57 protein-coding genes and 2 tRNA genes (2 of these 59 only partly in view) are annotated in these 57671 nt (G+C 34.5%); 56 read left to right on the top strand and 3 right to left on the bottom strand.

Features of this window, described 5'->3' with window-relative positions:
* The 18 genes from P6922_RS01120 to P6922_RS01035 all read left to right on the top strand — a co-directional run.
* Positions 1-46: the 3' end of a thiolase family protein gene (locus P6922_RS01120; RefSeq protein ID WP_276873597.1), read on the top strand. It extends 1109 nt beyond the left edge of the window; the window shows 46 of its 1155 coding nt (coding positions 1110-1155); its start codon lies off the left edge, out of view; the stop codon is at positions 44-46.
* Positions 43-1398, top strand: a complete 1356-nt coding sequence (locus tag P6922_RS01115; protein ID WP_276873594.1) for an AMP-binding protein — start codon at positions 43-45, stop codon at positions 1396-1398. Before P6922_RS01120 ends, P6922_RS01115 begins: the two co-directional genes overlap by 4 nt.
* A gap of 131 nt (positions 1399-1529) precedes the next feature.
* Positions 1530-2000: a ribosome maturation factor RimP gene (locus tag P6922_RS01110; RefSeq protein WP_007555246.1), complete on the top strand. Its 471-nt coding sequence runs from the start codon at positions 1530-1532 to the stop codon at positions 1998-2000.
* 17 nt (positions 2001-2017) lie between these two features.
* Positions 2018-3139 carry a transcription termination factor NusA gene (nusA, locus tag P6922_RS01105; RefSeq protein WP_007555198.1) on the top strand — a complete coding sequence of 374 codons (1122 nt, stop codon included), beginning with the start codon at positions 2018-2020 and terminating at the stop codon, positions 3137-3139.
* Entirely contained in the window at positions 3139-3405 is a 267-nt protein-coding gene (gene rnpM, locus P6922_RS01100) for an RNase P modulator RnpM (RefSeq protein ID WP_007555240.1), read from the top strand. Before nusA ends, rnpM begins: the two co-directional genes overlap by 1 nt.
* On the top strand, positions 3398-3703 hold the full coding sequence (locus tag P6922_RS01095) for a L7Ae/L30e/S12e/Gadd45 family ribosomal protein (RefSeq protein WP_007555223.1): 306 nt from the start codon (positions 3398-3400) through the stop codon (positions 3701-3703). Before rnpM ends, P6922_RS01095 begins: the two co-directional genes overlap by 8 nt.
* Before the next feature lie 21 nt (positions 3704-3724).
* A complete protein-coding gene (gene infB, locus P6922_RS01090) occupies positions 3725-6283 on the top strand; it encodes a translation initiation factor IF-2 (protein ID WP_007555237.1) in 2559 nt (852 codons plus the stop codon).
* Positions 6284-6358: 75 nt separating this feature from the next.
* The gene (gene rbfA, locus P6922_RS01085) at positions 6359-6712 is read left to right on the top strand and encodes a 30S ribosome-binding factor RbfA (protein ID WP_007555286.1); all 354 of its coding nucleotides are present in this window, start codon (positions 6359-6361) and stop codon (positions 6710-6712) included.
* A complete protein-coding gene (locus P6922_RS01080) occupies positions 6709-7674 on the top strand; it encodes a DHH family phosphoesterase (protein WP_276873592.1) in 966 nt (321 codons plus the stop codon). The genes rbfA and P6922_RS01080 overlap by 4 nt, the downstream gene beginning before the upstream one ends.
* Positions 7674-8534: a tRNA pseudouridine(55) synthase TruB gene (truB, locus tag P6922_RS01075; protein ID WP_007555254.1), complete on the top strand. Its 861-nt coding sequence runs from the start codon at positions 7674-7676 to the stop codon at positions 8532-8534. The genes P6922_RS01080 and truB overlap by 1 nt, the downstream gene beginning before the upstream one ends.
* Before the next feature lies 1 nt (position 8535).
* Positions 8536-9474 (top strand): bifunctional riboflavin kinase/FAD synthetase, encoded by a 939-nt coding sequence (locus P6922_RS01070; RefSeq protein ID WP_276873590.1) that lies wholly within the window; start codon positions 8536-8538, stop codon positions 9472-9474.
* A gap of 136 nt (positions 9475-9610) precedes the next feature.
* Positions 9611-10807: an aminotransferase-like domain-containing protein gene (locus P6922_RS01065; RefSeq protein WP_276873589.1), complete on the top strand. Its 1197-nt coding sequence runs from the start codon at positions 9611-9613 to the stop codon at positions 10805-10807.
* Positions 10808-10867: 60 nt separating this feature from the next.
* Positions 10868-11593 carry an SDR family NAD(P)-dependent oxidoreductase gene (locus P6922_RS01060; protein WP_276873588.1) on the top strand — a complete coding sequence of 242 codons (726 nt, stop codon included), beginning with the start codon at positions 10868-10870 and terminating at the stop codon, positions 11591-11593.
* A 134-nt stretch (positions 11594-11727) separates the two neighbouring features.
* The gene (locus P6922_RS01055) at positions 11728-12945 is read left to right on the top strand and encodes a DUF697 domain-containing protein (protein WP_276873586.1); all 1218 of its coding nucleotides are present in this window, start codon (positions 11728-11730) and stop codon (positions 12943-12945) included.
* 153 nt (positions 12946-13098) lie between these two features.
* On the top strand, positions 13099-13515 hold the full coding sequence (locus P6922_RS01050) for an acyl-CoA thioesterase (RefSeq protein WP_035062561.1): 417 nt from the start codon (positions 13099-13101) through the stop codon (positions 13513-13515).
* Positions 13515-14288, top strand: a complete 774-nt coding sequence (locus P6922_RS01045) for a glutamate racemase (protein WP_276873584.1) — start codon at positions 13515-13517, stop codon at positions 14286-14288. Before P6922_RS01050 ends, P6922_RS01045 begins: the two co-directional genes overlap by 1 nt.
* A gap of 2 nt (positions 14289-14290) precedes the next feature.
* Positions 14291-14845 carry a hypothetical protein gene (locus P6922_RS01040; RefSeq protein WP_276873582.1) on the top strand — a complete coding sequence of 185 codons (555 nt, stop codon included), beginning with the start codon at positions 14291-14293 and terminating at the stop codon, positions 14843-14845.
* Positions 14846-15490: a coenzyme F420-0:L-glutamate ligase gene (locus tag P6922_RS01035; RefSeq protein WP_007555294.1), complete on the top strand. Its 645-nt coding sequence runs from the start codon at positions 14846-14848 to the stop codon at positions 15488-15490.
* 106 nt (positions 15491-15596) lie between these two features.
* Here the strand turns inward: P6922_RS01035 and rpmB are convergent, their stop codons facing one another.
* Positions 15597-15788, bottom strand: a complete 192-nt coding sequence (rpmB, locus tag P6922_RS01030; RefSeq protein ID WP_040014006.1) for a 50S ribosomal protein L28 — start codon at positions 15786-15788, stop codon at positions 15597-15599.
* 215 nt (positions 15789-16003) lie between these two features.
* On the opposite strand from rpmB, the gene recG reads away from it, so the two are divergent.
* The 6 genes from recG to P6922_RS01000 all read left to right on the top strand — a co-directional run bounded on the left by recG (position 16004) and on the right by P6922_RS01000 (position 21706).
* Positions 16004-18040 carry an ATP-dependent DNA helicase RecG gene (gene recG / locus P6922_RS01025; RefSeq protein WP_276873580.1) on the top strand — a complete coding sequence of 679 codons (2037 nt, stop codon included), beginning with the start codon at positions 16004-16006 and terminating at the stop codon, positions 18038-18040.
* Between the two features lie 145 nt (positions 18041-18185).
* Positions 18186-18935, top strand: coding sequence for a WecB/TagA/CpsF family glycosyltransferase (locus P6922_RS01020; protein ID WP_276873577.1), 750 nt, complete (start codon positions 18186-18188; stop codon positions 18933-18935).
* Between the two features lies 1 nt (position 18936).
* The gene (locus P6922_RS01015) at positions 18937-19584 is read left to right on the top strand and encodes a phosphatidylserine decarboxylase family protein (RefSeq protein ID WP_276873575.1); all 648 of its coding nucleotides are present in this window, start codon (positions 18937-18939) and stop codon (positions 19582-19584) included.
* Position 19585: 1 nt separating this feature from the next.
* Entirely contained in the window at positions 19586-20299 is a 714-nt protein-coding gene (gene pssA, locus P6922_RS01010) for a CDP-diacylglycerol--serine O-phosphatidyltransferase (RefSeq protein WP_007555627.1), read from the top strand.
* A complete protein-coding gene (locus P6922_RS01005) occupies positions 20296-21558 on the top strand; it encodes a glycosyltransferase family 2 protein (protein ID WP_007555196.1) in 1263 nt (420 codons plus the stop codon). The genes pssA and P6922_RS01005 overlap by 4 nt, the downstream gene beginning before the upstream one ends.
* A 62-nt stretch (positions 21559-21620) precedes the next feature.
* Positions 21621-21706 (top strand) — tRNA-Leu (locus P6922_RS01000).
* Between the two features lie 479 nt (positions 21707-22185).
* Here the strand turns inward: P6922_RS01000 and P6922_RS00995 are convergent.
* On the bottom strand, positions 22186-22911 hold the full coding sequence (locus tag P6922_RS00995) for a TVP38/TMEM64 family protein (protein ID WP_276873572.1): 726 nt from the start codon (positions 22909-22911) through the stop codon (positions 22186-22188).
* A gap of 444 nt (positions 22912-23355) precedes the next feature.
* Here P6922_RS00995 and P6922_RS00990 point away from each other — a divergent pair, with 444 nt between their 5' ends.
* The 20 genes from P6922_RS00990 (at position 23356) to trpS (ending at position 46385) form a co-directional block, all read left to right on the top strand.
* Positions 23356-26007: a valine--tRNA ligase gene (locus tag P6922_RS00990; RefSeq protein WP_276873570.1), complete on the top strand. Its 2652-nt coding sequence runs from the start codon at positions 23356-23358 to the stop codon at positions 26005-26007.
* Positions 26008-26053: 46 nt separating this feature from the next.
* Positions 26054-27358 carry a bifunctional folylpolyglutamate synthase/dihydrofolate synthase gene (locus tag P6922_RS00985; RefSeq protein ID WP_276873568.1) on the top strand — a complete coding sequence of 435 codons (1305 nt, stop codon included), beginning with the start codon at positions 26054-26056 and terminating at the stop codon, positions 27356-27358.
* Between the two features lie 136 nt (positions 27359-27494).
* Positions 27495-28121: a DUF47 domain-containing protein gene (locus P6922_RS00980; protein WP_007555269.1), complete on the top strand. Its 627-nt coding sequence runs from the start codon at positions 27495-27497 to the stop codon at positions 28119-28121.
* Positions 28114-29106: an inorganic phosphate transporter gene (locus P6922_RS00975; RefSeq protein WP_276873565.1), complete on the top strand. Its 993-nt coding sequence runs from the start codon at positions 28114-28116 to the stop codon at positions 29104-29106. The genes P6922_RS00980 and P6922_RS00975 overlap by 8 nt, the downstream gene beginning before the upstream one ends.
* Before the next feature lie 92 nt (positions 29107-29198).
* Entirely contained in the window at positions 29199-30059 is an 861-nt protein-coding gene (gene ylqF, locus P6922_RS00970; RefSeq protein ID WP_007555621.1) for a ribosome biogenesis GTPase YlqF, read from the top strand.
* Positions 30056-30850: a ribonuclease HII gene (locus P6922_RS00965; protein WP_276873563.1), complete on the top strand. Its 795-nt coding sequence runs from the start codon at positions 30056-30058 to the stop codon at positions 30848-30850. The genes ylqF and P6922_RS00965 overlap by 4 nt, the downstream gene beginning before the upstream one ends.
* A 267-nt stretch (positions 30851-31117) precedes the next feature.
* The gene (locus P6922_RS00960) at positions 31118-31471 is read left to right on the top strand and encodes a YraN family protein (protein ID WP_276873560.1); all 354 of its coding nucleotides are present in this window, start codon (positions 31118-31120) and stop codon (positions 31469-31471) included.
* Positions 31472-31479: 8 nt separating this feature from the next.
* Entirely contained in the window at positions 31480-33000 is a 1521-nt protein-coding gene (locus P6922_RS00955; protein ID WP_276873558.1) for a YifB family Mg chelatase-like AAA ATPase, read from the top strand.
* A gap of 1 nt (position 33001) precedes the next feature.
* Positions 33002-34093, top strand: a complete 1092-nt coding sequence (gene dprA / locus P6922_RS00950) for a DNA-processing protein DprA (RefSeq protein WP_276873557.1) — start codon at positions 33002-33004, stop codon at positions 34091-34093.
* A gap of 33 nt (positions 34094-34126) precedes the next feature.
* Positions 34127-36445: a type I DNA topoisomerase gene (gene topA, locus P6922_RS00945; RefSeq protein WP_276873555.1), complete on the top strand. Its 2319-nt coding sequence runs from the start codon at positions 34127-34129 to the stop codon at positions 36443-36445.
* Between the two features lie 24 nt (positions 36446-36469).
* A complete protein-coding gene (gene trmFO, locus P6922_RS00940; protein ID WP_276873553.1) occupies positions 36470-37765 on the top strand; it encodes a methylenetetrahydrofolate--tRNA-(uracil(54)-C(5))-methyltransferase (FADH(2)-oxidizing) TrmFO in 1296 nt (431 codons plus the stop codon).
* A gap of 69 nt (positions 37766-37834) precedes the next feature.
* A complete protein-coding gene (gene hslV / locus P6922_RS00935) occupies positions 37835-38365 on the top strand; it encodes an ATP-dependent protease subunit HslV (RefSeq protein ID WP_007555231.1) in 531 nt (176 codons plus the stop codon).
* Positions 38366-39730: an ATP-dependent protease ATPase subunit HslU gene (gene hslU, locus P6922_RS00930; RefSeq protein WP_007555255.1), complete on the top strand. Its 1365-nt coding sequence runs from the start codon at positions 38366-38368 to the stop codon at positions 39728-39730. It abuts the gene before it with no gap.
* A 124-nt stretch (positions 39731-39854) separates the two neighbouring features.
* On the top strand, positions 39855-40835 hold the full coding sequence (locus tag P6922_RS00925) for a biotin--[acetyl-CoA-carboxylase] ligase (RefSeq protein ID WP_276873551.1): 981 nt from the start codon (positions 39855-39857) through the stop codon (positions 40833-40835).
* A gap of 17 nt (positions 40836-40852) precedes the next feature.
* Positions 40853-41623 (top strand): type III pantothenate kinase, encoded by a 771-nt coding sequence (locus P6922_RS00920; RefSeq protein WP_276873548.1) that lies wholly within the window; start codon positions 40853-40855, stop codon positions 41621-41623.
* A gap of 90 nt (positions 41624-41713) precedes the next feature.
* Positions 41714-41789, top strand: a tRNA-Glu gene (locus tag P6922_RS00915).
* Between the two features lie 111 nt (positions 41790-41900).
* A complete protein-coding gene (gene sppA, locus P6922_RS00910) occupies positions 41901-42851 on the top strand; it encodes a signal peptide peptidase SppA (protein ID WP_276873546.1) in 951 nt (316 codons plus the stop codon).
* A gap of 9 nt (positions 42852-42860) precedes the next feature.
* Entirely contained in the window at positions 42861-43439 is a 579-nt protein-coding gene (locus P6922_RS00905; RefSeq protein ID WP_276873544.1) for a hypothetical protein, read from the top strand.
* 102 nt (positions 43440-43541) lie between these two features.
* Entirely contained in the window at positions 43542-45368 is a 1827-nt protein-coding gene (gene glmS, locus P6922_RS00900; protein ID WP_007555609.1) for a glutamine--fructose-6-phosphate transaminase (isomerizing), read from the top strand.
* Positions 45369-45389: 21 nt separating this feature from the next.
* Positions 45390-46385, top strand: coding sequence for a tryptophan--tRNA ligase (gene trpS / locus P6922_RS00895; RefSeq protein ID WP_276873542.1), 996 nt, complete (start codon positions 45390-45392; stop codon positions 46383-46385).
* 73 nt (positions 46386-46458) lie between these two features.
* Here trpS and P6922_RS00890 read toward each other — a convergent pair whose 3' ends face one another.
* Entirely contained in the window at positions 46459-47415 is a 957-nt protein-coding gene (locus P6922_RS00890) for a hypothetical protein (RefSeq protein WP_276873541.1), read from the bottom strand.
* A gap of 417 nt (positions 47416-47832) precedes the next feature.
* Between P6922_RS00890 and P6922_RS00885 the strand changes: the two genes are divergently transcribed.
* The 12 genes from P6922_RS00885 to P6922_RS00830 all read left to right on the top strand — a co-directional run.
* On the top strand, positions 47833-48393 hold the full coding sequence (locus P6922_RS00885) for an isochorismatase family protein (RefSeq protein WP_276873538.1): 561 nt from the start codon (positions 47833-47835) through the stop codon (positions 48391-48393).
* Complete coding sequence (gene thiL / locus P6922_RS00880; RefSeq protein ID WP_276873536.1) at positions 48393-49391, top strand: thiamine-phosphate kinase; 999 nt, start codon at positions 48393-48395, stop codon at positions 49389-49391. Before P6922_RS00885 ends, thiL begins: the two co-directional genes overlap by 1 nt.
* A 23-nt stretch (positions 49392-49414) precedes the next feature.
* Entirely contained in the window at positions 49415-50161 is a 747-nt protein-coding gene (gpmA, locus tag P6922_RS00875; RefSeq protein ID WP_276873535.1) for a 2,3-diphosphoglycerate-dependent phosphoglycerate mutase, read from the top strand.
* A gap of 19 nt (positions 50162-50180) precedes the next feature.
* Positions 50181-51074 carry a patatin-like phospholipase family protein gene (locus P6922_RS00870; RefSeq protein WP_276873533.1) on the top strand — a complete coding sequence of 298 codons (894 nt, stop codon included), beginning with the start codon at positions 50181-50183 and terminating at the stop codon, positions 51072-51074.
* On the top strand, positions 51064-51540 hold the full coding sequence (tsaE, locus tag P6922_RS00865; RefSeq protein ID WP_276873529.1) for a tRNA (adenosine(37)-N6)-threonylcarbamoyltransferase complex ATPase subunit type 1 TsaE: 477 nt from the start codon (positions 51064-51066) through the stop codon (positions 51538-51540). The genes P6922_RS00870 and tsaE overlap by 11 nt, the downstream gene beginning before the upstream one ends.
* Positions 51524-52216, top strand: a complete 693-nt coding sequence (gene tsaB / locus P6922_RS00860; RefSeq protein ID WP_007555596.1) for a tRNA (adenosine(37)-N6)-threonylcarbamoyltransferase complex dimerization subunit type 1 TsaB — start codon at positions 51524-51526, stop codon at positions 52214-52216. Before tsaE ends, tsaB begins: the two co-directional genes overlap by 17 nt.
* Complete coding sequence (rimI, locus tag P6922_RS00855; RefSeq protein ID WP_276873527.1) at positions 52189-52671, top strand: ribosomal protein S18-alanine N-acetyltransferase; 483 nt, start codon at positions 52189-52191, stop codon at positions 52669-52671. The genes tsaB and rimI overlap by 28 nt, the downstream gene beginning before the upstream one ends.
* Complete coding sequence (gene tsaD, locus P6922_RS00850) at positions 52668-53684, top strand: tRNA (adenosine(37)-N6)-threonylcarbamoyltransferase complex transferase subunit TsaD (RefSeq protein WP_276873524.1); 1017 nt, start codon at positions 52668-52670, stop codon at positions 53682-53684. Before rimI ends, tsaD begins: the two co-directional genes overlap by 4 nt.
* The gene (locus P6922_RS00845; protein WP_276873521.1) at positions 53681-55072 is read left to right on the top strand and encodes a sensor histidine kinase; all 1392 of its coding nucleotides are present in this window, start codon (positions 53681-53683) and stop codon (positions 55070-55072) included. The genes tsaD and P6922_RS00845 overlap by 4 nt, the downstream gene beginning before the upstream one ends.
* 3 nt (positions 55073-55075) lie before the next feature.
* Positions 55076-55663 carry an ANTAR domain-containing response regulator gene (locus tag P6922_RS00840; RefSeq protein ID WP_276873520.1) on the top strand — a complete coding sequence of 196 codons (588 nt, stop codon included), beginning with the start codon at positions 55076-55078 and terminating at the stop codon, positions 55661-55663.
* A gap of 444 nt (positions 55664-56107) precedes the next feature.
* Complete coding sequence (gene hrcA / locus P6922_RS00835; RefSeq protein ID WP_007555589.1) at positions 56108-57163, top strand: heat-inducible transcriptional repressor HrcA; 1056 nt, start codon at positions 56108-56110, stop codon at positions 57161-57163.
* 8 nt (positions 57164-57171) lie between these two features.
* On the top strand, positions 57172-57671 hold the 5' portion of the coding sequence (locus P6922_RS00830) for a nucleotide exchange factor GrpE (protein WP_276873517.1). 130 nt of this gene lie beyond the right edge of the window; 500 of the gene's 630 nt are visible here — the first part of the coding sequence; it begins with the start codon at positions 57172-57174; its stop codon lies off the right edge, out of view.

Here is a 57671-nt window from a genome sequence, read left to right as displayed (position 1 = left end):
AATAGGACAAGCAATTCTTGTCGTTAATCATAAAGGTAAAAAATGAATACATTCTCAGAACAAATATTTTTATACGCAAAGACAAAAAGTAATAAAAAAGGAATTTCAATTGATGAAAATTCTTATACATATGAGGAATTGGCAAATGAAATAAAAAAAACGGAAAAAATATTCAATTGCAATATAGAAGACAAAATAGTTGCGATTTATACAACATCCGTTATTGAGCAACTCGTTGTCTTTTTGGCGGTGGAAAATGCAAAAGGAATTCCTCTTTTGCTTCATGACTACTTAAACAAAAATGAAATAAATAATTTATTGAATACATATAAAATTCCTTATTTGTTTTCAAACGGTAAAATTATAAAAACACATTTTGCAAAACAAGAAATATCTGAAACACAAAAAATATGTGAAAATATTTCAGAAAGAAAATTTGCAGTATTGAGCTCGGGAAGTGAAGGCAATCCGAAACTTATATATAGAACATGTTCAAGTTGGACAGATTTTTTCGATATACAAAATCGTATTTTCAAAATCAATTCCGACTCATCACTTTATTTTCACGGATCGTCGGCATTTTCCGGCAATTTGAACATGATATTGGCTTTTTTATACAAAGGGGCATTTGTAAAAGGGACATCAAAAATGTCTCCGTCCGTGTGGAAAAAAGAAATCTCGGAATTTTCCTGTGACCATATCTATATGATTCCTTCAAAATTGGCAATATTGACAAAAAACAAAATTGTCTGCACATGTGTGAAGTCCATATTGTCAGGATCGGAATTGATATCCGAAAAAGAAATGCAATGCCTTAAAACACAATTTCCGAATGCGGAAATTATTTTGTACTACGGCTCGGCAGAATTGAGCTATGTAAGTTATTTGCGAAATCCGGAAGTGAAAAAATCGTTCAATTGCATAGGTAAACCTTTTCCGGAAGTAAATGTATCCGTTTGTAACGGAGAAATTTTTGTAGAAAGTCCGTTTACGGCATTGGGACTTACAAAACCGTACAGCTGCGGAGATAGAGGATTTATGAATGAAAAAGGAGAATTGTTTTTTTGCGGAAGAAAGCAAGATGTATTCTCGGTTAAAGGAAACACTGTACATGCACAACGCATAGAACAAATTTTAAAAAATATAAAAGGCGTGGGAAATGTATGTATAATTCCGTTTCAAACCGAAAAAGGAAAAAATAAAATATCAGCATTTATTGTCAAGTCGGACACATTCAATCATACGTTGATGAAAAAAATTGTAAATACCGAACTTCATTCATGGGAAAGACCGTCACGTTATATTTTTGTGTCTGAATTTCCCTTGAATTCAACGGGAAAAATCAATAAAAAAGCATTATACAAGTTATTTGAAAATTCAAATGACGGTAATAAATAAAAAAATTGGACTTAGTTGAGTTTTTCTGCTATAATAACAACGTTAATATATATTTCCTAGTGGAAGTGAGCTGCGGCTCACTTTTTCTTGTATTGAGGGAATGTACCTGAGAAGTTTAAGAGGTGTAAATTATGTCACATAAGGAAATCGAATCTGCAGTAGAAGCACTTATACAACCGGTATTGGAAAAAAAGGGCATTGAAGTTGTCGACGTGGAATATGTTCGTGAAAGAAATTGGATTTTACGTATTTTTATCGACAAAGACGGCGGAGTAGATTTGAACGATTGTCAAGAGATAAGCGTTTCGGCAGGAGAATTAATTGATAAAAACGATTTAATTTCGGATAATTACATGTTGGAAGTTTCCTCACCCGGAATTGATCGTGTTTTGAAAAAAGACAAAGATTTTATTCGTTATAAAGACAGCAAAGTCAGCGTAAAATTGTTTGCACCTGTTGAAGAATTAAATTTGGACAAAGAATTTACGGCAATTTTGAACGGCTTGGTAAATGATGAAATATCTTTGATATTAGATGACGGAAGAGAAATTTTTTTATCAAAGAAAAAAATTTCTCAGATGAGATTATATTTTGAATTTTGATGGAGGCGTAAAGAATCGTGAATACAAATTTGTTGGATGCCGTAAAGGCTTTAGTTAAAGTAAAAAAGGTCGATGAAGAAATTGTTTTCAATGCACTTGAAATGGTATTGCTCACAGCTTATAAAAAAGAAACCGGAAGCAACGCAAAAAGCTCGGTAACTTTCAATCGTGAAACCGGTGAATATCATATTTATGCCGAAAAAACGGTTGTTGAAGAAATCGATCCGTTATCGGAGAACGCTATAAATGAAGTCACTGTTGCGGAAGCAAAGAAATATGATGAAAATTTGGAAGCCGGAGATCTTTTCCGTATTGAAGTTACTCCGGAAAACTTCGGAAGAGTAGCTGTACAAACAGCAAAGCAAGTAATGATACAGAAATTGCGTGAAGCCGAACGCGGTTCCATTTACGATGAATTTTCCGGACGTGAAGGAGATATTATAACAGGAACTGTAAAATGGAGTGACGACAGAACGGTATATGTAGATTTGGGACGTGTTGAAGGTATTCTTCCTTTTTCCGAACAAATCGAAGGCGAACATTTTGCACCGAACGATAAAATCAAGTGCTATATTTCAGAAGTAAGAAAAACTACAAAAGGTCCGGAAATTTTCCTTTCAAGAAAATCGCCGGAATTGTTGAAACGTTTATTTGAAGTCGAAGTACCTGAAATTTATAGCGGCGTAATTGAAATAAAAGCGGTAGTACGTGAAGCGGGTTCACGCTCAAAAATTGCAGTATACACAATGGATCCGACTTTGGACCCGATAGGTGCATGTGTAGGTCCGGAAGGACAACGTGTAAGAAATATAGTAAATGAATTGCACGATGAAAAAATAGATATAGTTCGTTGGGATGAAGATCCGGCGGTTTATATCGCAAACGCACTGTCTCCTTCAAAAGTAATTTCGGTATCTATATGGGAAGAAGAAAACTCGTCCTACGTAGTGGTTCCGGACTATCAATTGTCTTTGGCAATAGGTAAAGCGGGACAAAATGCAAGATTGGCAGCTAAATTGACAAACTGGAAGATTGATATAAAGAGTGAATCACAAGCTGCAGAAGACGGATTCGGACAAGAAGAAGGAAGTGTGTTGGAAGATTTTGACGAAGCATACGAAAAACCGGAGGGAGAATAATGAAAACAAAAAAAATCCCTATGCGTATGTGTGTAGGTTGTGGTAATCTTAAGATGAAAAAAGAATTGTTACGTATAGTAGCACTTCCTACAGGTTTGATTGATTTGGATAAAACAGGGAAAATGTCAGGTAGAGGTGTATATATTTGCGGAAATATACAGTGTTTTGAAAAAGCGTTTGAATCGCATGGTTTGGAACGTTCTTTGAAAAGACCGGTATCTCCGGAAGTATATGAGAAACTTAAGGAACAAGTAAGTAATGAATAAAAAAATTTATCAATTTATCGGACTGTGCATGAAAGCGGGATGTTTGATGTCCGGTAATGAACAGATTGCAGATAAATTAAAAAAAGGCAAAGGCGAATTGCTTATAATTACTGAAGACAGTTCTATGAATACGAAAAACGAATATATCAATTCGGCAAATAAAGCCGGAGTAAGTTATATTATTTTCGGTGAAAAAGAGCAAATGGGAAATGCTTTGGGAAAGAGTATACGAACTGCGGTCTTGATTATGGATAAAGGATTTGCAGAAGCACTCCGAAAAAAACTGAATGACCTGTAATGGTGAAATGGGAGGCTCTTTATGCAGAAATACAGAATTTATGAATTGGCTAAGATGTATGGTAAAACGAATGAAGAGGTAATGAATATTCTGAAGAAAAATAAAATAGAAGTAAAAGGAAACTTGAGCAGCGTAGACGAAAATGCCAAGAAAATCGTTGAAGAAGCTTCAAGCAAGAAAAAACCGTCTAAAAAACCGGTTTTTCGTACAGTAAGATTTGATAAAAAAGGCAGACCTACAGACAGAGTAAAGAAACATAATGCTCCTAATGCATACTCTTCCTACTCTACTGAAGAAGTCAAAGAAGAAAAAGAAATAAAAAAAGAAGAAATAAAAAAAGAAACAAATGAAGTAAAGAAAACATCAAATGACGGTACGAAAGACAATAAAACGACAAAATTACATGAAAAGAATGTAAAATCTCAAAAGAAGGAATATGGCGAGCATAAACAAGTGAACAAAATCATTGATAAAAAAGAATCCGGTTATGAACGTAAACATACACGTTTTGATAATAACTCAAATTATAAAAACGGAGGTCATGAAAAGAGTCGAATGAACAGAAATGAAAATTCTTCGGACTATCGAAAATCAGGAAACAATAAAGTGAAAAAATCCAGAAAAGAACTTTCATTTACCGATATTCCTGCAGAAGATTTTGTACAACCGCAGCAAAGACGAGAAAGAAACGCATCTCGTAAAAAAACTCGTAAAGATTACGAACGCAGCAGAAGAGAACGTGAAGGCGGTTCATTGATGGCACGTTCTTTGAAACAAAGCAAAAAGAAAAAACATGCACAAGAGAAAAAGCCCGTCGTATATCCTACGGAAGTAAAAATGCCTTTGAGCGTTACGGTTAAAGAATTGGCGGAATTATTCTGTCGAGAAGTAAGCGAAGTAATCAAGCGTTTGATGATGCTCGGCGTTATGGCGACAATCAATCAAAATCTCGATCAGGACACAATAGAAATTCTTGCAGATGAATTTGGCGTAAAATTATTGGAACCGGACGTTATAGCGGATCCGACAAAGTACGAACCGGAAGCGGACGATCCCAGAGACTTGGTAGTAAGACCGCCTGTAGTAACAATAATGGGACATGTAGATCATGGTAAAACCACATTACTTGACGCACTCCGTTCAACCAATGTGGCATCACATGAAGCGGGCGGAATTACTCAAGCTATAGGTGCTTACCAAATCAAGTACAAAAATAATAAAATTACATTTTTGGATACACCGGGACATGAAGCATTCACCGCAATGAGATCAAGAGGTGCGCAACTTACGGATATTGCAGTTTTAATCGTAGCTGCAGATGACGGAGTAATGCCTCAAACTATTGAAGCCATAAATCACGCAAAAAATGCAAAAGTACCGATTATGGTAGCAATAAATAAAATAGATAAACCCGGAGCCAATATCGACAAGATAAAAGAAGAATTATCACACCACGGACTTATTTCGGAAGAATGGGGCGGTGACGTGATTATGGTTCCTATTTCCGCAAAGAAAAAAATAGGGTTGGAAGATTTACTTGAAAACATACTTTTGGTTGCGGAAATTCAAGAATTGAAAGCAAATCCCGACAGAGAAGCATACGGTATCGTTGTAGAAGCCAAACTGGATAAAGGTAGAGGTCCTGTAATGAGTGTTTTGGTACAAAACGGAACACTTCATGTAGGAGACGGTGTTTTGGCAGGTAAATGTTGGGGCCGTGTAAGAGCGATGACAAATGAACATGGAAGAAAAATGAAATCTGCAGGACCGTCAATGCCGGTAGAAATTCTCGGTATGGACAGCGTACCTGAAGGTGGAGACCACTTCTATGTAATGGATGAAAGACAAGCAAGACTTATTGCGGAAGCACGTGCAGCACATGCAAAAGAAGAAGAACAAAGCAGAAAACAGAAGATTACATTGGATAATATATTCGAAAAAATCAAAGAAGGCGAAATGAAAGATTTGAATATTATTATCAAGGCGGACGTACAAGGCTCAGTAGAAGCACTTGTACAATCATTGGAAGCCATAAAGAGTGACGAAGTAAGAGTTGTAATAGTTCACTCCGCAGTAGGCGGAATCAATGAATCCGACGTAGTACTTGCTTCGGCATCTGATGCACTTATCTTGGGCTTTAACGTTCGTCCGGATGCAAACGCAAAGATAGCTGCCGAAAGAGAAAAAGTCGATATGAGAATGTATAGAGTAATCTATGATGCAATAGATGACATCAAGGCGGCAATGACAGGTATGCTTTCACCGAAACTCAAAGAAATAGAATTGGGAGAAGCTGAAGTTCGTCAAGTAATTCATACACCTAAAGTAGTAGTCGCAGGATGCTACGTTTCAACAGGAAAACTTGTAGCACGTTGTCAATTACGTATAGTACGTGACGGAATTGTTGTACATGAAGGTAAAATAAGTTCACTTCGCAGATTCAAAGACGATGTAAAAGAAGTAAAATTCGGAATGGAATGCGGTGTAGCGATAGAAAGCTATAGAGATGTAAAAGAAGGAGATATATTGGAAGCCTTTGAAATAGAAGAAACCGCAGGAACATTGGAATCTGAAGAATAAAAAGAAAGTGAGGCGTGATATGAATGCATGACATATGCTTTCAATCACGCTTTATTTATTGATGAGAGGTAAAAAATGGCAGAATTAAGAGTACGAAAGATACAAGAATTCATAAAACAAGAAGTAGGAAAATTGCTTCTGAACGGAATTAAAGATCCTCGTTTAGGATTTACAACGGTTACAGATGTTAAAGTAACCGGAGATTTAAGAGAAGCTACAGTTTATGTAAGCTTATTCGGCAGTGAAAAAGAAAAGAAAGATTCATTGAATGTATTGAACAAAGCAAAAGGATTTATAAGAAAAGAAGTCGGAAAAAGTTTAAATATTTTTTATTCTCCCGAAATTTCATTTGAAGAAGATAAATCATTGGAATATGGAATGAAAATTGAAAAACTTTTGAATAAAATTCATGAGGATGACAAAAAATGAGTTTGGCGATAAATCATGCACAAAGAATAAATAAAAAAGAAGCAATGAATTTTTTGAAAAAGCACAACAGTTTTCTGCTTGTAGGACATATACGTCCCGATGGAGACGATGTAGGTTCAATGTGCGCATTGCATAATGTACTTAAATCTATGGGAAAAGATGCTGACATGCTGCTGGGAGATCCGGTTCCTGAAGTATTTTTATGTATAGAAACAGCCAAACTGATAAAAAATGAAATACCGAAAAATAAAAAATACGATGCTATGGTATTTACCGATTTGGCAAATTTAAAAAGAGCCGGAGATTTCGATTTTCCGGATGTATCCAGTCTTTGTATAGATCATCATAAAACGAATGAAGGATACACCGATTATTTATACTTGGAACCTGATTATGCGGCAGCGGCGCAATTGCTTGCGGAAATGTTTTTTGATGAAAACATAAAAATGGATAAAGACACATGTAATGCGTTGTACATGGCACTTTGTACAGACAGCGGATTTTTTAAATTCAGTTGTACATCTGCGCACACATTACTTATGGCAAGCAAATTGGTGGAAATGGGAGCCGAACCTGCATATATATCAAGACATTTAGATGCCAAAAGTAAAGAATATATGCAATGCTATACACTTGTGGCAAACAGCATAAGAACATTATGCGGCGGTAAACTTGTTACCGCAAAAATGGATAAAAACGCTATGGAACTTGACGGAGAAAACTCAGACAGATATGTAGACATACCAAGATGCTTAAAAGGTACTGAAATTGCAATTCTTCTGAAATATCAAGACGAAAATACAACACGAATATCACTACGTTCGGTTCAATATGCAGACGTATCCGAAATAGCGGCGAAATTCGGAGGCGGAGGACATGCAAGAGCTTCCGGATGTACAATTTCAAAACCTATGAATGAAGCGGAAAAAGAAATTATAAAAATTGCGGAGAAATACTTGTAATGGACGGAATAATAAATGTTTTGAAACCCTCCGGAATGACATCGTTTGATGTAATAGCGAAATTACGAAAAATATACGGACAAAAGAAAATAGGACACGGAGGAACACTGGACCCTATGGCGGCAGGAGTTCTTCCGGTGTTTTTAGGCAAGGCAACAAGAATTATAGAATACGCTTCAATTGATAAAAAAACATATGAAGCGGAATTTATAATGAATATAGAAACAGATACGGAAGATATGACAGGAAAAGTTATTTCCACCTCAAACGAAAAACCTTCAGATGAAGCGTGGTACTCGGCATTAAACAAATTCAGAGGCAAAATAATGCAAGTACCGTCACAATACTCTGCAATTCAAATCAACGGAGAACGTGCATACAAAACAGCAAGAAAAGGACAAAAAGTAAACATACCGGCAAGAGAAGTAAATATAGAAAAATTGGAAATAAGATCCATAGAATATCCATACATAAGAATATCCGTAACCTGTTCCGCAGGTACATACATACGTGCATTGGGAAGAGATTTGGGTAAATCTGTAAAATGTCCTTTGACGATGTCATTTCTTTTAAGAACAAAAATGGGACCTTTTGATATAGAAAATGCAGTAACATTGGAAGAAATAAATGAAAATCCTTACGATTGCGTTCAAAAAGAATTAGGCGATTTCGTTTCACATTTGCCGAGAATAAAACTTGACGAAAACAATGGAAAAGGATTTTTGCAAGGTAAAAGAATTTTACAAAAAATGAATGATTGCGAAATTATTGCAGTATACGGTGAAGAAGGAACCCTTTTAGGAATAGCGGAAATGAAAAAAGGAGTACTTCATCCGAGAAAAGTTTTGCAAGAGGTATGAAATGAAAATTATACATTCTTTAGAAGAAATGAATATAAAAGAACCGATTGTTTTTGCAATAGGTTTTTTTGACGGAATACATAAAGGGCATCAAGAAATTTTAAATCAGACGAAAAAGCTTGCAGCAAAAAAATCCGCAAAATCGGGAATTATAACTTTTTATCCTCATCCCTTGTCAGTTATATTTCCTGAAAATCCGGTAAAATTACTTCTAACGCAAACTGAAAAATATGAAATTTTAAAGAAATACAATTTGGATATAATTATAGAAATAAAACCCGATATAGAATTTTTGCATCAAAGTCACGAAGAGTTTTTGAATAAGCTTAAAAAATTTTCAAACTTGAAAGGCATCATAGTAGGAGAAAATTTTACATTCGGCTATAAAGGTTCGGGAAATGCCGAAACCATGAAAAAATTTTTTAAAAATGAAGTTGAAGTAAAAAAAATAAATTTGATAAAAAATACACTGACCGATAATACGGTGATTTCAAGTACAAACATAAGAAAATTTATAGCTGACGGAAATATGCGTGAAGCTATGAAATTTTTAGGAAGACCGTACTTTATTACAGATAAAATTGTACATGGATTTAAAAGGGGAAGTGAACTGCTTGGAATTCCAACTGCAAATTTGGAATATGGCTTTGAGCGTATGTTGCCCTCCGATGGAGTTTATGCAACCTATATAGAAGTAAAAGGTAATAAACATCCTTCAATCACAAATATAGGAACCAATCCTACATTCAACGACAAAGAACGTACAATAGAAACATTTATTTTAGATTTCGATAAAGAAATATACGGACAAACCGTCAAATTGGAATGGATTGAAAAAATTCGTGACGAAATAAAGTTTGAAAAATATCAAGATTTAATACTGCAAATTAAAAAAGATATAGAGAAAGCGGAAGAGATTTTAAAAAGGCCAAACAATTAAATATTTAAAATTTAACAATAAAGGTATTGACACATATTTTTTTTGGACATATAATTGTTAAAATTTAGTAATATAACATGGCTTGGCATTTATACTAAAAAGCAGCCATAAGGTAGCAAGGTATAAGGAGGATATTATGGCTATACGTTTTTCAAAAGTTTTAGAAAATAAAAAACAATCGGATTTAGGATGTTTGCTGGCATTGACAGCACAGCCCAATATTATTTCCTTCGCCGGCGGATTACCGGCACCGGCAACTTTTCCAATAAAAGAATTAACCGAAATTGCTATAAAAGTCAGAGAAAAAGACGGAAGCAATGCTATGCAATACGGACCGGCACGTGGATATATGGGACTTAGACAAGCAATTGCCGACAGAATGAATTCTTTGTATAAAAACCACGGAATGAAAACTGTGGATGCCAAGAGTATTATGATTACAAGCGGATCTCAACAAGGCTTGGATATAACCGGACGTGCATTTATCGATAAAGACGATGTTGTATTGGTAGAAAGCCCTTCATACTTGGGAGCATTGGGAGCATTTGCATTTGAACAACCAAAATTTGTAGAAGTTCCTACAGATCATGAAGGTATGATACCGTCCGAATTGGATAAAATTCTTGCAAAAACCGAAAATGCAAAATTTATCTATGTAATTCCGAACTATCAAAATCCTACAGGAATTACATGGTCATTAGAACGTAGAAAAGCATTTATGGAAGTTGTAAACAAATATCAAATACCGGTATTTGAAGACAACCCGTATGGAGATTTGAGATTTGAAGGAGAAGAAATACCGCCGCTCAAAGCTTTCGACACTGAAGACTTGGTAATTTATTCGGGAACATTCTCAAAAGTTTTGGCACCCGGAATGCGTATAGCTTGGATTTTAGCAAGCGAAAAAATAATGAAAAAATTTGACGAAATAAAAGAAAGTACAGATTTATGTACATCTTGCGTAGGACAACGAGAAGTGGCAATGTACATGAACGAATATGATTTCGAAGGACATATACGTGAAAATTGCAAGTTGTATGAACATCGTAGAAATGTAATGTGGGAAGCAATACAAAAATATTTCCCGAGTGATGTGAAATGTCAATGTCCTCACGGAGGATTGTTCCTTTGGGTAGAACTTCCCGAACACATGAATGCACGTAAATTATTTGAAGTTTGCATTGAAAATGAAGTTGCATTTGTACCGGGCGACGCATTCTTCCCTGCATCTGCAAAAAATAACTTTTTCCGTCTTAATTTTTCATATAATGACGATGAATTGATAATTGAAGGTATAAAAAGAATTGCAAAAGCAATGAAAGAATATAAATAATTTGTCAAAAAAAGACGTATTGTTTAACAAGACGTCTTTTTTTATGAACAGGAGAATTTAATGAAAAAAACAGCAATTATTACCGGAGGTACCTCCGGAATAGGTCTTCAAACAGCTAAAACGCTTGCAGAAGAAGGATATATGCCGATATTACTTGCAAGAGATGAAGTAAAAGGAAAATCGGCGGAATCCGAAATATCCGGAAGCGTATTTATTTCTTGTGACGTAAGAAATCCTGTATCATGTAAAAATGCTATTGAAAAAGCGGTAAAATTCGGAGAAATAAAAGCAGTAGTGACCTCGGCCGGAATTTACGGTGAATCATTACTTGAAAATACAACGGACGAACAAATAAAAAATTTTTTTGAAACAAATGTATTCGGTACGATGTACATACTGAGAGAAATAATTCCATATATGAAAAAAACCGGAGGAAGCATAGTTACAATCGCATCGGATGCGGCATTGCAAGGAAATACTCAATGTTCTTTATACGGCGCAACAAAAGGAGCCGTAACGGCATTTTCGAAATCACTTGCACTTGAATTGTCAGTATACAAAATCAGAGTAAATGTAATTTGCCCGGCAGACATAGATACACCCTTATTGGAGAAGCAGCTTTTAAAAAGCGGAGAAAACAAAAAAATTCTGAGCAGGCAATATCCTCTCATGCGTATAGGAAAAGCGGAAGACGTAGCAAATGCGGCGGCATTTCTCTTATCGGAAAAAGCATCATTCATTACCGGTACAATTTTATCAGTAGACGGAGGACTTACAGACTGGTAAAAATCGGAATTATAATAAACGGTGAATTGAAAAATCAATTATAAATAAAAATTTATTATCAGTATACTTATATTCAAATTCGTGTATAATGAAAATAAAGAAAATCTTTTATTTAATTGAACAGGAGGTACTTCATGAATAATGAAGAAATAAAAAATGAAGAACTTGAAAATAAATGCAATTCGGAAACAACAAACGAAGCGGTACAAAATGAAGCCGAAGTTGAAGTTAATGTGATTGACAACAGAGATGAACAAGCTGCAAAACTTATTCAGTGGGGAGCGGCAAGAGCCGGAGTTATAGTTTTGACACCGTTTTTGGGAACGGCGGCACTCATCGCAAATGAAGTATATATGATTACACGCATAGGTGATATATACGGAATAAATCTTTCAAAAAAAGCCGTACTGTCATTTTTAGGATCGCTTGGAGCAACAGTAATAGGAAACTTGGCATCTACACTTATACCCGTAAGTATAATACAAGGTCCGATAGCGATATCCGTAACATACGGAATAGGAAGAGCGGCACAAAAATGGATAAAAGACGGTATGCCTGACGACACAAAACCCTATCGTGAAGTTTTTGAAACCGAAAAAGTTCAAGGAGATGAGAAGATGGAAGAATTGAAAAACAATGAATCTAAAAATCAACCTTTAGGAAATGAAAAAGAAGACTTCACAAACGAATTGGAAAAATTGGAAGACGCATATCAAGAAAAAGCACACGAAGCAGTAAATAAAATGGCAGACCAATTATCCGAAACGGTAGAAATATTGGGAGACAAATTAATTAACGTACTTAAAAAGACCGGTGTAACCGAAGAACAAATCGAAGACGCAAAATATACGGTACTCGGCGCAAGTGAAGTAGCACAAGAAACAGCACAAAAAGCGATAATTGAATTCAGAGAACAAGTAGAAATACGTTCTAAAGAATTTCACAAAGAAGCAAAAAAATGTGCGGAAGAAATGAAAGTAAAAGCAAAAAAACAAATGGAAGAGCTGCAAAAGAAAAAAGAAATTCTTCGCCATAAATCAGAAATAAAATCATTGCAAGCAAAACAAAAATCCGAAGAACTTAAACTGCAAGCAAAAATACATATGGAAAAAGTAAAAGAAAAAACAGACAAACTTAAAGAAGATATGAAAGAAAAAGCAGGACAAGTTCAAGTAAAGGTAGAAGAAATAAAAGGCAAAGCGAAAGAAACTGCAGTGACATATAAAACGGCGGCAAATGAAGCCATCGAACAGACAAAAGGCAAAATTTTGACTGCAGCCGAAGAATTTAAAGAAAAAACCGAAGAACGTGCAGCGGAAAAGAAAGCAAAAGCGAAAAACGAGAAAGAATAAATAATTACATAAATAGACCCTGACAAAATGAACACATAAGTTTTTTGGGTACATTTCAAAAGCTTATGTGTTCATTTTCCATTTAAATAAACAGCGATATAAGTTTTTGACTTTTAAACGATTTGCTGTAAAATAAAAATGCGGAGGAACGATATGAATATTATAAAAAGAAGAGTTCATTTTTATGAAACCGACGGTATGAAAGTAGTTCATCATGCAAATTACTTTAAATGGTTTGAAGAAGCCAGAGTGGAATACCTTCGTGCAGGAGGAATATGTTTAAATGAACTTATGAAAAAAGGAATAGTATTTCCGATAGTTGAAGTGCAAGCACGTTACTTGAAATCTGCAAAATATGATGATGTAATTATCATAAAAACATATTTGAAAGAAATAAACAGAATAAAATTGACATTTTACTATGAAGTTGTAAAAGAAGAAACCGGTGAAATACTGACAACGGCTACTACAAAAGGTACATATACGGATATAAACACAGGTAAGATTGTAAGAATACCTCAGGAAAAAATAGCCAAGTTGATTTCTATTTCAAAAGAGGACAGAGAATAATGGATAACCGACCCATAGGAATAATGGACTCAGGAGTAGGCGGACTTACAGTTGCACGTATTCTGAGACAAAAGTATCCTGAAGAATCAATTATATTTATAGGAGATACGGCAAATAATCCTTATGGAGAACGTACCTCTCATGAAATAAACGTATTAGCGGGAAAAATGAAAAAATTTTTGATAAGTAAGAATGTAAAAATGATTATAATTGCATGCAATACGATTACATTCAACGTGCAAAAAAATTTTTATGACGAAAAAATACCGATTGAAGGTATGAGTTTGGACTTACCTCATTTTGAAAACGCCGGAAGCATAACCGTATTTGCCACACCGGCAACAATAAATTTGCACATACATAAAAATAAAATAAAAGAAAAATTCCCTAACTCGAAAATTGAAGAAATGCCATGTGAAGGGTTGGCACATGCTATAGAAGAAAATAATTCACGGGAAAAAATAACTGAAATTTTAAAAAAAATAATAGAAAAAAGGAAAATTTCACCCACAGATATAGGAATATTTGCATGTACGCACTATCCTCTTGTTGAAGACGTATTTAAGAAAATATGGAATAAAACAAAATTTTGGGATCCGGCGGAAAGTACGGTGGAAAATTCCATGAAAAAATTAAAAAAAGAAAACAAAAAATCGGAATCTTACACCGAAGATTTGTTTTATTTTACAGAAAATGCCGAAAGAGCGGAAATTTTGGTAAAAAAATTTTTCGGAAATAAAGTTTCCGTAAAAAATATTAAATTGGGGTGTTAATTATGACTTTGACAGTAATAAAGATTATTACCGCCGTTATAGGACTGATTTGCTTAGGTTTTATTGCATATTGGATAATGGCTTTTATACAAGGTGATTGCAAATTTCACATAGAGAAAAATAAAATGAGCTCACTTAAAGTGGACTCCATGAGCGATAACCATGTATTATTTACATTTTCGGTACCTATTGTAAACAAAGGTAGACAAAACGGAACGATTATGGATGCGTTTATGAGACTATACGTTCCGTTCGAACAATACAACGAGGCATTTTTATCTACACTTTTGACAGTTAAAGATTTGCCGAGAAATGACGGATATTGGCAAGCATGTATAATTCCCAAAGGAAGTCATAAGACATTGGTTTGCAAAATAATAATGCAAGGAAAATCGGGAAACATATTGAGAGACTTGGAAACTATACCTGATATACCGTTGGAAATAATTTATCAGGCTGTAGGACGAAGCGATTACTATTACGAAAAAGAAATGATACATATAAAAAGTGAAGAAATACGCTCTGCAGTATATTCATATACATCGGAGGTGAAATAAATGGAATCACCGGAACTTATACCAGTACATACAAGAATACTTACAAATAAAGATAATATAGTAGAAGCAATTAAAGAATATGCACAAGATATCATTACAAATAAAGATATAGTATGTGTTGCCGAATCCGTACTTGCGATAACACAAAGCAGATATGTAAGGCCCGAAGAACTGAAAGTATGCTGGCAAGCAAGACTTATGAACAGATTTGTACCACCTGCAGGATCTATGGCAAGTATTTACGGAATGCAGGCCGCAATGGAAGAAGAAGGTAAATGGAATATGATGTTTTCATTTATCTGGGGTGCAATTGCAAAATTGGCGGGTAAACATGGAGTTTTCTATCAAAGATGCAGACAAGCATCATTAATAGACGATGTAACCGGAACAATGCCGCCGTTTGATAAATGTCTTGTATATGGACCTGCAAATGCAAGTAAGGTATGTGAAGAAATAAAAAAAGCCACAGGAGCATACGGAGCTGTAATAGCAGATGTAAATGATTTGAAAAGAGCTGCCGTACTCGGAAAAAGTGCAAAAATCAGTCCATACAAAGTGGCAAAAATATTAATAGACAATCCTTTCGGAAATGACAATCAAAAAACACCGATAGTTATAATTAAAAATTTTACAGATTATGTATAAAAAGGCATCGAATTGCAAAAAACTCCTTTATCGTTTTTTACGATAAAGGAGTTTTTCAATCTCGATGTTTTTAAAATAAAAAAGCCGACATAAGTCGGCAACTTTATTAAATATCTCTGTTAACTTTGTTGGAACGAAGGGCGCGAGTGCAGACATTCATTCTCTTGACTTTCCCGTTAACAAGAACACGAACTCTCTGAACGTTCGGTTTCCAAGTTCTCTTTGATTTTCTGTGAGAATGGGAAATCTTAAATCCGGTCAATACTTTTTTACCTGAAATTTCACAATAATTAGCCATGTGCTACACCTCCTTGCATGTCCCTGATTGCAACACTAATAATATAGCATATTTTTTTTTAGATGTCTATATTTCAATATTCAAATAACCGTTTTTCATCATATCATATGAATTTCAATTAATCAAGAATTTACAAAGTATAAGTTGTAAATTATTTTGAAACTCGGAAATTTATTTAATATAATAAATACAAAATGTAAAAAATGAGGACACATATGAAACTGGAAGACTCGGTAATGAAAGTAAAGGGTGTAGGCCCGAAGATGTTTGAAAAACTTGGAAAATTGAATATAAAAACGGTAGAAGATTTAATTAATTTTTTTCCGAGAAAATATCAAGATTGGTCAAAGATTACACCTATGGAAGATATTGTGATAGGAGAAGAATGTCTAATATACGGTAAAATCGTTAAAGTAGATGAACGTATTTTACGCCGCGGAATGAGACTTCTTTCGGTAATATTGACCGACAATATAAACAGTGTGACTCTGACATATTTCAATCAAAGCTGGAAGAAAAAACAATTTAATATAAACGAAGAAATTTTAGCATATGGGAAAGTTGAATATTTGTACGGTAAATATCAAATATCGAATGCCGAAATTGAAGCGGTTCCAAAAGAAAATTTGAAAAATTTTGAAAAACTGGTACCGATATATCCGCTTACGGAAGGAATAACGGCAACACAAATGAGAAGTATGATAGCATTTGCATTGAAAAATGTTTCGAATTTAAAAGAAAATTTACCCATAGAAATTTTGATACGTGAAAATTTTCCGGATAAATTACTTGCCATAAAAACGTTGCATAATCCTAAAAATTATAAAGAAAAAGAGACGGCAAGAAAAAGACTTGCATTTGAAGAATTATTTTTTATGCAAGCGGGAATATTGATGCTAAAAGAAAAACGAAAAATAAATTCTTATGGAATAAAATGCGGTCCCTCAGGCAAACTTGTAAAATCCGTTTTAAATAAATTTCCGTTTGAACTTACAAAAGATCAGAAAAAAGCATTTTCGGATATTGAAAATGATATGGAAGATATAGAACCGATGTACAGATTATTGCAAGGAGATGTAGGCAGCGGTAAAACTGCAATAGCGGCACTTACAGCGGCTAAAATTGTAGAAAACGGATATCAAGCGACCATTATGGCACCAACTGAAGTTTTAGCATCACAACATTACAAAACTTTTTTGAATTTATACAAAAATTTATCGGTAGAAATTGCATACTTGTCAGGAAATATAAAAAATTCGGAAAGAGAAGTACTGTTAAATAAATTGAAATCCGGAGAAATAGATATACTGATCGGTACGCATGCATTGATTGAAAATAATGTGAAATTTGCACATTTGGGACTTGTTATTACCGACGAACAACACAGATTCGGAGTAAAGCAAAGAGAATTGCTTGAAACTAAAGGTGAAAATCCTCATGTGCTTGTAATGACTGCAACACCTATACCGAGAACGATGGCACTTTCGGTATACGGAGATTTGGATGCGTCCGTTATAAATCAAATGCCGATAGGCAGAAAACCGGTAAAAACATATGTAATAAATGACAAATTGCTGCAAAGAGTATTGATTTTTATAAAAAAAGAAATACAAAAAGGTCATCAAGCATACATAGTATGTCCGCTTGTAGAAGAAAGTGAAAAAACAGATCTTGCGGCCGCTATATCCGTTTATGATAAACTCAGAAAAAATATTTTTTCCGAATATAAATGCGGACTTATATACGGAAAAATGAAAAACTCCGAAAAAGAGCAAATAATGAATGATTTTTGTGAAAACAAACTGCAAATACTTGTTGCCACATCGGTAATAGAAGTAGGAGTAAACGTTCCGAATGCAACTGTAATGCTTGTGTATGGAGCCGAACGATTCGGACTTTCTCAACTGCACCAATTAAGAGGAAGAGTAGGTAGAGGTAAAATACAATCATACTGTATTTTGTACACAAAAAATACAAATGAAACTACAACATTAAGACTCAACATAATGACAAAAATAAACAACGGATTTTTACTTTCGGAAAAAGATTTAATGTTGAGAGGCTCGGGAGAACTTTTCGGATATCATCAACATGGGATGCCCGACTTGAAAGTTGCAAATATAATAAGAGATTTGCCGCTGCTTGAAAAAGCAAGGAACTACGCACAAAAATTTATTCATTCGGAGAAAAACATAAAAAGTGAAGTAAAAAAACGTTTCGGCAAAGTTTTTTTAGAACGTTTATATCATTAATGTGAAAAGTATTTGTGAACATAATCCGTTTATATGCTATACTTTTTACATATGGTAAATATGAATATTGTCATATAAATATATTTGAATTACAATAATAGTGTTAATCTGACAACAAAGTAAAAATATTTTACTTAGGAGAACTATGTTTGATATAAAAAAAAGTGCCAGAAATATTATGGGAATTAATGTTCATGCCATAAACATGGAGCAGGCTTTGGAGTTTGCTTTGGATAAAATTGAACGTAAAGAACCATGTATGACTGCAACACCCAATGCGGAAATGATAATGTTGGCACAAAAAGATAAAGAATTTGCAAAAATTTTGAACTCTTGCGATATGCTTATAGCAGACGGAGCAGGGATTATATGGGCCGGAGAACAACTGGGATATCATTTTCCGGAACGTGTTGCCGGTGCAGATTTTGTTGAAAATTTACTGAAAAAAGCGGTAGAAAAACAAATATCCGTATATTTTTTGGGCGGAGCACCTAAAGTAGCAATGAAAGCCGTTGAAAAATTCAAAGAGAAATATGGAGAATTTCCTTTAGCCGGAATACATGACGGATATTTTGATGAAAAAGAAGAAATAAAAATTATTGAAGAAATAAAAAATAGAAATACTGAAATTTTGCTCGTGGGAATGGGAGTCCCGAAGCAAGAAAAATGGATTTATAACAACAAAGATAAATTGGGAAATATATTCTCAATAGGTATAGGCGGAGTTTTTGACGTAATGGCGGGGGTTGTACCTCGTGCACCTAAATGGATGCAGAAAAACAGATTGGAATGGGCATATAGGTTGTTCAAACAACCTCAGCGTATACATCGAGTAATGGCAATTCCGAAATTTATGATAAAAATCAAGAATTGGAAAGGATCGAAAAAGAAGTAAAATGTTAAAGAAACCTATTATATTACCGGAAGGATATCCTTTTATAGGGGTATCGGTTTTATTGGCAATATTATTGGCTTATTTCGGCTTTAAGCATACAGCGGTAGTGCCGGCAGTTTTTGCGGTATATTTTTGTTACTTTTTTCGTTGTCCGCGCAGAAATTCCAAAATACCTGAAGAAAAAGATATTATAGTATCTCCGGCAGACGGAACTGTAATGTCCGTTGTAAAAGACGTAGATGAAGAAATGTTTCTTGGAGAAAAATGTTGGAAAATAACAATTTTTTTATCTGTATTCAACGTTCATTGCAATCGTTCACCTATGGAAGGTAAAATCACATATCAATCATATACTCAAGGTAAATTTTTACCGGCATATAAAGATTCGGTAGGATTTGAAAACGAGAGAGGCGCAATAGGGATAAAAGGCGAAAAACGTTCGATACTTGTAATATTGATTGCAGGAATTTTGGCAAGACGTGTAGTTTCATGGAAAAAACTCGGAGACAACCTTAAAAGGGGTGAATTGTACGGAATGATTAAATTCGGTTCATGTACAGAAATTTATATTCCCGGAAATGTTGAAATATGTGTAAAAAAAGGTAGTAAAGTAAAAGGTGGATTGTCAATCATAGGGAGGTTGAAATAAAGTGAAAAAATCATGGATAGCAAACGGAGTTACGGCAGCCAATGCGTTGTTCGGAGGATTGTCAATTATGTGCTCCATAAACGGAGAATTTTATTTGGCAGCGACATTTATATTACTCGCAACAGTTGCAGATGCATTGGACGGTCGTGTAGCACGTGCACTTAAAACTGCAGGTCCTTTCGGAGTTGAACTGGATTCTCTCTGTGATAATATTTCATTCGGTATTGCCGCAGGTGCTTTGATTTATTCATATCAATTGCAATCATTGGGAACATATGGACTGATTCCATGTGCTTTATTAGGTGCATTTTGTTCATTCAGATTGGCACGTTTCAACGTAATGGTTTCGGATGTACATGGATACTTTCAAGGACTTCCCTGTCCGACAGTAGGAGTTTTGATTTCATCATACGTACTTTCGGGAGTGAAGATTTGGGATTGGCTTGCACTTATTTGTGTTTTAGGATTGGGAATTCTGATGGTAAGTGAAGTTCACTATCCGGATAATAAAGGTGCAAGTGCCGATCAACTGCACTTACCTGCATTACTCGGATGTTTGCTTTTCGTGATTATATGTATATTTTTACAACCGTCCACATGGGCAGCTGCAATCTGCGTAGCATACGTTATATTCGGTATGATAAATACATGGCTGAATCGTAGAAAGAAGAAAATGCGCAGAGCAAGAAAAATGAGAAAAGGCATGGATTTATGACATACATTCTTGACATTATTATGATTCCGGTACAGCTGATTGTAGCGTTTTTTACGATTTATTATACAGTTATAGCTATATTCGGAATGTGGCATAGAAAAGAAAAAAATCTGGCAGAACCGAAAAGTAAATTTGCAATAGTAATTCCGGCACATAATGAATCCGTAGTAATAGGAGAATTGTTGGATAATTTGAAAAAATTAAAATATCCGTCAAACCTGTACGACATATTCGTTATTGCGGACAACTGTACGGACAAAACGGCTGAAATAGCAAAAGAGTACGGTGCAGAAGTTCTTGAACGTGAAAATAAAGAAGAAATAGGAAAAGGTTATGCGATGGATTGGGCTTTTCCTAAAATATTCGAATTGAACAGAAACTATGATGCTTTTTGTGTATTTGACGCAGATAATCTTGTACACTTGGACTTTTTGAAAGTTATGAACACAAGACTTCTTAAAGGCGAAAAAGTAATGCAAGGATATCTCTCCGCTAAAAATCCTGTGGATACATGGGTATCCGGTACATTTGCAATAGCTTTTTGGGTTGTAAATCATTTATGGCACTTGGGTAAGTATAATATCGGTTTATCTTCCTGTTTGGGAGGAACCGGTATGTGTATTGCATCCGACATTATAAAGAAATACGGATGGGGATGTGATTGTTTGACTGAAGACATGGAATTTTCAATGAAATGTCTCAGTCACGGTATACGTACATGTTGGGTACATGATGCAATTATTTACGATGAAAAACCGTTATCATTGATGGCATCATGTAAACAAAGAAAACGTTGGGCACAAGGACAGTTCGATTGTTCGGAAAGATACATACCGATATTGTTTAAAGAAGGTATACGTCGCAGAAATATAGTTATGCTTGACGGAATAATGCAACTTTTGCAAAACTATTTTCTGTTGATTTCGACATTTTATGCAATTATGACTTATATAAATATGTTCGATCCGTGCTTTACGGTAATTTTATATAACGACGTGTTGATACCGCAACAATTTTGGTCAACCTTAGGTATTATTCAATATGTTTTACCGTTAATTGTATTACTGCAAATAGAAGTACCGCTGAAAATTTATTTTTATTGGTTCTTCTATCCGTTATTTATGTATTCATGGATACCGGTAACATTTTTAGGATGGTTGGATCGACATAAAAAAGATTGGGTACATACAGTTCATACAAGAAATTTGAATTTCGAAAAAACATCGCTGACAAGAAAAAAAGAAATTGACAAAAAATAATTTTCTGAAATTTGATTGACGTAAATAGTTTGTTATGTTAAAATTATTTCTGTCAGTGAAATGCCGGAGTGGCGGAATGGCAGACGCACCAGACTCAAAATCTGGCGGTGGCGACACCGTGTGGGTTCAAGTCCCACCTCCGGCACCATGAAAATAATCAGACACGATTGAATTAATCGGATGTCTGATTTTTTATTGCGTGAATTTGAAATTTTGAAATACGATGTTTATACGGCTATATAATAAAATGCGGTTTCATAATAAATGTCGGATGAGTGTAAGCAAATATATCTATTCAGCTTTTATTTAAAATAAGAAGTGCACATATTCGTATCGATACCACACAATTATCTCCGAAAATAATCAAATGAGTAACTGATAAGTACGTGAATTTTTAATAGAAAATCTGAAAAATCATTTTAATATTAAATTGAATAAATGTAATTATGCAATAAATTTTCAGATACTATAAAAGATTATTGAGGCAAAAAGTATTATTGTGTATATTTCTGATTTTGTTCAATTGATTTATTTTGACATTTAAAAGGCAATATAAAAAACGGATGCGTAAATATAATTTTGCATCCGTTTTCTGTTCAAATAATTATATTTGATTTGATAATTAGATTAAAATCTGTTTTTTATTTCCGCATTATTATAAAATTTCTTCAAAAACGGTAATTGATAAAATCTTTTTCTGTAACGATGTACAACAGTAAATGCGATTACCAGAAATAAAAGTATAAAAAATCGTACACTATGCTCTTCGAAACGCAATAAATCGTGTCCGAGCAAAACCTCAACCGCTACTGAAGGAATTTTACCTATCAGCGTACATCGAAGATGCTCTCTGCTGTTTAATTTACTGACTACGGCTACTGCAGTAGTTAATATGTTCGGTGAATATGGAACTGCTCTTGCAATAATCATTGCCTTGATTGTACTGTATTTATCAAGTTTCTCCAAAAGATTTCTTTTTTCTATAAATTGTCTTGAACTTTTTCTTAGAAATATTCTTCCTATATGGTAACTTGACTCAATACCTATTACTTCTCCAATCCATGAAATAATAATTCCTGGTATTATTCCGAATAAAACTCCGTTTACCGTAAGGGAAGGAATTGTAGGAATACCGAGTACATTGAAAATTGCGATAATCAATATGCTGATTATGAAAGCCCAATACCCGAAAGACGTAATATAAGAAGATAATCCGTTCATATCTCCCGCTAAAATCAACTTTGCAGTTGTGTGATAAAAAACCGGAAAATATGTTTTTGTAATTACAAAACAAAGAAATCCGGCAATGATAAACATAACAATTCCGGAAATTGTTTTATAGGTGTTTGACATAAAGGTCCTTGATTTCTAAATAGTAAAATGCATTCTGATTTTCAAATGCGAAAACAAACTGTCTCTATTATTATATCACAGGAACATGCATTAAAATAACTCGGTTGTGAGTGTATGATAAATTTATATAATAAAAAGATATTTTAAAAAATTTACTTGAAAAAAGCAGTTTTTGTGTTATTATGGTATAAATAGAAAATGCTATGAAGGGAAGAAGCTGTGAATTGTTTTACAGAGACTTGTACAATTGCTGAAAGTACAGGAATACATGAAACGGTAAGTCACCCCTGAGCAGACAGAAATGTCCGTTACGTTCGTTACGCGTTTACGAGTGATTTACAGATAATTAAGGAGTAGTGTCTGTAAATTATATAGGTGGTACCGCGGAAGGTCTCTTTCGTCCTATGGGATGAAAGAGTTTTTTTATTTAAAGGGGAGGAACATATGCAAGAAGTAAAAGGATTGGATAAATATAATCCCGGAGAAATTGAAGGCAAATTATATGAATTTTGGGAAAAGAACAACGTATTTCATGATGAGCCGGATTCTTCAAAAGAACCGTATAGTATAGTTTTGCCTCCACCGAATGTAACAGGACAGTTACATATGGGACATGCGTTGGACGGAACTTTACAAGATATATTGATACGATACAAACGTATGCAAGGATATAATGTAATGTGGCTTCCGGGCAAAGATCATGCAGGAATTGCAACGCAAGTAAAAGTTGAAAAACAAATTGCAAAAGAAGGTTTGACCAAGTACGACTTGGGTCGAGAAAAATTTCTTGAACGTGTATGGCAATGGAAAGAAAAATACGGAAATACAATAGGAAAACAAATACGTAAATTGGGTTCTTCATGTGATTGGACAAGAGAACGTTTTACAATGGATGATGTATGTGCAAAAGCCGTAAGAGAAGTATTCATAGCATTGTATGAAAAAGGTTTGATTTACAGAGGATTCAGAATTACAAATTGGTGTCCCAGATGTCAAACCGCACTTTCGGATATTGAAGTTGAACACGAAAATGAAGACGGTAAATTGTATTATGTTAACTATCCTATCGTAGGTAGTGATGAATATATACAAATTGCTACAACACGTCCTGAAACAATGCCGGGTGATACGGCAGTTGCGGTAAATCCGGATGATGAAAGATATGTACATTTAATCGGTAAAATGCTTAAATTGCCGACAACAAATCGTGAAATTCCTGTTATTTCCGATGAATACGTAGATAAAGAATACGGTACCGGTTGTGTTAAAATTACACCTGCACATGACCCAAATGACTTTGAAGTAGGAACTCGTCATAATTTGGAAACATTGATTATTATGAATAAAGACGGCACTCTTAATGAAAATTCCGGAAAATATAACGGAATGGACAGATATGAAGCGCGCAAACAAATAATCAAAGATCTTGAAGAACAAGGTTTGCTTGTAAAAACAGAAACAAAAGAACACGCAGTCGGACATTGTTCACGTTGTGAAACTGTAATCGAACCTTTAACAACCAGACAATGGTTTGTAAAAATGAAACCGTTGGCAAAACCGGCAATGGATGCGGTTACATCAGGTAAAACTAAATTCGTACCGGAACGTTTTACAAATATATATATACAATGGCTTGAAAATATTCATGACTGGTGTATTTCACGCCAACTTTGGTGGGGACATCGTATACCGGTATGGTATTGTGAAGAATGCAAAGAAACGATTGCATCTCGCACAGATATAACTGAATGCACAAACTGCGGAAGTAAAAAAATCAATCAAGACCCCGATGTACTTGATACATGGTTTTCATCTGCACTTTGGCCGTTTTCGACAATGGGCTGGCCTGAAAAAACAGAAACATTAAAACAATGGTATCCTACAAGCACAATGGTAACCGGATATGACATTATATTCTTCTGGGTAGCACGTATGATGTTCATGTCGATGGAATTTATGCATGAAATACCGTTTAAATACGTATTCATACATGGACTTGTACGAGATTCACAAGGAAGAAAGATGTCGAAATCTTTAGGCAACGGTATAGATCCGCTTGAAGTCATAGAAAAATACGGTGCAGACGCATTGAGATTTACATTGGTAACGGGTAATACACCCGGAAATGATATGCGATTCTACTATGAACGTGTAGAAGGAAACAGAAATTTTGCAAATAAATTGTGGAATGCAACCAAGTTCACACTTATGAATTTGGATAACTATGATAAGAACTTCACACCGGAAGAAAAAGATTATACACTTGCAGATAAATGGATATTGGAAAAATTGGCAAAAACCGAAGAATTCGTAAGCAGAAATCTTGATAAATACGAACTCGGAGAAGCTGCCGACAGTATATATAATTTTGCATGGAATTGTTTCTGTGATTGGTACATTGAAACTGCAAAATCACGTTTATATGCAGAACATTGTAGAGATCGACAAGTAACACAATATGTACTTGTATATACATTGACACGTATGTTGGCACTCTTGCATCCGTTTATGCCTTTTATTACCGAACACCTTTGGCAACATTTACCTCATGAAGGGAAAACATTGGCAAGAGCGGAATGGCCGAAGGTATCTGAAAAACTTCGCTTTGAAAAAGAAGAAGAACAAATGGAACGTATTATGGAAATAATAAAAGCAATCCGTAATATGCGTGCAGAAGCCGGAGTTATACCTGCAAAGACATGTAGAATAAAGATACATGTAACAAGAGAAAATCTCAAAAATTGTATTGAAAATCATAAGAGCTACTTTGAAAAACTTGCAAATGTGGAAAGTATCGAATTTTTGAACAGTGATGAAGATAAGCCTGAAAATGCACTTACGGCGGTAGTGACAAATTCCGACATATACATGGAATTAAAAGGACTTATAGATACGAAAAAAGAAACTGAACGTATAAACAAAACAAGAGAAGTACTTGAAAAAGAAATTGCAAGAGCCGAAGGTAAACTCAAGAACAAGGGATTTATAGCAAAAGCACCGGAAGCGGTAGTAAATAAAGAAAAAGAAAAACTTGAAGAATTCAAAGAACAAATGAAATCTTTGGAAGAACGTTTGAAATTTTTAACAAAAATATAAATAAAAACAGCCTTGTAAAAGCAAGGCTGTTTTTATGGAGGTATTTATGACTTACGAAAATGCAATAGAATCTTTAGAAAAATCACTTGTATTCGGAATAAAACCCGGAATGCAACGAATAAAAAAACTTTTAGAACTTCTCGACAATCCTGAAAAAGCATATAAAGTAATTCACGTTACAGGAACAAACGGTAAAGGCAGCGTAGTTGCGATGATTACAAAAATACTTGAATTATCGGGTATAAAAACAGGAAGATTTACATCACCGCACTTGATTGAATATACCGAAAGATTTTATTCATGCGGAGCGTATATATCAAAAGAAAAATTTGCGGAAATGTATGAAAAGGTACAAAAAGCAGTTCAAATAATGAAAGAAGAAGGACACGAACAACCTACGGAATTTGAGATGCTTACCGCAATGGCATTTTTATATTTTAAAGAAGAGAACGTAGAATATGCGGTAGTAGAAGTGGGAATGGGAGGACTTTTGGACTCCACAAATGTAGTTGAACCGGAAATTTCCGTTATTACAAATGTAGCAATGGATCATATGAAAATATTAGGTAAAGATATAAAATCCATTGCAGAACAAAAAGCCGGAATAATAAAAGAGAAAAAACCTGTAGTAACATCTGCAACAAATGAAGCACTTTCAATTATAAGCAAAGAAGCCGAGAAAAAACATTCGAAAATATATGTGTACAATAAAGATTTTGCAGTTGATTCGGTAGAAGTAAAAAATAAAGGTCAAATCATAAAACTCAAGGCCGATATAAAAGAAATTTCCGAAAAAGAACAAACTATAGAAATACCGTTAAACGGAAAATATCAATCAATAAATGCGGCGGTTGCATGGACAACTGTAAAATTACTTGAAAATAAAGAAAAACGTATAACAAATGAAAGTATACTCAAAGGATTTTTGTCGGTAATATGGCATGGAAGATTTGAAATATTTGAAATAGACGGGAATACAATTATTCTTGACGGAGCACATAATTTCGCCGGAGCAAAAACTTTAAATGAAACATTGAATCAAAAGTATAAAAATAAAAAAAGACTTGTAATTTTCAGTTCGCTTAAAGACAAAGAAACTCAAAAAATACTGAAACTTATAGTAAGAGAAAATGATACGGTATTTTTTGTTGAAGCACCGACAAAACGTACAAGAACATTTGATGAACTCAAAAAAATGACGGACTCGAAGCACTTTGAAATGCCGAATGTAAAAACAGCACTGGACAAAGCATTGAAAATATCCGGAAAAGACAATGTAATAATTGTTTGCGGATCGCTATATATACTCGGAGATGCATTGAAATTTATAAACGGGGAAAGCGACAAATAATAATTCTACCCAATTATTCCCAAAAGTAATAAAAGAATCTCAAAATTATATTAAAAAACATTGTAAATTTACAAAAAATTTACAAAACCAAAGTATGATAAAGAAAGTGCAAAATGATTTTAAGATGGAGGGACAAATGTTCAGTCTGGTAAATAAGCATGAGGAGTTTTTTGACTACTTGGTAACAAATGCAGAACACTTTCACAAAGGCGCTGTCATGATAAAAGAATTATTGACGGATCCGTCAAAACTTGAAAGATACACAAAAGAAATAAAAGCTATAGAACACACTGCAGATGATGTTACTCATGAAGTTGTAAATAAAATGGGAGAAGTATTCATCACTCCTATAGACAGAGAAGATTTTTGTTTACTTACAAACAATATAGATGATTGCGTAGATGACGTAAAAGACGTAATTTTGTCGTTGAGACTTTATCATGCAGGTATAGGTTGGGCATTACCGCTTCGTATGGCGGATATACTTGTAGAAATGGCCGAAAATCTTATTGTGCTGTTTCGACTTCTTAAAAATATTGACAAAAACGAAAAAGAAATAAATGAAAGAGTAAGAAAAATAAATATATTGGAAAGCGAAGCCGACAATATATATAGAGATGTAGTATCGGACCTTTTTGACGGAGATCATGAAGTTATGGAGATAATACGTTGGAAAGAAATAATGGAAACAATGGAAATTACTGCAGATCAAGGTGAACGTGTTGCAAACATTATTCGAGAAGTGGTAGTGAAATATGCATGATATCTACTTGATAGGGTTTGTTATTATATTGGCGCTGTTATTTGACTTTATAAACGGATTTCACGACACTGCCAATGCAATAGCAACATGCGTGGCTACAAGAGCAATAAGTCCGAAAGTCGCAATAGTAATGTCCGCAATTTTAAACTTTTTGGGAGCCATGGTATCCACCGGAGTTGCAAAAACAATCGGCGGAGAAATAGTAAACTCACCGGATATGGTAGACTCGAGAGTTTTGATAGCGGCATTGACAGCATCAATTATATGGAATCTTTTCACGTGGTGGATAGGGATGCCGTCAAGCTCATCTCATGCACTCATAGGAGGCATGATCGGTGCAGTAATTATTTCATACGGCATTGGTGCGATACACGTAAGCGGAGTGCTTATGATAGTTGCAGGACTTATAGTTTCTCCTCTTGCGGCACTTGTGTCAGGATATATTTTGATGACGCTTTTTTACCTGCTTTTTGCAAAAATGAGAAAATCCAAACTGAACTTTATAGCGGTGCATGTTCAAATACTGTCAGCGGCAATAATGGCATTTTCACACGGGTCAAACGACGCTCAGAAATCTATGGGAGTAATAACACTTGCATTACTCTCGGGAGGATACATAGGAGCACTTGAAGTTCCGTGGGAAGTAAAAATTGCATGTGCAATAGCAATGGGATTAGGTACAAGCATGGGCGGTTGGAGAATAATAAAAACCGTAGGAAATAAAATATTCAGAATGCAACCTATAAACGGAGTAGCTGCAGATTTGAACTCTGCAATAACGGTATTTACAGCTACATTTTTGCATCTTCCCGTATCTACAACACATGTAGTAACAGGTTCTATTATGGGTGTAGGTTGGGCACATAGATTTAAAGCGGTACATTGGAATGTAGCATACTCAATGGTATCTGCATGGGTAATGACAATACCGTGCACGGCAGCGGTAGGTGCATTGGTATATATAATAATGCTGCATTTAATATAATTTATAAAATACGGTTAACGCCGTATTTTTTTAATATATGAATTTATGATAATATAAAAAATAAAAACAAAAAGTAAAAACAGGAGAAAAAAATGCTGATTCAATGGTTTCCAGGGCATATGGCCAAAACAAAACGACTTATAACCGAACATTTAAAAGCTGTAGATGTGGCGGTAGAACTTTTAGATGCAAGAATTCCGATGTCAAGCGCAAATCCTATGGTGGAAAATTTGGTACAAAACAAGCCGAGAATAATCGTACTTAATAAATCGGATCTTGCAGATGTAAAAATTACGGAAAAATGGATTGAATATTTTAAAAAAGAAAATATAGATGTTATACCTGTAAGCACATACAACGGAAAAGACAAGAAAAAATTAATAAATTTAATACGAGAAAAAGCAAAACCCGTACTTGAAAAATGGCAAAGAAGAGGACTTAAAAACAGATCCGTAAGAATTATGATTTTAGGAATACCGAATGTAGGCAAATCAACACTTATAAATTTTCTTTCAGGATCGAAAGCAACGAGAACGGCAAACACACCGGGACACACAAAAGGCAAGCAATGGGTAAGACTTTCATCAGGACTTGACCTTCTTGATACACCGGGAGTACTTTGGCCGAAATTCGAAGATCAAAATGCAGCATTGAAATTAGCGGCAACAGGTGCAATTGCAGGAGAAATATTTGATTCATATGAAGTAGTAACAACATTACTTGCCGCACTAAAAGAAATATCACCGCAAATATTAAAAGAGAAATATGACATTGAAGATGTAAATCAAGATACGCAAATACTTTTGGAATTAATAGGAAAACGTAGAGGATGCCTGTTACCTGGAGGAGAAATAGACTCGACAAGAGCCGAAGCATTGGTACTTACAGATTTCAGAAGCGGGAAACTCGGCAGAGTAACATTGGATATGCCGCCGTCAGAGGATAAAAAATGAATATTGCTGAAGTAAAAGAATTATTGAAAAAAGATAATGTAGAAATATCACTTATTGAAAAACTTATGCAAGACAAAAGAAAAGGTGTACAACAGGCGCTGAATACGTATTTTAAGAAAAAAGACTTTGAGAATAAAGAGCGACTCCGTGTAGAAGAAATGTATGCAGTTGAAAGTGAATTTTATAAACAAGGCATACAATATGTAGTCGGAATAGATGAAGTAGGAAGAGGACCGCTTGCAGGACCTGTAACGGTAGCGGCAGTAATACTTAAACCGCACTGGTTTGTAGAAAATTTAAACGATTCTAAAAAAGTATCAAAAGAAAAAAGAGAAATTATATCAAAAAAGGTACATGAAGAAGCACTTGCTATATCAATAACGGATTTATCGGTTGAAGAGATAGACACACTGAATATATATCAGGCAACTATGCTTGCAATGTATCAAGCTGTAAAAAAACTTGAAATAAAACCTCAAGCGGTAATAGTAGATGCGATGCCTCTGCATTTTCAAATGCCATGTAAATCATTAATACACGGAGATTCAAAAAGTGCATCGGTTGCTGCAGCATCTATAGTGGCAAAAGTACACAGAGATCATATAATGGATGAATATGCAAAAATATATCCGGGCTATGATTTTGAAGATAATAAAGGATACGGAACGAAAAAGCATATGGAAGCAATATATGAACTTGGAATAACACCGATACACAGAAAAAGTTATGAACCTGTAAAAAGTATTGTTTTAAAAGGAAACTATAAAAAGAATAACGGAATAAAAATTTAAAATGTTTTATTAATAAGTAGAAGCATATTGTAAAAGAATGCAAAAAATAAAATAAAAAACGAATAAGTATAATAAAAAAATTTACACTACGACATGTATCGGAAATTATGGACATATTTATTATCAATCGAATTGAACACGTGGATGCTTTTTTGTATCTTACAAGAAGCATCCTTTTGTTTTGGAATTTTTTATGCGTTTGACTTGTTTATTTACAATATATTAATATTGATTTAAAAGTGATTGAATTGGTTTGTGGAGAAGTATATGAAAAAATCCGAATTTGGACGTTATGGAGAAGAACTTGCAGAGAAATATCTTGAGAGAAAAGGATTCAAACTTTTAGCGAAAAATTTCAGAAGGCGACATGGAGAAATTGATTTAATAATGCAAGACGGAGAAACGTGGGTTTTTGTAGAAGTAAAAGCACGAACAAATAAACGTTTCGGTGAACCTATAGAATCTGTTACTCCTTATAAAAGAGAACATATACGCTATTGTGCGAATATGTACTTATATATGAAACAAGAAGAAGACAGGCAAGTAAGATTTGATGTAGTTGAAATTATGATTTATCCGGGGAAAGCACCTGTTTACAGACATGTAGTTAATGCATTTTAGGAGGATTTATGTTTGCGCAAGTATATGGCACAACAACTTATGGATTGAACGGTCACGTTATTATCGTTGAAACCGATATAAATCGCGCAGCACCTTCTTTTGATATTGTAGGACTTCCTGCAACATCGGTTAAAGAATCAAAAGAACGTGTATATTCAGCAATAAAAAATTCCGGATACCATTTTCCCATAAATAAAGTTACTGTAAATTTGGCACCGGCAGATTTAAAAAAAGACGGGTCGGGTCTTGATCTTCCTATCGCAATCGGATTACTTACAGCAACGGGTGTAATACCTCAGGAAATTTTAAAAGATTCGTTATTTATCGGAGAACTTTCACTAAAAGGTGAAATAAGAGCGGTACCCGGAGTACTTTCAATGGTTCTTGCTGCCAAAGAACATGGAATACAAAAATTTTTCGTACCTGAAAAAGTTGTTTCAGAAGCTTTACTTTGTGAAGATATACAAGTTTTTTCCGCCAAATCTTTGAGATGCGTAGTTGAACATATATTAGGAAATGAAATATTGAAACCTGCTTTGAGAAATGAAACGGAACAAAATAAAAAATTAATATATGACGTGGATTTTTCCGAAGTACAAGGGCAAATTACGGCAAAGCGTGCGTTGGAAATTGCCGCTGCCGGAGCACATAACGTATTGATGTCGGGAACTCCGGGATCGGGAAAGACAATGCTTGCAAGAAGAATCACTACAATACTACCTTTAATGACGCAAGAAGAAGCATTGGAAGTAACAAAAATATATAGTGTGGCAGGTTTATTTAATGAGAATCAAATCATGCATGAACGTCCGTTTCGAAGTCCGCATCATACCATATCTACCGCAGGACTTATAGGCGGAGGAACAATACCGCGTCCCGGTGAAGTGACACTTGCGCATCATGGAGTATTGTTTTTAGATGAGCTTCCTGAATTTCCTAGATCCGTTTTGGAAGTACTTAGACAACCGTTGGAAGATAGAAAAGTTCATATATCAAGAGTTAATGCATCATTTGTATATCCTACAGATTTTATTTTGATTGCAGCAATGAATCCTTGTCCGTGCGGATACTACGGAGATTTAAAAAGAGAATGTACTTGCACAGACGGAGAAATAAGAAGATATAACAGAAAAATTTCAGGACCGTTACTTGACAGAATAGATTTACATATTTCAGTGCAAAGACCTAAATACAGTGAGTTGACATCCGCAATAAAAGCTGAAAGTTCAAAAGAAGTTGCAATTCGTGTACAAAAGGCAAGAGAAATACAAAAAGAAAGACTTAAAAAATGGGGAATGCAATGCAACTCGCAAATGAGACATAAACAATTGCGTGAAACTTGCACACTTGATAAAGAAGGATCTGAAATGCTCAGATATGTATTTGAACAAATGCAACTTTCAGCACGAAGTTATGACCATATTATAAAAGTAGCAAGGACAATAGCGGATTTGGACGAATCCGAAAATATCGACAGTTCACATATTGCCGAAGCTATAAGCTATAGACGAAGAATGGCAGGTAGATAATATGGACATATATACCGCATCAATACCGGGATGTCCGTGGTTGGGATCGAAAACAATAAGACACTTGCTTTCCGTTTTTAAAACCGGAGAAAAAATCTGGAACGCAACATCTGAAGAATTGTACGAAAAAGGAAAACTGACGAGCAAACAGCTCAACTCTTTTTTGAAATATCGAAAAGAAGCCGATTTGGAAAAAATTTATAAATTGATGCAAAATTTCAATATAAAATATTGCACATTGAATGATGAAGTATATCCGAAGCTTTTGGCAAATACGATAAATCCTCCACCGGTACTATATTATAGAGGTGAATTGCCTGTAACTGACAGAATTATAAGTATAGTAGGAATAAGAAAAGCAACAGTTTACGGAATTAAAACTGCAAAAGAAATAGCGAAAGAATTGTCGGAAAGAAATGTAGTTATCGTTTCCGGAGGTGCAAGAGGAATTGACAGTGCAGCGCATAAAGGTGCATTGGAAGGAAAATCCGCAACTGTTACAGTAGCGGCTTGCGGACTTGATAAAACATATCCTGCAGAAAATCGCAATCTTTTTGAAAAAATTATTGCACATGGAGGTTGTATATTATCCGAATATGCACCGGGTACACCGCCTTTAGGCAGACAATTTCCGGCAAGAAACAGAATTATTGCCGGAATGACACGTGGAGTAATTGTAATTGAGGCGGCTGAAAAAAGCGGCTCTCTTATTACTGCAGATTTTGCACTTGAAGAAGGAAGAGATATATTTGCAGTACCGGGAAATATTTGGGCGGAAAGTTCAAAAGGAACAAATAAGTTATTAAAAATCGGAGCTTTCTGTTGCACATCATACGAAGATATATTATCTGAATACGGATGGGAAAATAAAAAAGAAATAAAATGCAAAAAAGATAAAACTTTCAATAAGCAGTTGACATTGGAAGAGGAAGTGTTGTATCGTTTTTGCAGTGAAAGTGTAGAAATAACGGAAGATGAACTGTTGATAAAAACCGGAATGTCATTGAAAACATTAAAAAGTTTGTTGCTGCAATTACAACTGAAGGGGGTTGTAATACAAACACCTTCAGGCGGATTTATTATTTCCGGTTAATTGAATTTTCATAACAGATACGGAGGAATAAAGTTGCCGATTATCAGAACTATTACTGTCGGAACGAAGAGTAAGGGAAGAAAGAAAAAAGAGCCGGTATTTAAAAGAAAACCTAAGGCAAACGGGAAACACCTTGTTGTAGTGGAATCACCGGCGAAAGCAAAAACAATTGAAAAAATTTTAGGTAAAGATTACAAAGTGTTGGCATCAATGGGACATTTGCGTGATTTGCCGCAACGTACATTAGGGGTAGATATAGAAAACGGATTTACACCTGAATACGTAAATTCCACTGAGCGTGAAAACGTAATAAAAGAATTGCGTAAAGAAGCAAATAAATCTAAAGATGTTTATTTGGCAACCGACCCGGATCGTGAAGGTGAAGCCATTTCATGGCACTTATCAAATTTACTTGATGTAAATATTAAAGATAATGTCAGAATAGCATTTCATGAAATAACACCTACAGCCATAAAAGAAGCGATTAAGCATCCGAAACCTTTGGATATGAATCGTGTAGATGCACAGCAGGCACGTCGAGTGCTTGACAGATTGGTAGGTTATAAAATTTCTCCGTGGTTATGGAAACAAGTTTATAGAGGACTGTCCGCAGGACGAGTACAATCTGTTGCCACTCGTTTGATTTGCGAGCGTGAAGAAGAAATAAAAGCGTTCAAAGCGGAAGAATACTGGTATGTAAACGGAGTTTATTCAACAAAAAATAATGAAAAATTTACTGCAAAAGTAATTCGTAAAGATGGTAAAGATATAGTTTTCAAAAACGGAGAAGAAGCACAAAATGCAGTAAATGAAATTTTAAATAAACCTGCAATTGCAGAATCCGTTACAAAATCGAAAAAGCAGCGTAAACCGAAAGCACCGTATACAACATCAACCATGCAGCAAGATGCTGTAAACAAACTCGGATTCGGTTCGAAGAAAACGATGATGCTCGCACAAATTCTTTATGAAGGTGTAGAAATTCCCGGGCATGGGCATGTCGGACTTATCACTTATATGCGTACAGACTCGACACGTATATCGGATGAAATGATTACATCGGTCAGAGAATATATAAATAATGTATACGGAGAAGAATATTTACCTAAAAAACATAATGTATACTCCAAATCAAAAGAAGCTCAAGATGCACATGAAGCAATAAGACCTACAAATTTGAAATTTGCACCTGAAATACTTACAAAAGTACTTACAAGAGATCAATTACGTTTATATACATTGATTTGGAACAGATTCATTGCAAGTCAGATGACACCGCAAATACAACAAAATACCGTTGTACTGCTTAAAACTGAAAACTATACATTAAAAGCAAACGGTATGTACGTATTATTTGACGGATTTACAATATTGCAATCGGCAAAAGAAAAAAAGAAAAATGCCGAAGAATTGAAATTGTTGCCGAATATTCAAAAAGGCGAAGAAATGTTGAATATAAGTGCAGAAGGAGAACAGCACTTCACTTCTCCGCCTGCAAGATATACAGAAGCAAGCCTGATTAAAACTTTGGAAGAAAAAGGTATAGGAAGACCTTCAACATACGCACCGATATTGGATACAATTCAAAGAAGAAAATACGTAACAAAAGAAGGTAAGCAATTTATTCCTACAGAAGTCGGATTTGTAGTAACCGATCTTTTGAAAAAATATTTTTCAGGAATTGTAGATATAGACTTTACAGCAAATTTGGAAAGCTGGTTAGACAAAATTGCTGAAGGTAAAGCAACGTATAAAGCAGTACTTCAAGATTTTTATGATGTTTTCAAAAAAGAATTGGAATCTGCAAAAATTGATGCGGAAAAAGATAAAAAGCAAGAAATATCTGAAGTTAAATGCGAAAAATGCGGTGCGTTCATGATTATAAAATTGGGACGCTACGGAAAATATCTTGCGTGTCCGAATTATCCGAAATGCAGTAATATAAAACCGCTTTCCGTAACCGAAGAGAAAAATGAATTATCCGATATACCATGTGAAAAATGCGGGAAAAATATGGTATACAGAACAGGACCTTACGGAAGATATTTAAAATGTGTCGACTGCGGAATAAATAAAGCAATTGTAGAAGATACAGGAATAACATGTCCGAAATGTAAAAAAGGACATATGGTAAAACGTCGTTCAAAACGTGGACGTATATTTTACGGATGCAATGAATATCCGAATTGTGATATGGCACTGTGGAATGAACCTATAGATAAATTTTGCGAAGAATGTCATTCAATAATGACAAAGAAAACCTATAAAAACGGAACCGAAAAAATACTATGCTCAAATGCGGAATGTATAACGAATGAAAAGAAGAAGCATACATCCGAAAAGGAAAAATAATCTCTAAAATATAAGGAGAAACAAGTGACAAAGAAAATAATCGTAATAGGTGCAGGTCTTGCAGGAAGTGAAGCTGCATGGCAAATTGCAAAAAATAAAATACCTGTGACATTAATAGAAATGCGTCCGAAAAAAAATACGCCCGTACATGATACGGAGTACTTCGGAGAATTGGTATGCAGCAATTCATTACGTGCCGCAAGCTTGCAAAATGCCGCAGGACTTTTGAAAGAAGAAATGCGAAGACTGGACTCGCTTATAATAAAAACTGCAGATGAACATCAAGTTCCGGCAGGCGGAGCTTTGGCGGTAGATCGTATAGGATATGCAAAAGCCGTAACGGAAAAAATAAAGAGCAATCCGTTTATAGAAATACGATATGAAGAAATTATCGAAATTCCGGATGACGAAACAGTTATTATTGCAACCGGACCTTTAACGGAAGGTAAAATGGCGGAATCGATAGAGCAATTTTGTGACGGAAAAGGTTTTTACTTTTTTGATGCGGCAGCACCCATAGTAACAAAAGAATCATTGGATATGGACGTTATTTATAAAGCATCCAGATACGACAGAGGAGAAGCGGCATACTTAAATTGTCCGATGAATGAAGAAGAGTATAATTCTTTTTATGAAGCATTGTGTCAGGCTGAAACGGCAGAAGTACACGGATTTGAAAAAAATAAAGTCTTTGAAGGTTGTATGCCGATAGAGGTGATGGCATTACGCGGTAAAGATACAATGCGTTTCGGTCCCATGAAACCGGTAGGACTTATAAATCCAAAAACCGGAAAAGAACCTTATGCGGTAGTTCAATTACGACAAGACAACAAAGAAGATACTTTGTATAACATTGTAGGATTTCAAACACATTTGAAATGGGGAGAACAAAAAAGAGTATTCGGAATGATTCCGGGACTTCAAAATGCAGAATTTGTGCGCTATGGAGTAATGCACAGAAACACATATATAAACACACCCGAGCTTTTAAATGAAACAATGGAAACAAAAAAGAGAGAAGGTCTTTTCTTTGCCGGGCAGATGACAGGAGTAGAAGGTTATATAGAATCTGCAGCATCCGGAATAGTTGCGGCATATTCTGCAACGGCAAGGTACTTGGGAAAAGAACCGAAACCGTTTCCTCGTGAAACGGCAATAGGTTCATTATGTAACTATATTTCACACTTTGAAGGTAAAAATTTCCAACCTATGAATATAAACTTCGGACTTATGCCTATATTGGAAAAGAGATATCCGAAAAAAATAAAGAATGAAAAAATAGTTGAAAGAGCATTGCAAGCAATTGAAAAGTTAATTTAAACAAAAACAGCCGTTAAGGCTGTTTTTATTACAATAAAAATGTATAATTAAATAAAACAAGGAGGTAATATGTTTAACGCGACTACAATAATAGCCGTAAAAAAAGACGGACATACCGCTGTGGCCGGTGACGGACAAGTTACTATGGGAAATGCGGTAATAATGAAAAATACGGCAAGAAAAGTAAGAAGATTGTATAACGGGAAAGTAATTGCAGGATTTGCAGGATCCGTTGCAGATGCATTTGCACTTTTTGATAAATTCGAGATGAAACTTTCAGACTGCAACGGAAATTTACTCAGAGCTGCAGTAGAATTTGCAAAAGATTGGAGAAGAGACAGAGTACTTCAAAAACTTGAAGCATTACTTATTATGACAGACGGTACACACCTGTTTTTAGTATCCGGCAGCGGAGAAGTTATAGAACCGGATGACGGAATACTTGCAATAGGCAGCGGCGGAAATTATGCACTTGCGGCGGCACGAGCATTAAATGCAGAAACTGAACTTTCCGCACGTGAAATCGCAGAAAAATCAATAAATATAGCGGCAGATATTTGCGTATATACAAATCATAATGTAATTGTGGAGGAAATATAAATGATAGAAACCTTGACACCTCGAAAAATTGTAGAATACTTGGACCAATACATTATAGGACAAAAAGAAGCAAAAAAATCTGTTGCAATTGCACTTAGAAATCGTTGGAGAAGCAGCAGACTTTCACAAGAAATGAAAAAAGAAGTAAGTCCGAAAAATATTCTCCTTATAGGGCCAACAGGTGTAGGAAAAACAGAAATAGCAAGACGATTGGCATCACTTACAAAAGCACCGTTCTGTAAAGTTGAAGCGACAAAGTATACTGAAGTAGGGTATGTGGGTAGAGATGTGGAATCAATGGTGCGTGACCTTGTAGAAGAATCAATCAGACTTGTAAAAAAGAAAGAAATAGGTAAATTAGGAAAAAATTCACAAGAAGAAGCAATAAAAAAGATAGCTGAAATTTTGTGGCCGACAAAAAAAGTAGAATCAAGAAGCCCGATGGATATAATATTCGGTGAAAAAGAAGAAAAAAAAGAAGAAATCATTGACGAAAACAAATTGAAGAAAAGAGAAGCTTTTATCGAGCGGATAAGAAACGGTGAAATGGATGAAAGAGTTATAGAAATCGAAGTTGTAGATAAAGGCGGAAGCGAAGGTTTTCAAGACGGAGAAAATATAATACAAATAACGCAAGTTATTTCATCAATGATGCCTAAAAAAACTAAAAAGAAAAAAGTTACCGTAAAAGCGGCAAAAAAGATTTTTGCGGAAGAAGCTGCCGATGAAATGCTTGATATGGAAACTGTAAAAGAAAAAGCAATAGAAGCGGCACAAGAACGAGGAATAATATTTATAGATGAAATAGATAAAATTGCCGAAAAAGGTAGAAACGGAGGACCGGGAGTATCACGTGAAGGCGTACAAAGAGATATACTTCCGATAGTTGAAGGTGCAACGGTAAAAACAAAGTACGGACCTGTAAATACCGAGCATATTTTATTTATTGCAGCAGGAGCATTTCACGTATCCAAACCTGGAGACCTCATACCGGAACTTCAAGGAAGATTTCCTATACGTGTAGAACTTCAAAACCTTACAAAAGAAGATTTACGGAAAATTTTAATAGAACCCAGACAAGCATTAATACTTCAATATACAGCGCTGCTTGAAACGGAAGGACTCAAAGTAAACTTTGCAGACTCCGCACTTGATGCAATTTCAGAAATTGCATTTCGTGTAAACACCGAAACTGAAAATATCGGTGCAAGAAGATTGTATACGATACTTGAAAAAGTACTCGAAGATATTTCGTTTGAAGCACCTGACATGGTAGAAAAAAATATTGTTGTAGATGACGTGTATGTTCGTGAAAAATTAGGAAAAATAATAGAAAACATAGACATTTCAAATTATATTTTATAATAAAAAAACGTATTGATTTAAAATAAAATTAAATCGATACGTTTTTTTACGAAACCCCGTATATTTGCAAAAAAATATATGGATGATTATAATTATTTAAATGAGTTTCATGGAGGAGGAGCAGATGAGAAACGAGATATTGGAATATTTTCGCAAGGCAAACGGCGAATATGTATCCGGACAACAAATTTCAGATGCTTTGAAAGTTTCACGTACAGCTATATGGAAACATATAAAAGTATTGAAAGATCGCGGTTATATATTTGAATCAAGTACGAAAAAAGGATATCGTTTGGTTTATGCACCGGATTTACTTACGCCGCTTGAAGTTTCAAATGAATTGAAAACCGATATACTTGGGAAACGTATAGTATATATGGAAATAACAAAATCCTCCAACAATGAAGCAAAAATGATAGCAGCACAAGGTGCCGAAAACGGTACACTGGTAATAGCTGAAGAACAAACCGGCGGAAGAGGAAGACTTACAAGGAATTTTTACTCTCCTTTTGCAAAAGGCATATGGATGTCTTTGATATTAAGGCCTAAATTCCTACCTATGGAAGCATCCAAATGTACACTTATGGCAGCGGTTGCAGTTTGTAAAGCTGTAAGACAATTTGGACTTACGGAAGCAGGAATAAAATGGCCTAACGATGTACTCTATAAAGGTAAAAAACTTGTAGGAATACTTACAGAGATGTCTTCTTCAATGGAAAAAATAGATTACATAGTAGTGGGTATAGGGATAAATACGGGAATAAAAGAAAACGAATTTCCGGAAGAAGTAAGAGGACGTGCGACATCATTTTTGAATGAAGGTATAGAAATATCAAGAAAAGAATTGCTTGCAGCAGTATTGTTCGAGCTTGAAAAAAATTATATTGAAGTTGAAAAATACGGATTTGCAAATATTCTTGAAGAATGGCGAAAACTGACGGTAACGTTGGGTAAAAACGTGCAAATTATTTCATATGGAGAAAAATACACCGGAAAAGCTCAAGATATAGATCAAGACGGTTGTCTTCTTGTAAAAACTGATAAAGGTATAAAGAGGGTCATTGTAGGAGATGTTTCTATAAGACCTGCGGGAAATTTAAAGTAAATCGGAAGGGAAACGAAATGTTACTTGCGTTTGATGTAGGGAATACAAATATAGTATGCGGAGTTTATGACGGTGATAATTTAATACAACATTGGAGATTGGCAACCGACACATTGCAAACTGCAGACGGATATGCGGGAATGTTTGGAACTTTATTTGACTTGGGCGGAATTAAATTTTTAGATATTACAGATGTAATTATAGCCACAGTTGTTCCACCTATAATTCCGTTACTTGAAAAATTATCAAAAAAATATTTTCATTGCGATCCGATCTTGGTAGGACCAGGAATAAAAACAGGATTGAATATACTTTACGATAATCCCAGAGAATTAGGAGCGGATCGTATAGTGAATGCAGTTGCCGCAATTAATGAATACGGCGCACCTTTAATTATTATAGATATGGGTACTGCAACAACTTTTTGCGTAGTAGACAGTAAAAAAAGATACTTGGGCGGTGCGGTTGCATTAGGGGCTATAAGCTCTATGGAAGCACTTTTTCAACGTGCATCGAAACTTCCTAGAATAGAACTTGTAAAAACTGACTCGGTAATTTGCAGAAATACAGTATCGGCAATGCAAGCAGGAATATATTATGGATTTGTGGGTCAAATAGATGAACTTGTAAAAAGAATAAAATCCGAACTTGGTGAAGAAAAAGTGAAAGTGGTAGCAACAGGGGGTCTGTCATCACTTATTGCGGAAGAAACGCAAACTATAGATGTAGTAGATCCTATGCTTACGCTTAAAGGCTTGTTGCTTTTGTATAAGAAAAATAAAAAATGAAACTTTTAAAACTGAATTTGATACAAAGCATATTCAGTTTTTTTATTGCTTGAATTTTTTTTAATGCATAGTTATAATAATTATGTTCGTGGCCGGTTAGTCAAACGGTTAAGACACTGCGTTCTCAGCGCAGGGATTATGGGTTCGAATCCCATACCGGTCGCCAATGATGCACTTTGAGTAGGTACTTGAAGTGCATTTTAATTTATTTAAATAAAAAATATAAATGTTTATGTTATAATTTATAATAATCTAAAGTATGAAATCGGAGGATTTTATGAATATATCCAAGAGAGGGAAAATAACCTTAGCCGTAATAATTGTATTGTTTATCTTAGCGATAGTAATAAATTTTGTCGGAATGAAAGATGTTTCATCATTTGCAAATAAAAATAATAATAAATACGTTGCAGTTGTACGAATTGACGGACCTATTTACGGAGGCAACGTAAATCAAAATATGTTGGGCGGTGTATCCGGAAGTTCAAGTGAAGATATTATGTATGAACTTAGAGAAGCCACAAGAGATCCGAATGCAAAAGCCGTATTACTTAGAATAAACAGTCCGGGAGGAACAACCGGTGCAACACAGGAAATTGCGGAAGAAATAGATAAAGTAAGAAACTCAGGTAAACCGGTAATTGTATCTATGGGAGATACATGTGCATCTGCAGGATATTGGCTTGCAAGCAAAGGTGACTATATATTTGCAAGTCCTGCAACGATAACCGGAAGCATCGGTGTATACATGGACTATACAAATGTATCCGAACTTATGGATAAATTAGGGGTAAAAAATGAAAAAATAAAAAGCGGAACTCACAAAGATATTTTATCCATGTATCGTCCGATTACCGATGAAGAAAAAACTATTTTACAAAAAATGGTAGATGATATATATAACCAATTTGTTCAAACAATTGCCGACGGAAGGCATTTGGAAGAAGCGAAAGTAAGAGAAATTGCCGATGGAAGAATTCTTACGGGAAAACAAGCACAAGCATACGGACTTGTAGATGCAATGGGGAATTATTATGATGCATTGACATATGCCGGAAATCGTGTCGGTATAAATTCCGATGTAATTCCAACACGTTCTTATAGTAAAGGAATGACACTTCGCGGATTGTTATCTGCAGAAATGAACAGTACGGCACAAAATTTTGCAAGTAGAATAGTAGACGAAGCGATAAATGCGATGTCGGAAAAAACTGCTGTAGTACGTTAAGGAGGCATAATGACAAAACTTTTAGATCTTATATTCCAAATGGTTGTACATCCGAAGAATGCACTTAATGAAATAACTGAATTCAATCTTCTTAAAGAATCGATTATTATATGTATTATTTCATGCATTTTATTTATGATAGCTGCATTCGGTAAAGACTCCGGTATTATCGTAGGTTTCGTTGTAATATTACTTATAGTGATTAATTTAATTATGCATGCTGCATCTGTACACTATATATCTTCATTATGGAACGGAAGTGGAAGTGCAAAAGGAATTACATCCGGATTTATTTCAAATACGATTGTATATGCGTTTTATGTATTTCCTGTTTTCTTTGCACAATGGGGATTTGAAAATATTTCAAAAATATTATTTATTGTAATCGCAATTTGGTCATATGTATTGGACGTGATTGCAATACGGGAAAATTATAAATTCACAATAGGAAAATCAATTGTAGTAAATTTTATACCGCAACTTATTATTTTGGCATTAATTTTATTATTGGTCGTACTCACAACACTTTCCGCAATATCAGGAATTATGGAGTTACAAAATTTAGAGTCTGTGGTAAGTCAAATATAATGAAATTGTGAAGTTTATTATGTGTATATGATATAATAAAGATATTATTTTAGACAGAAAATCGTTATTTAAAGACGATATGTAATAGGAGGAAAATCGTTTATGTGCGGTATTTTAGGTTATGTAGGTGATGGAGATGCAACAAAATTTTTAATTGAAGGACTTCGTCGCTTGGAATATAGAGGGTATGACTCATCAGGAATTGCAATATATCAAAACGGAAAATTTGAAATTGCAAAGAAAAAAGGGCGTCTTTCGGTATTGGAAAAAGAACTTCAAAATAATCCGCTTCATGGACACATAGGTATAGGGCATACACGCTGGGCAACGCATGGGCAGCCGTCAGACAAAAATTCACATCCTCATGGAGATTCTAAAAATAAATTCGTTATTGTACATAACGGAATAATAGAAAATTATTTGGATTTGAAAAAAGATCTTTTGGAAAAAGGACATGTTTTCAAATCCGAAACAGACAGTGAAGTAGTGGCACATCTGGCTGAAGAGTTTGATGACGGGGATTTTTTATCGACAATAAGAAAAGTTATATCCGTTATTGAAGGTTCATATACTTTGGTATTTGCAAATGCTGCAGATCCTGATACGTTGATATGCACAAAAAAAGATAATCCGCTTATTATCGGACTGGGAGAAAATGAAAATTTCATAGCATCCGATATTCCTGCGATAATAAGTCATACAAGACGTATATATGTGTTGAATGACGGAGAAATCGGAGTAGTGAAAAAAGACAGCATTTCCGTATACGGTGCCGACGGACTTCCGATATCCAAAAAGGTGCAAGAAGTGACATGGAGTGTAGAAGCCGCAGAAAAGGGCGGATACCCGCACTTTATGCTTAAAGAAATTTTTGAACAGCCGAAAGCGGTTCATGATACATCGAAAATACATATTTCAAAAGAAGGCGATGTTGTTTTCGATAATTTAAATTGGAAAAAATCAAATCTTGAAAGAATAGATAATGTACTTATTACCGCTTGCGGTACCGCATATCATGCAGGGCTTGTTGCGAAACATTACATAGAAAGATTTGCAAAAATTCCGGTAGAAGTAGATATTGCATCGGAGTACAGATACAGACAACCTTTAACTGACGGAAGAACATTGGCAATTGTAGTAAGTCAATCCGGAGAAACCATAGATACGTTGGCGGCACTTAAAGAAGCCAAAAGGCTTGGTGCACAAAGTATCGCAATAACCAATTCAATCGGTTCGTCAATAGCAAGAGAGGCGGATAACGTAATTTATACGATTGCAGGGCCGGAAATCGCTGTAGCATCTACAAAAGCATATACTACACAACTTGTGGCATTACTTCTTTTTGCATTGTACATGGGACAAATAAAAGGAACACTTTCAAAAGAAGAAGTTCGTGATTATACAAAACAGATAGTTGAGCTTCCAGATAAAATAAAAAAAGTGCTTAAAGAAAAAGAACATATGGAAGAACTTGCTGAAAGATTTATCAAAGCAAAGGATATATTCTATCTCGGAAGATCTATAGACTATGCTATTGCGATGGAAGGTGCATTGAAATTAAAAGAAATTTCATACATTCATGCTGAAGCATATGCCGGAGGAGAACTTAAGCACGGAACATTGGCACTTATAACAAAAGAAACTCCTATAATTGCCGTAGCAACACAAGATGAAATTGCATCTAAAATGTACAGCAACATACAAGAAGTACGTGCAAGAGGTGCCGATGTATTCGGTATAGGATATGAAAACGATGAAAATCTCGGAAAATACACAACCGAAAACGCAAAAATACCGCGTGTAAATGAATTTATAGCACCGATACTTTCAGTAATACCCATGCAGCTTTTGGCATACTATACAGGTATCAAGAGAGGTAACGATGTAGATAAACCGAGAAATCTTGCAAAATCTGTAACTGTAGAGTAATCAACAAAAGGAGATGTAGTTATGGACGTTATTTTTTCAGGAATACAGCCCAGCGGAAGTCTTACATTGGGAAACTACCTGGGAGCGTTAAAAAATTTTATACCGTTTCAAGAAACGGCGGAATGCTACTACTGTATAGTAAATCAACACGCAATAACAGTACCTCAAGATCCTAAGCTCTTACACAGTCGTACACGTGATTTGGCTGCACTTTACATAGCGGCAGGAATGGATCCGAAAAAATCAACAATATTCGTACAATCCGAAGTGCCGGAACACGCACTTTTAGGATGGATGATGATATGCAGTGCATACGTAGGAGAAATGGAACGTATGACACAGTATAAATCTAAAGCGCAAAAGCAAGAAAAGAAAGGCGGTTTCATACCTTTAGGACTTTTGACATATCCACCCCTTATGGCGGCAGATATACTTTTATACCAAACAAACCTTGTTCCCGTAGGAGCAGACCAGCGTCAGCATATGGAAATTACAAGAGATTTGGCTGAAAGATTTAATCATAAATACGGAGAAGTATTTACAATACCTGAAATGTGGGAACCCAAAGGCGGAGCAAGAGTAATGAGTTTGCAAGAACCCACAAGTAAAATGAGTAAGTCCGATGAAAACGAATGGGCAACAATACATATGCTTGATGAAGCGGATACCATAGTAAAGAAGATAAAAAGAGCTGTAACTGATTCATTAGGACATGTACATTATGATAAAGAAAAGCAACCGGGAATAGCAAATCTTATGAGCATACACTCTGCAATATCAAAAAAATCATACGAAGAAATAGAAAAAATGTATGAAGGACAAGGCTATGGAACATTCAAAAAAGATGTTGCAGACTTGGTAGTAGGAGAAATGCAACCGATTTTGGACAGATACAAAGAGCTTAAAGGAAGTCCGGAATTGGATGCTATATTGGATGAAGGAAGAGAAAAGGCACATAAAAAAGCAAATGTAACATATGTAAAAGCCATTGAAGCAATGGGCTTATACAGAAAATAAATGCAATATTAAAAGCGGAGATTGAAACTCCGCTTTTAAGTTGTATAAAATCAGATATTTTATCGAACCTTACTTACATATTCAACAAGCCTTCAAAATGGAAATTACTTTGCAGTAATGAATCTACAATTTTTGCGGCATTTGTAGGATGAGGATTTGTAAGGAAAAGTATTAAAATTGCAAGTACGGTAATTGCAAGTGCGATAATATTGAATTTTCCTTTTCCGGACATTTCATAATATCCGAAGAAACGTATTCCCAGTGCAGTAAAAAATGTAGTGCAAAGTCCTGACAATGAAAACATTCCGAATAATACATTTGACATTATAAGTGTTATGAAAAAAGTAGGGAAAACTATGAGAGATAAATTTTTATGAAAACGTGTCGACTTCAAGCGTTTCATATCTTTGAACCAATTTGTAAAATCAAATCCGAACAGTCCGGATAATATAAATGAAATAATAATTATTTTATCCCAAATATTTTGTAATCTTGTACGATTGTCGCCAATCCATTTGAAAAACGCACAAGCTACAAGAGCTATAATTCCGCCTATTATATAGTAGATGTTGTATGGAATATACTTTGTAAGCGCAAATGGAACAATCATTAAGATGCTTGAAATTGTTGTATAAAGTGCAATTTCTTTTATAGAAAATCTTTCGTGTACGGGTATTTGTTCATAAGTTTGAGTCATTATTTCCAGCATAAATGTAAGGATGAAAATTATAAGAGCAGCAAACGGATAAATTATCAAACTGAAAAGTATAAGAAATATAGGAAGAAGTATCAAAATTCCTTTGAATGCTCTCAAACGTTTGAAACTTATGGGATATTTTTGTGTATGAAGTGTAAGCTTTGTAAATATAAGATATGTAATCATTATGCTTGCGGTTTCCACCGGACTTGTTCCCGTATATATAAGAGCGCAAAAAACGAGAATGCTTAAATTTGCTCCGCTGAAGCGTGAAACTATGGAACTGAAAAGACCGATGCTTATAAAAGGTGCAATTGCATTAAGTATTTCCAATTTATTCATCTCCTTAATCGGTTAATTATATTTTTTAGTTATTCGATATTATATAAATATAATACAACATAATACAACAAACAGGAAAGTAAAAGAAAATATAAATTTAAAGTAGCAAAATATGTATTTACATGCAGCGATTTGAAAGTAAGATAGTTTAAGTGGATATGATTTTTTTATTTTTACGTATTTACTAAAGCAATACATGGAATAAAGTAAGAAATATATTTACAGAAATAATATTTATAATATAGAAATATTTTGTTACAGCATTTTTAGTTTGAAGTATTCGGTAATTAAGAAATAAAATTTATATTCATGGAAAGCTTATTGGAAAAATACTTGTAAAATTTATATCCGCAAATAAACTTTATAGATGAATAAAAAACTGATAAAATAAAAATATGGAGGGGCAAAATGAAAAATTTAATAGTTGTTGATTGTCAATATGATTTTATTGACGGTTCTTTAGCGTGTATTCATGGATATGAAGCTGTAAAAAATATTGTTTCCTATATTAATAGTAATAATTTGAGTGTGTTTTATACATCTGATTGGCATGGTAGTAATCATTGCTCTTTTAAGGTGAACGGAGGGATTTGGCCTGTTCATTGTGTGCAAAATTCAAAGGGCGCAAAAATACATGAAGAATTTTTTTGTAAAGTTAAAAATGAATTTTGCAGACCTTCGAAGGAAAATGTTTTTTTGAAGGGGTATAAAGATGACAAGGAAGAATACTCCGGATTTTATGGTATAAATTCTAAAAAAGAAATGCTTGGAAATTCAGTTGGTAAAAAAGTATATGTTTGCGGGATTGCCACGGAATATTGCGTAAAAGAAACCGTATTGTCATTAATTGATTCAGGTAGAGAAGTTGTTTTGCTTACAGATTGCTTGGGTTATGTGAATGAAGAAAATCATAAACATGTAATTGACGAATTGAAAGATAAAGGCGTGGTCATGTCGAGGAGTATTTGATGGAAATCAAAACCGTAAAAGATTTGGGTGAATTTGCATGTATAAAAAAAATAAGTAAAAATTTTATTTATAATCCGAAGCTCGTAAAACTCGGCAGCGGTGATGACGGTGCGGTATATACCGTACCGGAAGGTTTCGATCAGGTTATTTCTACAGATACGATGGTTGAGGGAATACATTTTTTAAAATCCACAATGAGTCCGTCAGATGTAGGATATCGTATATGTACAGTAAATTTCAGTGACATGGCAGCTATGGGAGCTTTACCTACAGGTATAGTTTTTTCTTTAGCGTTACCGGATGATTTACCTGTAAATTGGTTAGAATTTTGTTATGACGGTATAAGAGAAGCGTGTAAAAAGTATAACGTGAATATTCTCGGCGGAGATATTACCGGAAGCAAACAAGGTGTTGTTCTGACCGGTACCGTAGTAGGTATTGTGAAAAAAATTTCATATATTACACGTTCGGGAGCAAAAGAAGGGGATATAGTTTTTGTAACCGGAACGGTAGGCGATTCCGCTGCAGGATTGATATCTTTGTTACATAATTGTGAAAATGATTATTTGAAAAAGAGACATACAAGACCTGAACCTCAAATTGAGTGGGGTCAATATTTTTCTGAAGTAGGTGTAAACTCATTAAATGATATCTCGGACGGATTATCACGTGAATTAAATGAGATTGCAGCGGCTTCAAATGTTGTTATACAAATTGATTCAACTAAAATTCCTATTTCAAAAGAAACGTGTGAACTAAGTGAAAAATTAGGCAAAAACAGTCTTGAACTTGCACTTGACGGCGGAGAAGATTACGAATTGGTAGGTACCGCATCAAAGGAAATTTGGAAAAAAATCAAATTAAAAAAAGGTATAACTGCTATAGGAACAGTGAAAAAAGGAATAAAAAGTTCGGTAGAAATTTTACATAAAGGCAAAATAAAAAAAGTAGCGGCAAAAGGTTATGATCATTTCATAAAAAATGATTTGTATAAATAATTCGGTTAAATCTGGAGGTAAGTATGTATACGTTAGTTGTTATAAGACACGGAGAAAGTCAGTGGAATAAAAAAAATCTTTTTTGCGGTTGGACAGATGTTGATTTGACGCAGCAAGGATTTGCTGAAGCGAAACAAGCAGGTAAACTTTTAAAAGACGCAGAAATAACTTTTGACGTATGTTACACGTCTGTGCTCAAGCGTGCAATACATACTGCGTATACCGTTCTTGATGAAATGGATCTGACATGGATACCGGTAATTAAAGATTATCATTTGAATGAACGTCATTACGGTAAATTGCAAGGGCTTAATAAGCGTGAAACAACTGAAAAATACGGAGAAAAACAAGTGCATTTATGGAGACGCTCATATGATGTGAGACCGCCGAGTTTGGATAAAGACGATGAAAGAAATCCTGCATTTAAAATGCCGTATTTAAAAATAAAGGCGGACAAAAATTTTCCGCTTTCCGAATGTCTGAAAGATACAGTTGAACGTGTTACTCCATACTTTGAAAGTGTAATAAAACCACGTATTTTAAAAGGTGAAAAAGTTTTGATAACCGCACATGGTAATTCAATTCGTGCGCTTATGAAACATTTGGAAAATATTTCAGACGAGGAAATTTCAAAAATAAACGTTCCTACAGGAATACCGCTGGTTTATAAAATAGATAAAGATTTTAATGTAGTAAAAAAAGAATATTTGGGAAATCAAGAAGAAATACAAAAAAAGATTAATGCAGTAAAAAATCAATCCAAAGCTTAATATGATTGAAGGTGAAAGTGTGCAAAATATAAAAATTTTTAAAGAAAATAAACCTGCTCTTATTTTGGAGGGCGGTGCCATGCGAGGCCTTTTTACAGCCGGTGTATTGGATGCATTTATGGAGCATAAATTGTATTTTGCCAAGACTGTAGCAATATCTGCAGGTACAATGCAAGGACTGGGATATCTATCAAGACAAAAAGGAAGAAATTATAAAGCCAATGTAGTATATTCTTCAGATCGAAGGTATATGGGATTGGAACATTTAATATGTGAAGGAAGTTATTTTAATTTTAATTTCATATATGGAGATCTTGCACGTAAATTAATACCTTATGATTTTGACGAGTTCGATAATACAGATATGGAAATGCTTGCCGTTATAACACGTTGTGATACAGGAGAATGCGTTTATATATCAAATTTGGATATGGATGAAAAAAAGTATTTGAATGCGTGTCGTGCAAGTTGTGCAATGCCGTTGTTTTCCAAAGCTGTAAATGTAGAAGGGATACCCTGTGTAGATGGCGGTGTAGCTATGCCGCTTGCACCTTTACCTGACGAGCTTCCGTTTGAATGTATAAAACCGGTATATATACTTACCAGAGATATTAAATATAGGAAAAAAGAAATATCATCTTTGTATTGCTCAATTATAAAAAAATTTTACGGATCTGAATATTCCAAAATTGCTGAAATGATATGTTCCATTCCGAAGATTTATAATGAAAAAGTTGAAAAATTGTTGCAACTTGAAAAAGAAGGTAAAGTTTTCGTAATACGACCCGAACATGAAGTCGAGGTAAGTCGTGTTGAGAGAAATCGCACAAAATTAAAAATTTTATATAAAGAAGGATATAAAATAGGTATGGACAGATTTGATGAGATGATGAGGTGGATTCGTGAAATCTGAAATAAAAATAATTTCCAAAAGTGTAGAAGAAACAATTACTTTAGGAAAAATAATAGGTGAAAATGCCGTAGATGATTTATTTATTGCTATGAGTGGAGATCTCGGTGCAGGTAAAACTCATTTTGTGCAAGGAATAGCAAAGGGTATGAAAATACAAGATGTTGTAACAAGTCCTACATTTACAATTATGAATTATTATGAAGGAAAATTGCCGTTAAAGCATTTTGATTTTTACAGACTCGAAAGTGAATACGACTTGTATAATATAGGTTGGGAAGAATATAGTGTTGGAGGAGTTACCGTAGTTGAATGGTCGGAACTGTTTCCTTCACTTATACCTCATGGAAGTCTTTGTGTACGAATAGAGAATGTTTCACTTACGGAAAGAAATATTTTTATAAAATGGGATGAAAAAACTCCTGAAAATATTATAAAGGAGATAAAAAAGCATGCTATTGGCGATTGATACGTCTTCATATGTATTAAGTTGTGCTTTGGCACAAGAAGATAAATTAATTTCAGAGTGGACAGTTCAAAGAAGACTGACACATTCTGAACAACTTATTCCGCATATAGATGAAATGATGAAAGTAAGCGGAGTTTTGAGAAAAGATATAAAATATATTGCAATATCGAACGGCCCCGGCTCATTTACAGGCCTTCGTATAGGATTGGCAAGTGCAAAAATGATGGCATATATATGGGATATACCTTTAATTGCCGTAGATACTTTACAAGCACTTGCATATAATTTAAAATCTGCACAAGCTTTTATTCTACCGTTAATAGATGCACAACGTAATAATGTTTATGCTTCTTTATACAGTTCGTTTAAAGATTTATGGCAAGTTTGGGAAAACAAAGCGGATTCTATCGATAATATAATAAATGAAGCCGTAAAGCACGGCGGACCTATAATAGCAACCGGTGAAGCAGCAGATTTGTATAAAGACAAATTAATATCTGCAGGTATACAAATTGCTCCGTTTCATATGAGATGTTGCAGAGCGGGGAGTGTAGCTTCTGCAGCATTTGAAAAAATTAAGAATAAACAGTTTGAAAATCCTTTGCAAATTCTTCCAAACTATATACGTCGAAGTGAGGCTGAAGTTCAGTGGGAAAAGAAACACAATCAGAAATAAAAATTCGTAAAGCTTTAAAAAAAGATGTAAATGCGATTTATGAAATAGGTAAACACAGTTTTTTTGATGCATGGAGAAAAGAAACTGTTGAATCCGATTTAGTGAAATCACATAGCTGTTACTTTGTGGCGGAATTTGAAGGACGTATAATAGGTTATGCTTGTTATTGGTTTATATTGGATGAAGCACAATTGGTAAATTTAGCAGTAGAACCTGAATACAGACGAAAAGGAACGGCAAAAGCATTGATGAATGCCGGTGAAACTGAAGCGGTAAATCGTAATATGAGATTTATATTTCTCGAAGTCAGAGTCGGAAATATTAACGCACAGGAATTATATAGAAAAATGGGATTTATCGTAGGCAGTTTGCGTAAAGGTGTATATGAAAATCCGAAAGAAGACGGATACATTATGATGAAAAAGCTTACCGATCCTATGGGGAGAAAATTATGAAAATTTTGGCATTTGAAACAAGTTGTGATGAAACTTCATGCGCAGTTATAGAAAACGGAAGAAGTATTTTGTCAAATATTATTTCAACTCAAGTACCTATACATAAAAAATTCGGAGGTGTAGTACCTGAAGTTGCATCACGTCATCATATAGAAGATGTTTTACCGGTGGCAATAGAAGCACTTGAAAAAGCTTCATGCACTTGGAACGATATAGATGCAATTGCAGTTACAAAAGGTCCGGGGCTTGTAGGGGCCTTGCTTGTAGGAGTATCTGCAGCCAAATCTGTTGCATGGGCATTGGATAAACCTCTTATAGGTGTAAATCATATGGAAGGGCATATATTTGCAAATCTTTTGCAATATCCGGATTTGGAACCCCCTTTTTTGGCACTTGTAGTTTCAGGCGGACATACAATGCTTGTAGAAGTTAAAGGCTACAATGAATTTAATCTCATGGGTCAAACACGAGATGATGCGGCAGGAGAAGCTTTTGATAAAATTGCAAGAATTATGGGTTATCCGTATCCGGGAGGCCCTTATATAGATAAATTGGCTCAAAAAGGAAATCCCGAAGCGATACATTTTCCGGTAGCCATGCATGGAAATCATGAATTGGATTTTTCATTCAGCGGATTGAAATCTGCGGTAATAAACTATTTAAATACCGCAAAAATGAAAAAAATAGAAATATCACATGAAAATGTAGCTGCAAGCTTTCAAAAGGCGGTTATAAGTGCATTGGTAGAAAAAACCGAAGCGGCTTTAAAGATAAGCAAACAAAAAACTCTTGTACTTGCCGGAGGAGTTGCCGCAAATAGCGGAATACGCAAGGAACTTACAAGAGTTTGCAATGAAATGAATATAAGATTTTGCTATCCGGAATCCGTGCTCTGTACGGATAACGGTGCAATGATAGGATGTAGAGCTTATTATATGGCAAAAGAAGGATTATATTCAAAATGGAATTTAAATGCAAATCCCGGATTGGGATTTTGCGGAGAAGATAAATGAGTGAATTATATTCATTAGCGCGTGAAAAAACCGGTTTAAACGAAGTTCAATTAAAAATACTCGGCTATATGACAGAAGCGTTGCAATTTGCAGCGGACATATCTAAATGTCAAGTTGTACTATGTACAAAAGGAAAAAATAAAGATATGTGTGTATTGCTTAGCTCATTAGTACCTTCATATTATAAAGGACTTAAATATTTTCATGAAGGTGATGTTTTTTTAAAACAAGAATTTGCAATTGCAACCAAAGTTTTTTCAACCGGCGAAAAAGCAAAAGGAAGAAAAGAACTGGATTTGGGGAAGATGGCGGATGTTACCGCCTATCCTGTATTTGACAATGCAGGAATAACATTTGCCGTTGTAGGATTTATATCAAACTCTTTGGAACAGGAAGAAATACTTACAGATACTGCCAATATGGCATTGCAGATACCGTTTAAACATGAAGATTATTATAAAATAAAACCTCAAGACGGTGTAGTTATTATAGATTCTGTAGGAAGAGTACTTTATACAAATGATATGGCGCAAGATTTGTTTTTAGATTCCGAACAAAGAACCACAATAGGACAAGGATTGTTAAACCACACATCATTTCATATTTCGATTGTAGATCGTGTAGAGTCGACAATAAAACCGGAATTCGGAGATGAAATTTCCGGACAAATGACATTTTCTTCGTGGGCATTACCGATAGTATCAAACGGACGTGTAAACAGAACGGTATTGGTACTTACAGATGTGACTGCAGTAAGAGAAAAAGAAAGACAATTGTTGATAAAAGACTCTGTAATAAAAGAAATACATCATAGAGTAAAAAACAGTTTAAATACTATTGCAGGAATGCTTAGAATGCAAGCGAGAAGGACAAGAGATGAAGAAGCAAAAAAGGCATTGAAATCCGCAATAAACAGAATATCCGGCATATCAAGAATTCACGATATATTGGCACATCAAAGTGAAGAAATAGTAAATTGGAAACTTATTTCAGATAAAATTTGTAACTTGTCGGTCGAAAGTTTATCTGATTGCAAAGTTAATATGATACAAAAGAACAGTAAAGAATCAATATATTTGCCATCGGAAAAAATAGTATCATTAGGTATAGTTACAAATGAACTTATACATAATGCTATTGAACATGGATTTGAAAACATGAGCAGCGGTTCTTGTATTCTTGAAACTGAAAAAGAAAATAATTTTTTAAAAATTATAGTTATGAATGACGGGCATTTACTTCCGGAAAGTTTTAACGAAGGAAATTATGACTTAGGATTACATATCGTAAAAACTATTGCAGAAATAGATTTAAAAGGAAGTTTTGAAATAAAAAACAGCGGTAAATGGGTGTCGGCAAGTATTTGTATACCTATAAATGAGGAGTAGGAAATGGGTGCATATACTATAGTAATAGCAGATGATGAAGCATTGGCAAGAATGGACTTGAAAGAAATGCTTGAAGAAGCCGGACATAAAGTGGTAGGGCAAGCATCTGACGGTGTAGAGGCATGGGAACTTGTAAAAGAAAAATCACCTGATTTAGCTATTTTGGATATAAAAATGCCTAAAATGGACGGATTGCAAGCTGCAAAATTAATTGCGCATGACGGATTGGCACCAGTTTTGCTTTTAACTGCATTCGGAGATGAAGAAATTATAGAAAAAGCAAAAAACTCTATGGTTTTCGGATATGTAATAAAACCGGTTGAAGAAAAAGTTCTTTTTCCTGCAATTGAAATTGCTGTAAGCCAATATAAGAAAAAATGCGAAATGGTAAATCGTGTAAAAAATATGGAAAAGGAAATAGAAGAAAAACAAATAATCAATCGTGCAAAAGCGTTGCTTATGAAATTTTATAAAGTTACGGAAGATCAGGCACATACACAATTACAAAAAGTAAGTATGAAACGCGGAAAGTCTATGGCGGAAGTTTCATCAATGTTGGTTAAGGAAATTTTAAACAAGAAAAACAAGTAATAGTAAGTATGAAAAAATAATATAATTGAATAAAATTCAGTATGACTGAAATAGATAACAAATCCGAGTAAGCATAATCAAAAATCATAAACGTTCGAACCTTTTTCAAAGGTCGGGGTAAATTAATTAAATCGAATATGAATTACTTCAAGCAACCATAAATTACGGTTGCTTTTTTCTTTCTAACGAAAGAGGTCAATATTAGTTCAAAATTGTGTTTTGCAAGTTTACTATTCAACTGAATATGAAAAATATATTTTTTATATTTTCAACATTTATTACAGGGGGTAAATTCTTTTATCGCAAAGGGTAAGAGAATTTTATTTTGGATAAAAATATTTTATATGTTTGATGAAAAAAGTTTGACAAATATACGTAATGAATGATAAACTTTGATTGTAGGTTAGCACTCGATTATGGTGAGTGCTAATAAGGGTGATAGCTATGAATAAAAATAAAGGTCAAAATGATAAAAAAAATATGAATGAAAGGAAAAAACGTATTCTATGGGCAATAGTTCAAGATTATTCAGAAACCGCAGAGCCGGTAGGGTCTCGAACCGTTGCAAAGAAATATGATTTAGGCGTAAGCAGTGCAACTATAAGAAACGATATGCAAGATTTGGAAGATGAAGGATATCTTGAACAGCCGCATACATCGGCGGGGAGGGTACCATCAATCAAAGGATATCGTTTTTATGTAGATGAATTGATGATGCCCAATCCTGTAACTCAAGAAGAGCAAAAAGTACTGCATGGTATTTTTGAAGATTCATCAAAGCGTGTAGATGAAATTTTTTGTAATATGGCAAAGATTATTGCTTCTTTGACGCATACATTATCACTTTCAGCTTCCGCAAAGGGTAAAAGCGGTAAATTTAATTATGTAAGGTTTTTACCTTTGGATAAATTACGTGCGATACTGTTGGTAGTTACCGATTCCGGCGATGTTACAGATGTAGTTGTAAAAATTCCGGAAGGAACCGATTTAGATGAATTGCAAATGCTTGCAAATAAGTTGAACAGATTTTTACATGGCAAAGAACTTAAAAAATTAGATGAAAAAACAATAATGGAATTTCAAAGAGAAATAAGCAAAAATCTTGTTTCGTATATTCCGGTTTTCAGAGCTTTAAATCAGGCAATAATGCCAAGTCGTGAAATTTATTCCGGTGGAGCCTCAGCCTTGATTGAGCAACCGGAATTCAGAGATATTGAACGTGTACAAGATCTTTTGAATTTATTGGAAGAGCGTGAATTATTGCATAGATTGCTTATGGAATCTATGGACAAGCCGATTTCGGTAAATATCGGGACTGAAAATAATATGAAATCGTTTTCAGATTTGTCTATAATTCGTGCGCAATTTACATGTAATAATCAAGTTATAGGTTCAATTGCAGTTTTAGGGCCTACAAGAATGCAATATGGAAAGATTGTGGGAATGTTGAATTTTATGCAGAAACAATTGGATTTTTTGCTTAAAGATAAGGATACATAGGAGGAAAAATGAATAAGAAGCATGAAAAAGATATAAATCGAGATGAAGTGAAAAAAAATCAAAAAAAAGTTGATTCTGTACAAAATTCCGGTAAAGAAATAAATGAAAAAGACGAAAAAATTTCAAAAGAGCAAGAAACTTTGCAAAAAATGGAAACTATGACAAAAAAGTTTGTTGAAATGCAAAATAAACTTGAAGAAACTGAAAATCGTCTACAAGTTTCGATAAATCAAAATGTACGACTTCAAGCGGATTTCGACAATTTCAGAAGACGTACCAGAGAAAATGAAGAAAATCTTACGGATAAAGTACAGTTGAAAGTTTTAAAAGATTTTTTACCGCTTATAGATAATTGTGAACTTGCACTTAAACATATGGAAAGTAAAGATGCTTCAGAAGTTTATTTGGAAGGTTACAAGTTATTACATAAGCAATTGATGAAAATTATGGATGATTTGGGTGTTAAAGAAATAGATGCAAAAAACAAACCTTTTGACCCATATTTCCA

It is taken from the genome of Dialister micraerophilus, assembly GCF_947090205.1.
In the GTDB taxonomy this organism is placed as follows: domain Bacteria; phylum Bacillota; class Negativicutes; order Veillonellales; family Dialisteraceae; genus Dialister; species Dialister micraerophilus.
This window is presented reverse-complemented; position numbering and strand designations above follow the sequence as displayed.

Bases quoted from the DNA above. Each gene is read 5' to 3' on its own strand.
- P6922_RS00925 (WP_276873551.1), top strand. From the start codon at position 39,855: ATGAGAAACGAGATATTGGAATATTTTCGCAAGGCAAACGGCGAATAT.
- P6922_RS00905 (WP_276873544.1), top strand. From the start codon at position 42,861: ATGACAAAACTTTTAGATCTTATATTCCAAATGGTTGTACATCCGAAG.
- thiL (WP_276873536.1), top strand. From the start codon at position 48,393: ATGGAAATCAAAACCGTAAAAGATTTGGGTGAATTTGCATGTATAAAA.
- rnpM (WP_007555240.1), top strand. From the start codon at position 3,139: ATGAAAACAAAAAAAATCCCTATGCGTATGTGTGTAGGTTGTGGTAAT.
- P6922_RS00955 (WP_276873558.1), top strand. From the start codon at position 31,480: ATGTTTGCGCAAGTATATGGCACAACAACTTATGGATTGAACGGTCAC.
- hrcA (WP_007555589.1), top strand. From the start codon at position 56,108: ATGAATAAAAATAAAGGTCAAAATGATAAAAAAAATATGAATGAAAGG.
- hslV (WP_007555231.1), top strand. From the start codon at position 37,835: ATGTTTAACGCGACTACAATAATAGCCGTAAAAAAAGACGGACATACC.
- dprA (WP_276873557.1), top strand. From the start codon at position 33,002: ATGGACATATATACCGCATCAATACCGGGATGTCCGTGGTTGGGATCG.
- tsaD (WP_276873524.1), top strand. From the start codon at position 52,668: ATGAAAATTTTGGCATTTGAAACAAGTTGTGATGAAACTTCATGCGCA.
- P6922_RS01070 (WP_276873590.1), top strand. From the start codon at position 8,536: ATGAAAATTATACATTCTTTAGAAGAAATGAATATAAAAGAACCGATT.
- P6922_RS00965 (WP_276873563.1), top strand. From the start codon at position 30,056: ATGAATATTGCTGAAGTAAAAGAATTATTGAAAAAAGATAATGTAGAA.
- P6922_RS01045 (WP_276873584.1), top strand. From the start codon at position 13,515: ATGGATAACCGACCCATAGGAATAATGGACTCAGGAGTAGGCGGACTT.
- P6922_RS01020 (WP_276873577.1), top strand. From the start codon at position 18,186: ATGTTTGATATAAAAAAAAGTGCCAGAAATATTATGGGAATTAATGTT.
- P6922_RS00985 (WP_276873568.1), top strand. From the start codon at position 26,054: ATGACTTACGAAAATGCAATAGAATCTTTAGAAAAATCACTTGTATTC.
- P6922_RS00845 (WP_276873521.1), top strand. From the start codon at position 53,681: ATGAGTGAATTATATTCATTAGCGCGTGAAAAAACCGGTTTAAACGAA.
- P6922_RS00885 (WP_276873538.1), top strand. From the start codon at position 47,833: ATGAAAAATTTAATAGTTGTTGATTGTCAATATGATTTTATTGACGGT.
- P6922_RS00980 (WP_007555269.1), top strand. From the start codon at position 27,495: ATGTTCAGTCTGGTAAATAAGCATGAGGAGTTTTTTGACTACTTGGTA.
- infB (WP_007555237.1), top strand. From the start codon at position 3,725: ATGCAGAAATACAGAATTTATGAATTGGCTAAGATGTATGGTAAAACG.
- ylqF (WP_007555621.1), top strand. From the start codon at position 29,199: ATGCTGATTCAATGGTTTCCAGGGCATATGGCCAAAACAAAACGACTT.
- P6922_RS01110 (WP_007555246.1), top strand. From the start codon at position 1,530: ATGTCACATAAGGAAATCGAATCTGCAGTAGAAGCACTTATACAACCG.
- P6922_RS01015 (WP_276873575.1), top strand. From the start codon at position 18,937: ATGTTAAAGAAACCTATTATATTACCGGAAGGATATCCTTTTATAGGG.
- hslU (WP_007555255.1), top strand. From the start codon at position 38,366: ATGATAGAAACCTTGACACCTCGAAAAATTGTAGAATACTTGGACCAA.
- P6922_RS01065 (WP_276873589.1), top strand. From the start codon at position 9,611: ATGGCTATACGTTTTTCAAAAGTTTTAGAAAATAAAAAACAATCGGAT.
- P6922_RS01095 (WP_007555223.1), top strand. From the start codon at position 3,398: ATGAATAAAAAAATTTATCAATTTATCGGACTGTGCATGAAAGCGGGA.
- P6922_RS00960 (WP_276873560.1), top strand. From the start codon at position 31,118: ATGAAAAAATCCGAATTTGGACGTTATGGAGAAGAACTTGCAGAGAAA.
- gpmA (WP_276873535.1), top strand. From the start codon at position 49,415: ATGTATACGTTAGTTGTTATAAGACACGGAGAAAGTCAGTGGAATAAA.
- P6922_RS01005 (WP_007555196.1), top strand. From the start codon at position 20,296: ATGACATACATTCTTGACATTATTATGATTCCGGTACAGCTGATTGTA.
- P6922_RS00840 (WP_276873520.1), top strand. From the start codon at position 55,076: ATGGGTGCATATACTATAGTAATAGCAGATGATGAAGCATTGGCAAGA.
- trpS (WP_276873542.1), top strand. From the start codon at position 45,390: ATGGACGTTATTTTTTCAGGAATACAGCCCAGCGGAAGTCTTACATTG.
- P6922_RS00990 (WP_276873570.1), top strand. From the start codon at position 23,356: ATGCAAGAAGTAAAAGGATTGGATAAATATAATCCCGGAGAAATTGAA.
- P6922_RS00975 (WP_276873565.1), top strand. From the start codon at position 28,114: ATGCATGATATCTACTTGATAGGGTTTGTTATTATATTGGCGCTGTTA.
- rpmB (WP_040014006.1), bottom strand. From the start codon at position 15,788: ATGGCTAATTATTGTGAAATTTCAGGTAAAAAAGTATTGACCGGATTT.
- P6922_RS01050 (WP_035062561.1), top strand. From the start codon at position 13,099: ATGAATATTATAAAAAGAAGAGTTCATTTTTATGAAACCGACGGTATG.
- P6922_RS01060 (WP_276873588.1), top strand. From the start codon at position 10,868: ATGAAAAAAACAGCAATTATTACCGGAGGTACCTCCGGAATAGGTCTT.
- P6922_RS01040 (WP_276873582.1), top strand. From the start codon at position 14,291: ATGACTTTGACAGTAATAAAGATTATTACCGCCGTTATAGGACTGATT.
- P6922_RS01035 (WP_007555294.1), top strand. From the start codon at position 14,846: ATGGAATCACCGGAACTTATACCAGTACATACAAGAATACTTACAAAT.
- P6922_RS00920 (WP_276873548.1), top strand. From the start codon at position 40,853: ATGTTACTTGCGTTTGATGTAGGGAATACAAATATAGTATGCGGAGTT.
- glmS (WP_007555609.1), top strand. From the start codon at position 43,542: ATGTGCGGTATTTTAGGTTATGTAGGTGATGGAGATGCAACAAAATTT.
- sppA (WP_276873546.1), top strand. From the start codon at position 41,901: ATGAATATATCCAAGAGAGGGAAAATAACCTTAGCCGTAATAATTGTA.
- truB (WP_007555254.1), top strand. From the start codon at position 7,674: ATGGACGGAATAATAAATGTTTTGAAACCCTCCGGAATGACATCGTTT.
- rbfA (WP_007555286.1), top strand. From the start codon at position 6,359: ATGGCAGAATTAAGAGTACGAAAGATACAAGAATTCATAAAACAAGAA.
- P6922_RS01055 (WP_276873586.1), top strand. From the start codon at position 11,728: ATGAATAATGAAGAAATAAAAAATGAAGAACTTGAAAATAAATGCAAT.
- P6922_RS00995 (WP_276873572.1), bottom strand. From the start codon at position 22,911: ATGTCAAACACCTATAAAACAATTTCCGGAATTGTTATGTTTATCATT.
- tsaB (WP_007555596.1), top strand. From the start codon at position 51,524: ATGCTATTGGCGATTGATACGTCTTCATATGTATTAAGTTGTGCTTTG.
- P6922_RS01115 (WP_276873594.1), top strand. From the start codon at position 43: ATGAATACATTCTCAGAACAAATATTTTTATACGCAAAGACAAAAAGT.
- recG (WP_276873580.1), top strand. From the start codon at position 16,004: ATGAAACTGGAAGACTCGGTAATGAAAGTAAAGGGTGTAGGCCCGAAG.
- P6922_RS01080 (WP_276873592.1), top strand. From the start codon at position 6,709: ATGAGTTTGGCGATAAATCATGCACAAAGAATAAATAAAAAAGAAGCA.